Here is a 57,366-nt window from a genome sequence, read left to right on the forward strand (position 1 = left end):
GTCGCAGCATTAAAGTTAGGGCAAACCGCTGTCGCTCCACCCCAGTCCCAAGCCCTACCAGAGCCTTGGTGAGGCTGTGAACGCCCTGCTGAAAGCCTTGGTTGCGGTCGGCCATCGCCGGGAGATCGGCGCTATTGAGGGCGGATCCTAGGCAGGGAAACTCAGCCTGATGGGTCTGGTGTAGCCGCCAGAGCCGCTTGGCCCAATCCCGATCCCCCTGGCCTCGAATGACCACCCGAAACCGCCAGGTAGCTTCTGGGCTGGCATGGGTACGCCACCCCCAAAGACTGCGCTGGCCATCGGTGCTGAGGGCAATAACCAGGGGGTCGGTGGCCGTGGCGGCTAGGGCTGTCCACCGTTGCTCCAGCCCCGCAGAATCCTCGGCGGCACCTCGGTCTAGTCGGTCTGATGCCAGGATGACGGTGGCACTACCGCGCTGGGCTAGGGGTCGGCCCACGGTGCTGCCCGGCGGGGAGGAAGGGATGATGTCCCAGCCTAAACTTCCCACGAAGAGGGCTTCTAGGGCGAGATGATCGAGGCTTTGCTGGAGCGAATCCATCACCTCTACCCATTCCTAGACCGCAGGGGGCTGATGGTGCGTCTGAGCGTAGTCCCGAAACCGATTTAGGTCAGACTGGAGGGTCGCTTCTACTAAACGGCCCAAAAACAGTCCGTCCATCCATTTGATGATGGCTGGAATGGCGTAGGAGACCGTCAGCTTGACGCTAGATTGCCCCTCCTTGCGGTCGTAGAACCGAATGGCACCTTTGTTGGGCAAGCCGTCGATGGCTTCCCACTGAATAATTTGGTATTCCACCAGGTTGGTAATTTTGGAGCGCCAGGTAAACTCTAGCCCCCGCGAAGCCAACTTCCATTCCGACAGGTCTGGGGTTTCGGGCGGAATGCGGACAGAATCGATCCACTTCATCCATTTCGGCATTTGTTCGAGATCGCACCAGAGATTCCAGGAGGTCTCTACTGGAACATTCACATCGACGATTACGCTGTGGTCAAGCCATTCACTCATGGGGGCTACCTGCCATCAATCCGCTATTACCAGAATACAGGGGTTCCCCAAGTTTGCACGGACGGGCTGTTCTGTGGACTACGGGAAATATTGGGGTAATGGGATATACCGCTACTTCAGAATTTCCCGCAGTTGGTATAGTCCTGAAGGATTAGGCATTGGAGAACAAAAAATCCCATGGTACAGCAGCGTAGTGGTGTGTCGAGTCCTCCCATCGTCAGGGGTCGCCCCGTCAGGATCCAAAAACGGTGGGGAATGGCCCTTCCGTGGGCTCTGGGGTTAGGCGTTGGCGGTGCCTTGGCCTTCAGTCCCTCAGTGTTTGCCCAGGCGGAGGCTCCAGGGATGGTCATGGCCCTCAGTCCTGAATCGCTTCAGGTAGCGGTAGATACCCTTTGGGTGCTGGTTGCAGGGTTTCTGGTGTTTTTTATGAATGCCGGATTCTGCATGTTAGAAACCGGATTCTGCCGCAGTAAAAATGCCGTTAACCTGCTAGCCAAAAACCTGATTGTCTTTGGCCTCTCCACCCTGGCCTTTTGGGTGCTCGGTTTTGGGATAATGTTTGGTGACGGCAACGGACTTTTCGGCTATTCCGGCTTCTTCCTCAGCGGAGCCGACAACAGCCCCGCCACCGGAGCGGATTATCAAGGCGTTTACGACTCCCTCAGTTGGGCTGGGGTGCCGCTGAAGGCCAAGTTCTTTTTCCAACTGGCCTTTGCGGGCACTGCGGCCACCATTGTTTCTGGGGCCGTAGCCGAGCGGATTAAGTTCCTCGCCTTCTTTGTCTTTAGCCTGCTGCTAGTGGGCATCTCCTACCCAATCACAGGCCACTGGGTTTGGGGTGATGGCTTCCTATCTGCCTTGGGATTTTACGACTTCGCGGGCTCCACCGTGGTACATTCCGTCGGCGGCTGGGCCGCATTGATTGGGGCCATTCTGCTGGGCCCTCGCCTAGGCCGTTATCAGCAGCGTCCGGTGGCGATGCCGGGGCACAACCTCAGTATTTCTGCCCTGGGCTGTTTGATTTTGTGGCTGGGATGGTTTGGCTTTAACCCCGGTTCCACCATGGCTGCCGACCCCTTTGCCATTAGCCACATCGTTGTCACCACTAACCTGGCCGCTGCCATGGGAGCCCTCGCGGCCACCGTCACCTCCTGGGTCTACCTCACCAAGCCCGACCTGTCGATGATTATCAACGGCGTGCTGGCAGGGCTGGTGGCCATCACCGCCCCCTGTGCCTACGTCAACCTGGGTAGCGCCGCCTTGATTGGTCTGCTAGCCGGGGTACTGGTGGTGTTTTCAGTGACGTTTGTGGATCGCCTCAAAATTGATGACCCCGTCGGAGCCATTTCCGTCCACCTGGTTTGCGGCGTGTGGGGCACTCTCGCCGTAGGGCTATTTAGCGTTGGCCCCGGTATCTATCCCTGGTATGGCCCCGGCGATGGCCCGCTAGCGGGCCTGTTCCTGGGAGGTGGGCTAGTGCAACTTCTCGTTCAACTGCTGGGGATCGTGGCCGTCGCGGCGTTTACGGTACTGTTCAGCTTGACGAGCTGGCTGATTATCAAAGCCTCCATTGGTATCCGGGTTTCTGCCAACGAAGAGCACAACGGCCTAGACCTCGGTGAGCACGCCATGGAAGCCTACCCCGAGTTTGACATCACCCACTAGCAAGCCTAGAACCCCGGTTTCTCGAAGTCGAAGAAGTCGGGGTTCTGTTGGAATTAACCCGCAGATTCAGGAACTTCAGGCTCAGGCAAAGTCACCTCTTCATAGAGATCCGCCATATCGCCCTCCCAATTCACGCTGGTTAGGACAACCCGATCCCCCTCAGCGTAGGGATGCAGCACCCACAGCCCCTCCTCATTGCGGCGAAACACCTCCACCTGCTGGCGAGTTTGGGAAATCAGCGCGTACTCTTCCAGGCTGTCTAAGTGGCGGTAATCGGCAAACTTATTGCCCCGGTCAAAGGCTTCGGTACTTTCAGACAGCACCTTCACAATCAGGCAAGGGTTCTGTTTGTAGGTGCTGAGAGCCGTATCCCGTTCGTCGCACGTCACCATCACATCGGGGTAGTAAAAGCGATTGAGGGCTTCAATCCGAGCTTTCATGTCGAGGGCATAGGCCCGACAGCCTTGATCGCGCAAGTGCCCCCGCAGCAAGGCCCACAGGTTGAGCGCTAGGGTGATATGGGCATCGGTGCCGCCTGCCATGGCGTAGATTTCCCCATCGCGATACTCGTGCTTGATGGGGCTGTCGGCTTCGGCAGCGAGGTAGTGTTCTGGGGAAATGTAGTTAAAGGCGGCAACCATAGCGGCACCGGATTCCTGACGATGGATTTTTGGTTCGTCAACGCCAAACCAAAAATTCTGGTGGATGACCTCTGGTTGGGAAGGGCGAGGAGACCTCGCCCCTACGGTGATCGATCTGTCTAGCGGAACATGCTGCTGACGGAGCTTTCTTCGTGGATGCGCCAGATGGCTTCTCCGAGGAGGTTGGCCATGGAGAGGACGGTGAGTTGCTCAAACTGGCGGGCGGTGGTCATGGGGATGGTGTTGGTGACAATCACTTCCTCAAAAATGCCGCTGGAGAGCCGCTCAATCGCTGGGGGGGAGAAGACCGGGTGGGTCGCACAGGCATAGACCTGGCGGGCTCCCTCTTTCTTTAGCAGTCTAGCCCCCTCGCAGATGGTGCCTGCGGTGTCGATCATGTCATCCACTAAGACCGCCGTTTTGCCGCGCACATCGCCGATGACGTTCATCACCTCAGCGACGTTGTGGGCTTGGCGGCGCTTGTCAATAATGGCCAGGGGCGCATCGTTCAGCTTTTTGGCAAAGGCCCGGGCGCGGGCCACGCCACCTGTGTCGGGGGACACCACCACCAAATCTTCCAGCTTTTTGCTGGCGATGTAGTCGATGAGCACTGGAGTGCCGTAGACATGGTCGCAGGGGATGTCAAAATAGCCCTGAATTTGGGCCGAGTGGAGGTCAATGGCGAGGACACGGCTGGCCCCCGCCTTGGCCATTAAGTTGGCGACTAGTTTGGCGGTGATGGATTCCCGTCCAGCGGTTTTGCGGTCGGCCCTGGCATAGCCGTAGTAGGGCACCACCGCCGTAATTTGCCGCGCCGACGCCCGCCGACAGGCATCGATCATAATGAGCAACTCCATCAGGTGATCGTTCACCGGATGGCAGGTGGGCTGGATGAGGTACACATCACAGCCCCGGATGGACTCTTGAATCTGGATGTACAGTTCACCATCGGCGAACCGTTTGCGAACCATGGGCCCCAGATCGATACCGAGATACCGGGCTACCTCACGGGCGAGTTCAACATTGGCGGAACCGGAAAAGAGCTTTAGACGATTGTTATCGCTAAAGGCGGGAAGCGACGGCATCTGAACCGGCAAGGTGGCAGAACGAATCACAGCAGGCCCTCTGAGCATGTTCACCTAGGAAATCCTAACATTCCTAAATCAAAACCTTCTGAGCATTTCTCCTTATTTGGCAGCAGAAATCTCACCAAGAATTGCCCCCAGGGGCTCGTCCAGCGGGAACTAACCCCCACTGGCATTCCAGAAGTCTTGACGGACGGACAGAAAAATCGCTTGTTAACCCACAGCCATGACCGCTAAACGTGTTATCGTCCGCTGACAGAAACGCCTCACCCCAAATTACTGGGGCCAATACTCCATGAAAAAGCTACAAAAACGGCCTACGCCAGCGCTATAAAAAAGAAGTTCATTAGGGAAATATTAGCCAACATTACCAAGCTTTGTCTGCCCTGTCGCCGAACTAGCCCGGTTTCCCGCCCCGGATTGGCACCTCCGATTGACCGTGGCGAGGTAGGTGGGCTCAGGGCGGCTTAAAACTCGTCAGCTAGCCACTCTAACGCGCGGTCGCCTAGGTCGAGGGGGATGCTCACGGCCTTACCCAAGCGAGGTTTCTCACGGGTTTCGGCGATCCAGGCTTGGATATGGGCGCTTTGCCCCCACTCGTTGAGGTACAAAGCCACCTGGTTGAGGTGGGTTAGGTAGTCAGCCTCGCTGAGGGGAAAGGACGCCTGCTCTAGGTAGCGCCACATCACCTGAAGGAAGATTTTGCCCTGGGTGCGACGCAACTGAAGGTCGTAGGAATAACCCCACTTATCCTGCAACAGGGCTTGTAAGTCTTGGCCTGTCATCCCCCCTCCTTCGGCGGTGCTCCGCCCTGCTTGATACATTTCTTTACGATACGGCCTACCCTTCAGATTCGATCCCAGAGCCTATAAATTGGCCTTAAGCCCTCAAAAAAACATCTTTTGGGGGTTAATACCTGGTTTTGGGCCACCCTATCTCGCCAGAAGCGCGTTTTAAGCCCTGATAAATGGCATAATCCAATTTTCTTCCCCCAAGGCGACAGGCCATCCCCAGCCGTTGAACCGCCATCGTGGACGGCTACGAATCTGAGAACATCATGGTGCAATAATACGATTGGTTAAGTTCTAGGCTTCCGTAGGAGGGGGAAATTCCTCCGTCGGCCCCTTGAGGCGATGCCCTTTAAGGCGATGCCCCGTCAGGCGAAGGTCTGGCCATGGGCGCGGTTGTTGCTGACAGCGGTATGGCCAGGGGAGCGTGGATAGTCGCTGATAATACATTTGAACGGGTACACCAGCTAAATTATGACTCAAGTTTCTGGAACCTCCGATGTCCCCGATTTGGGGCGTCGCCAATTTATGAACCTACTGACCTTCGGAGCAGCTACGGGCACCGTCCTGGGGATGCTCTACCCGGTGGTCAAATATTTTGTGCCGCCCTCCAGCGGTGGCGGTGGCGGTGGCGTAACCGCTAAGAACGAACTGGGCAACGATGTGGTGGTTAGCTCGTTCCTGGCCGCCCACAACTCCGGTGATCGCGTTCTGGTGCAAGGTCTGAAGGGTGATCCCACCTACCTCGTGGTGAAGGACAACGGCACCCTGGAAAGCTACGGCATCAACTCTATCTGCACCCACCTGGGCTGCGTGGTGCCCTGGAACGCCAGCGAAAATAAATTTATGTGCCCCTGCCACGGCTCCCAGTACGATGCTACGGGCAAGGTGGTGCGTGGCCCTGCACCCCTGTCTTTGGCCTTGGCCCACGCCGATGTCACCGAAGACGACAAGGTTTCCCTCAGCCCCTGGACGGAAACCGACTTCCGCACGGGCGAAAGCCCCTGGTGGGCCTAGGGCAACTGCCCTCCCCGGTCTCAATGACACACTCCATCGCTATGACATCTATACCCATGACTGCATTCCTTTCATCGGTGCGTCGTTGGCGGCCAGTTGCCGTTGCCTTTGCCACCGTTCTTCTCGTCCTTGGCGGGGTGCTGGTTCAGCCCCAACCCGCCGCCGCCTATCCCTTCTGGGCCCAGGAAAACTATCCCGTCCCCCGCGAAGCCACGGGCCGGATTGTCTGTGCTAACTGCCACTTGGCCGCTAAGCCCACCAAGGTCGAAGTGCCCCAGGCCGTTTTGCCCGACACGGTTTTTCCCCTGAAAGTCGAAATTCCCTACGACCTAAATACTCAGCAAGTGCTGGGTGACGGTAGCAAGGGCGGCCTCAACGTTGGTGCCGTGGTGGTTCTGCCCGAAGGCTTCAAGCTAGCCCCCGCAGATCGGATCCCTGAAGATCTAGCGGAAGAAGTGGGCGGCACCTACTTCATGCCCTACAGCGACACCCAGGAAAATATCCTCATCGTTGGCCCCCTGCCCGGTGAACAGTATCAGGAGATCGTCTTCCCGATTCTGTCTCCCGATCCTACGACCAACAAAGCCGTTTCCTTTGGTAAGTACTCAATCCACGTCGGCGGCAACCGTGGCCGTGGCCAGGTGTACCCCACCGGGCAAAACAGCAACAACTATGCGGTTAACGCCTCTGTCTCCGGCACCGTGGCCGACATCGAAGCCCAGGCTGGTGGTGGCTACGCCGTATCCATCCTGACTGAGGGTGGCGAAACCGTGGTAGACAGCATCCCCGCTGGCCCTGAGCTGATTGTTTCCGCAGGCGACGCCGTGGAAGCCGGGAAGCCCCTGACCACTAACCCCAACGTGGGCGGTTTTGGCCAGATCGACACCGAAATCGTGCTGCAAAGCCCCAACCGGATTAAGGGTCTGATCGCCTTCGTGGCGGCGGTTATGCTGACCCAAATCATGCTGGTGCTGAAGAAGAAGCAAGTCGAGCGCGTCCAAGCCGCCGAAATGAGCTTCTAAGGCCCAGACCTAACGGTTTACTAACCATGAATCACGGGGGTACTTCGGTACCCCCTTTTTTATTGATCGTTGGCCCACCCTTGCGGCTACCCCCTGAATTCCTCTCTCGACGAAAAAGAGACTTTGAAAAATCGGTGAGATTTTCGATTCCTGTGGGAGCGGGACTGGGGTGAGGGTGCAGGACATTTGGCCATGCATCCAGCCTATTTATCCGCGTTTGTTGATAGAAATCGTGACGGGTCTCTGTGCATTACGCTACAATTGTTAAGACTTTTTGCATATTCGGAACTTATCTTGAGCTTCTGGCTGGCGGGTGCTTGGGCTGAGTTTCGTAGCCCGTTTGTACTGCCGACGCTTTACCCTTTACCTTTCATTTATGACTCTTCCTATCCGCAACGTCGCGATCATTGCCCACGTTGACCACGGTAAAACCACCCTGGTTGATGCGCTGCTCAAGCAATCTGGTATTTTCCGCGAGGGGGAAGAGGTTCCAGACTGCGTCATGGACTCCAACGATCTGGAACGGGAGCGCGGCATCACGATTCTGTCCAAAAACACCGCCGTTCGCTACCAAGACACGCTGATTAACATCGTAGACACCCCTGGCCACGCCGACTTTGGCGGCGAGGTAGAGCGCGTTTTGGGGATGGTAGACGGCTGCATCCTGATTGTGGACGCCAACGAAGGCCCCATGCCCCAAACCCGCTTTGTGCTGAAAAAAGCGCTAGAAAAGGGTCTGCGTCCCATCGTCGTGATCAACAAAATTGACCGGGGTCAGGCTGAGCCCCACGGCGCGGTAGACAAGGTGCTGGATCTGTTCCTCGAGCTAGGGGCCGACGACGACCAGTGCGAGTTTCCCTACCTCTTTGCCTCCGGCATGGCAGGGTTTGCCAAGCTGAAGCTGGAGGACGAAAACGTCGATATGAAGCCCCTGTTCGAGTCCATCCTCGACCATGTGCCGCCCCCGGTGGGCGATGTGAACAAGCCCCTCCAGCTTCAAGTCACCACGCTCGACTACTCCGAATACCTGGGCCGGATTGTGATTGGCAAACTCCACAACGGCACCATCAACGCCGGACAGCAGGCCGCCCTGATGAAGGAAGACGGCTCCATGGTGAAATCCAAAATCACCAAGCTGCTGGGTTTTGAGGGTCTGCGCCGGATTGAAATCGAGCAGGCCACCGCTGGCCAAATCGTGGCCGTGGCGGGCTTTGCCGATGCCAACATTGGCGAAACCATCACCTGCCCCAACAATCCCCAAGCCCTGCCGCTAATCAAGGTAGACGAACCCACCCTGCAAATGACCTTCGTGGTCAATGATTCTCCCTTCGCCGGACAGGAGGGCAGCTTCGTCACCTCTCGGCAACTGCGGGATCGGCTGATGCGGGAACTGGAAACCAACGTGGCCCTGCGGGTGGAACCCACCGATTCCCCAGATCGCTTTGCGGTCTCCGGTCGGGGTGAACTGCACCTGGGCATTTTGATCGAAACCATGCGCCGGGAAGGCTACGAGTTCCAGGTGTCTCAGCCCCAGGTAATCTACCGGGAAGTGAACGGCCAACCCTGCGAACCCTACGAACTGCTGATTCTGGATGTGCCCGAAGACGGTGTCGGCGGCTGTATGGAGCGTCTGGGCCAGCGTCGGGCCGAAATGCAGGACATGCGGGTAATGGGCGATGGCCGCGCCACCCTGGAATTTATCATCCCCGCCCGTGGTCTGATTGGCTTCCGGGGTGAGTTCATGCGCCTCACCCGTGGGGAAGGGATCATGAACCACAGCTTTTTGGACTATCGGCCCCTCTGCGGTGACATTGAGACCCGCCGTAACGGGGTGCTGATCGCCTTTGAGGAAGGGGTGGCCACGTTCTACGCCATGAAGAATGCCGAAGATCGCGGCACGTTCTTCATCACCCCCGGCACCCGCGTCTACAAGGGCATGATCGTGGGCGAACACAACCGCAACCAGGATCTCGACCTGAACGTTTGTAAGACCAAGCAGTTGACCAACCACCGGGCCTCTGGGGGTGACGAACTGGTGCAGCTTCAGACTCCGGTGGATATGAGCCTAGAGCGGGCGCTAGAATACATCGGCCCCGATGAGCTGGTGGAAATCACCCCTGAGTCCATTCGTCTGCGGAAACTGTCGAAGAAGCTGGTGAAGCGTTAAGGAAAGGCGGTTCCTGTTCCTAGAACCGCTCTCCCAACAGCCCTGACCCTGACTCCAGCCTGACCGGGATGCTGCGGCTCCCGCACCTAGGCTGATCCAGGGTTGGGGCTGTTTCTGCATGGGTGGCCCGTGCGACTAGCCGCCCCCCGTTCCGCCACGACTCGTCACACCCAGGATTCCCAATAGCGCCTGAGGCAGAGCCCGCCCCTGCCCTGGCGAGTCTTCGCTTACTTCCCCAGGGGATCAAACCTGCTCTAGCAAGGTCTCCTCGTTATCCGTTGACGAGGCCGCATCCAACAGCGTCAGCAAGGGGCCAACCTGTTCCTGACCGCTGACCGCCAGATCGCTGTGACACAGGAAAACACGCTCGGTTGCACGACCCAGTAGATCGTGGAGGGTGCGCTCTAGACGAGCTTGGTGCAGGGCTTCGAGGTCGTCGCTGCGCCAGGGTCGTCCGGCGTAGGAGGACAGAAAAATCGGAAAGCCAAACAGACTATCGGCGGACAGCCAGCGGGGGGAGCCCACATCCAGCCAAAAGTGCCAGCGGTGGCGCATCCGTTGTAGGCGGTATTGGAACACGGTGGCGAGGACGACCCCCTGCTGAGCCGGGTCGAGGGGCTGGGCTGGATAGGGGTTGGCGGCGACGGTGCCTTGACGCAGCAGGGTGATAAACCGTTCTGTGGCGCTGGTTTCAGGGATTAGGGCAGCGGCAGGATCGGGTAGCAGGGACGAAGACAATCCCGCGTGAAACCCATCGCCGCCGGGGGCTAGATTGAGCCTGTCTACCCGTCTGGAGAACTGGCCACGGGGGGATGAGGGCTGGCGCTGGCGTAGCTGTTCGTCCACCGTCCAGTATTGCTGGGCCGTTTCCACCAGTTCCCGTAGGGCGGTGAGCTGATCGGATGGGAGGTGATGGCCTCCGCCATAGAAGGTTTGAATGGCCCGATCTAAAAAGCCCACCACGCCAGGGATAAACCGCTGCTGGCGCTGTTCCTGCTGCTGGGCAATCCACTGGCGCAGGTGGTTGTAGCACTGGGTGGCCCTATAACCAAGGCGATACCAACGCTCGAAGCGCTCCACGGGCAGCAGTTGGGGGCGATCTAGCTGGGGCGCAAAGCAATGATCCACGAGCAGTTCTGCCCGCACCGGATCAATCTGCACCGTATCAAACCAGGGAGCCACATCGGGGGGCTGGGGACGTTGGCTCAGTACCACCAGCATTTCCGCCACCGAGTCGGCATCGGCTAGGTGGCCCAGGTTGGGATAGACAAAGGTGATCAGCGTGAGTAAAGCCCGCACTAGGGGGGAGTGGATGAGGGGGCGCTGATCATTAAGGGAAGCGGCGGGAATGCCGTGGCTAAGCAGAATTTCCGCTAGGGTATAGCGGGCAATGGCGTCTAGCCCCGGCCCCAGGATGGCAATTTCTCCAGGCGTGACCTGCTTTGCAGCGACGGCTTGGGCAATCACCTCCCCCACCTGCCGCAACAGCGCCCCCCGCGAGACCGTTTGCAGGCTGTGAAAGGGCTCTAGGGGAGTGGGCATAGCTAGGGGATCGGCGACCCAATCCACCATGAGATCGGCCCAGGGGTTAGCTAGGTTGCCCAAGGGCGCAGGCAAGGTTTCTACCACAGCACAAGATTCCCGCAATCCTTCCAGGCGGTCTGGGTCAGCTCGTACCCCCAGGCGCACCTTACCCTGGGGGTTCCAGGTTAGGGCTACGGGGCGGTGGTGGGCCATGAAAATCCGCAGCCATTCGGCAGTCACGGCGGGATATTCGTCTAGATCATCCACCCAAACGCCCCCATAGCGGGCGAGCAGCTTCTCTTGGTAGAGGGGATGGGGCAGCAGGTAGCGCCAGTAGAGTTCTGTCATCACCCCGTAGGTGAGCAGGCTGTGGTTAAGGCACCAATCCCGCCACGCCATGAGGGCTTCTCCCATGGTTCGCCATACGGCCTCTGGGGCAAATCCAGCGGGTATTCCTTCCGGCAGCAGGGTTGGCAGGTCTTCCACTGGGATAGTAGCCGCCGCCGCCATGTTGAAGAAGTCTAGGGCACGGCTCACGGTTTGGGAGACTGACCACCCCTCCACAGCCATCGACCCATCCCGCAGTTGTGCTTGCCAAAAACGGGTGGCAAATTCCTCCTCATTTTCGGGCCGAAGCTGTAGCGGAAACTGCGGCATCGGCCCCAGGTGCGGCACCAGCAGCGGCCAAAACAGCGTTACCTCGTCTTGGATGAAGCCGCTGGGGGTGGTGGTGTCAACTGGAATCTGGCCCTGGATGCGGCTGGCCAGGTAGTCGGCCAAGCTCAGCCGATTGTCGCCAATGGCAGCAAAGACTAGGACTGTTTGCCCTGGTGTGAGGGGGGAGGGCTGATCGGGATTAGCCCATTCCAAAAGCTGATCCACCAGCCAAGCGGTTTTGCCGCTGCCCGTTGGCCCCTCACACCAGCGCGGCCACCCTGCTGGGGAATGGGAAGCATGGGGTTGGGTTGAGGAGGCGATCATGGCCACACCGCAGGACAAGGCTATAGCCCAACATACCCCATTACAAAGCAGGGCAATCCCGTCGAGATTGCCCTGCTGGTGGCCTTGAAGCAGCCTGAATTAACGTCGTCTTGCAGCCTAAGGCTCAAGCAAGGGGGAAACTAGGAAACGGAAATTGCGACCACAAACAGGCCCACCACTAGCGCCGCCGCCAGACCACCCATGATGATGTAGTTACGCTTTTGGTTGGCCGTGGGCGGCTCCGCTTCGTACATCTTGGGTTCGTTGGCAAAGTTATTCAGGCGTCCGCCTTCTTCAGTGGTGTAGGGCATGGTTAAGCATCCTTCCTAAAACTTCACCTAGCTTAGCAAAGGTTGGTCGAGATCGCCCTGGGGGGATCCACCCTTGTCAAATAGGGTTTGATGTTGATGACTACAGCAAAAACTGCTCAATAGCCACCGCCACGCCCTCTTCCTCCACGCCAGGAGCCACCCAGTCTGCCGCCTGCTGCACAGGGAGAGGGGCATCTCCCATGGCCACCCCCACCCCGGCATAGCGCAGCATTTCCAGATCGTTGAAGTTGTCGCCCACGGTCATTACCTGTTCGGGCTTGAGGTCGAGCAGGTCTTCGGCCACAAAGCGCACGGCTTCCCCCTTGTTGGCGAGGGGATGGGTGGCCTCCACAAAGTAATCCACCGAGCGGGTGAGGTAGAGATCGGCGCTGGGATAGCGCTGCTCTAGATCCGCCAAAATCTGACCAATCAACGACGTGTTGCCGCTGAGGGCCAGGAGCTTAGTGGTTTCGAGGTGAGTCTGGTGATGCATCAGTGTGGTTAAATCCCCAACGGCTAACGGCTCAACGCCCGACCGTTCGGCATAGGCTTTGGTGTCATCAATGATGGCCCGCACGTGCAGTTGGTCGTCGATATAGAGATGAATGGACAACTCCTGCTGGGTCTCCAGGGGGGCGAGGTAGGCCAGCAAATCGAGGGCCAGGGCACGGGGTAGGGGAGCATGGCGGTGCAGGGTGTCGGTGCGCGGACATTTGATCAAGGCTCCCTGATAGGCCATCAGTGGCAGGGTAGACCCGACGGCCTGGTGAAACCGCAGGGCCGCCTGATACATCCGCCCGGTGGCAATGGCCACAGCAATGCCCCGCCGCTGGGCTTCGCCAATGGCCGCCAACACCCGAGGCGAAATGTCGTTAGATTCCCCCGCTAGGGTGCCGTCAATGTCTAGTACCAGCAGCCGAATATCTTGGGCCATCGTTCCTCTCCCTGCGCCAACGCTACGATAGAGCCTATTATCCCTGGCTTCCGGAGCGTGTGAAGCCTGGAGGGCCTCCGTCCGTCGGGCAATCACCAAAGATCAGCCCATCGCCCAGTTTCCTCAGTCCTCAGATGCATCCTTGGCGTTGGGGAAGATCGACCTAAAAGACCGTTACCACCTTTGTCCTTAGCCCCTTGTTGCATCGATTTCAGCGCAGCAGTTGGTCAATCATGCGGTTGGCCTGGGCTTCGTAGCCGCCGCCAAACAAATTGAAGTGGTTGAGGATGTGGTAGAGGTTGTACAAGGTTTTGCGCTGGGCATAGCCGCCATCCAGGGGGTAGGCCGCTTGGTAGCCCTCATAGAAAGCATTGGGAAAACGGCCAAACAGTTCGGTCATAGCCAAATCGACTTCGCGATCCCCGTAGTAGGTGGCCGGATCGAGGATGACCGGATCACCCTCTGCCGTCACCGCCGCATTGCCCGACCACAAATCGCCATGCACCAGGGCCGGACTGGGCTGATGGCCCGACAGCAACTCAGGTAGCGCAGCGATCAAGTCCTGCTGCTGAGGAAACCGTCCACCCCGCCGCCGAGCTAGGCGAAACTGGTACTCCAGCCGATGTTCGCGATAGAAAGCGAGCCAGCTTGTCGTCCAGGCATTGACCTGGGGCGTGGCTCCGATGGTGTTGTTCTGGTGCCAGCCAAACCCACGAGCACTGGTCACTCGGTGCATAGCCGCCAGATGTTCTCCCATGCGCCGCCAGGAACGTTCGCCAGAATGACCCAAATCCAGCCATTCCAGCACCAAGTAGGCCGAGGATTCAGCCGTACCCCAGCAGATGGGCCGAGGGACACGTATGGTCTGGCTGTCGTACATGTCCTTCAGGCCCAGGGCCTCCGCTTCAAACATGGCGACTTGGGTGGCGCTATTCAGCTTGAGGAAAAACCGCTGGCGACCATCGGTGATTTGATACGCCTGGTTAATACAGCCTCCGCCCACGGATCGACGGTCGGCCAGGGTGAAGGAGGTTCCCGTTTGAGCGCTGATGTGCTGGGCAATGGCAGTCCACATGGTTGATCGTCCATCCAAGTTGCAAAGTTTGGTTAGGCCAGATGCCAACGCCAAGCCCAGACTACATGAAATTCGCCGCCAGAAAACCCCAGCCATGCCACAGGGATTGCTGGGGCTTTTCCGGAAAACTACGGTTCTTCATCAAAATTTTGTAAAGTTTATGTATACATGATTTTATCGTGAAGTTCACTGACATCCTCCGAAATACTAGGAACTCAAGCTGAGCAGGGCGTCTATGGGTAGTTATGCCGTCATGCATTCGGCCAATTTTTGGAAAAATCAGCCGTTAAAAGACGATTTTAGGAACGTTTTACGTTTTCCAGCGTCCTGGCTTAGTTAACCTGCGATTAGAGAGCAGTCAGGATTCCGTACTATCCGTAGAATGACGGAACTCTGTCCTGAAAGGCGGGTCTAGGGGTGAAAATCTGTCGTTTAGGGTTTTCACGCATGAAGCCAATCCAACATGTGATGACTGGATTAGGTGCCGCTGCTCTGAGTATGGTGATGGCTCCCGCCTTCGCCAACACGGCTGTGGAGCAAGTGGGCACCCAATCTGCCACCATCAACGGAGACAATAACCAGGTTATTCAAACGATTAATCAGGTCAATGTGAACCATCCTGGGCTAGGGCAAGGGCTGACCAATAATGCCCGACGAGTTTCAACCTCGACGAGCACCTCTGCCACTGTTCAAGATACATTTCAAGGCGCAACCATTAACGGTTCTGGCAACGTGGTTTACCAAGAATCTACCCAGATTAATCAAGAACTGCGTAATCCACAGCGCCCTGCCCAGGCTCGTCCTGATCGAGGTAACTCTGATGATGATCGGGGTCGCGGGCGCGGCAATAGTCAAAACCAAGGCGGCAACAATCAAAATCAAGGTCGCCGCAATTCTGGAAGCAACAAGTAGAAGCTGGCTTTTTGTCACTTCTCAACTGGATAGTGGTGTTATCCCTTATCCATCTAAACCTAGGCAACGGCCATCATTCCATGGAAAGATTTATCCATGATGGCTGTTAAAACCAGAGGTTTAGGGCTCACTAAGAGCAACAAATAGGAAGTTAACGACCCACAAACTTTCCTCCAAAAAAGATGGATTGACCTCAAAAAACCTGGAACTTTTCAGTTTTTTAATCCGTCTAAAGATATGAACAAGAGAAAACCAATATCACTGAAAAAGAAGCCAAAAACACCTTGAATTTTGCGATTCAGTTGTTGATGGTCATGACAATTCTTGCTTCTGATATCTGTGGTCATTGGGATGGGTGTCTGTGGCCTTTCAGAACCATTTTTTGCTCTTGTTCAGGTTTTCATGATTTCTCATTTCCGTAAACTTTGTTGAGGATTTTCCCATGTTGAAGAACGTATCTATTTTGGGTCTTCTGAGTGCTGCAACCCTGGGTGTGGTGGCCCTTCCCGCCAGCGCCGATACGGCGGTAATTCAGCAGGGCACCCAAGATGTTTTCATTCAAGGCGATGACAACTCGGCGGTGCAACGCTCTCAGCAAATTAACCGGATTGAAGTGAACCGTGAACGGTCTAGCCGGGGAGCTGGGAACACTGGCATTGTGCAGGATATCTATCAAGGCGGCACCATTGTGGGTGATGACAATGAGGCCTACCAAGAAAGCAACCAAATTAATGTGATCCAAGATCGCAGCCGTCCCAGCCAGAGCCAAGGCCGGGGCCGCAGCGGTCGGGTTGAGGTACGTCAGCGCTAATTTCCGGCCAGACGATCACAGCCAGCGCAGACCAGGAATCTTCACCACCGTCAGGCAGGATGCTTCCTCAAGGCGCTAGGGTGTGATCGTCTGATTGATGGCCTTGCCCTGTGGGGTGGGGCCAGATCCATCACTCAGCCCCACCCTTGGGGCGAAGGAGAACCAATGATAACGGTATGTATGAAAGCCGCGATGGTAACGGTACTGCTTCTGGGGGCAACGGCTCCGGCAGCCTTGGCTAATGGCATTTCTATCCAGACGGATCGGGTTCAGGTGCGGGTGAATGACAACGGCGGGGTGCAGATCCGTACCTCGGCGAGTCCTCCGGTTATCTTTAATGCCGATGCTGATCTGCCCGCTGTGCGATCCAATCTACCCGCCTCCCAGTCTTCGGGGGTGCGGTGTGCTGTGCGGTCGCAGAGCAGCCATAGCCAAGTCCAGAGCGTCACGCCTTCAGGCGACCGCATTTATACCGAAAACTACAGCACCATTCGGGTGTGCCAGTAGTGTCTCTTACTTGCCATAGCGCCATGAATAAACCTCAGGTTATGTTGGGGGGTCTGCTGTCCTTGGGGGCCTCTCTGGTTTTCGTTCCATCGGCTTCAGCCCAGTGCGTGGTGGCCGATGTCTCTATCCAAGCGGCGATCCATGGTGGCCCGCCCGCCGAACAGGTGAATGACGTGGTGATTGATACGCCCGATCAGTGCCGAGGCAACACAAGCGTTAGCACCAGCCGCCAAATCCAGGTGGGAGGTACGGGCGAGGTGCGCCAAGTGCGCCAAAGCCGTCACCAAATTCGCAATGGCTCTGCCGAGTCTAACCGTCCGGCAGGCCCTGCGGTGGTTGTCCCTGTGGGAGTACAGGTGGATGTTCACAACGCCGCCGATACTCTGCGTACCCGTTCGCAGCCCTAGCGGATAGCGTCCAAGTCCCCCTTTTTGTGAGGGGGATACAGGATTGCCAGCGAATCTGGCCAAGGGATGGCACACTGGGCACAGTTCTTCCCAGTTTCCTGCATTTATGCACAGCCTCGAACAACTGCGCCAGGGCCAACTAGCGGGTCTCCAACGCCTCAATCTCTCCGCCCAACTCACCACCTTTCCGGCGGAAATCTTTGATTTGGCCGACTCCCTAGAGGTGCTTGATCTATCGCGAAACCAGCTCAGCACCCTGCCGGAGGATCTGCCCCGGCTGCATCGGCTGAAGGTGATTTTTCTCAGCAACAATCAGTTTGAAACCTGGCCAGAGGTGTTGGCCCACTGCCCCCATCTGAGGATGATTGGGCTCAAGTCGAATCGCCTCACCCATCTGCCAGAGCAAGCCTTGCCGCCCCAAACCCGCTGGCTGATCCTGACCGATAACCAGCTCGAAACCCTGCCCGCCGCCATCGGCACGCTGCCACATCTCCAAAAGCTGATGCTGGCCGGAAACCGCCTCACCACCCTGCCCCCAGAACTGGCCCACTGCCGCAACCTAGAGCTGATTCGCCTTGCGGCTAACCAACTGACGGAGTTGCCCCCCTGGTTGTTGACGCTGCCCCGACTGTCTTGGCTAGCCTATGCGGGTAATCCCTTCTGTGCCCACTGGTCTGCCTCCGTGGCCGATAGCCTGCCCATCGCCAACTGGGCCGATCTGGTCAAGGGCGAGGTGCTGGGGCAAGGGGCGTCAGGGGTGATCACCAAGGGACGCTGGAAAACCGATCCTGGCGATCAGGAGGTCGCCATCAAGTTCTTCAAAGGAGACATCACGAGCGACGGCTACCCTGCCGATGAAATCCGAGCTTGCCTTGCAGCAGGCACCCACGACCACCTGATCAGCCCCATCGGCCAAGTGGCCCACCATCCCAAGGGGCAGCAAGGGCTGGTATTTCCGCTGATTCCCGCCAGCTATCGGGTGTTGGGTGGCCCGCCCAGCCTAGAGAGCTGCACCCGCGACACCTATCCCCCCGACCGCACCTTTTCGTTAGCGGTGGCCCTCCGCATCGCCCACAGCCTTGCTGCCGCTGCCCACCATCTCCACCAGCGCGGCCTGCTCCACGGCGATCTGTACCCCCACAACACCCTCTACAACGACGACGGCATGGCCAAACTGGGCGACTTTGGGGCCGCGTCCTTTTACCCTGTGGATGATGTCGCCCTAGGGCAAGCCCTCGAACGTCTGGAAGTTCGCGCCTTTGGATGTGTGCTAGAAGACCTGCTGGATCGATGCCCCATCGCTGAGGATGACTCAGCGGCCTCAGCTACCTACACCGCCCTGCGTCAGCTTCAGCACCACTGCCAAGGGTCTGACCAGCGGCCTCGTTTCAGCGAGATTCTAGACCGCTTGGCCACCCATCTCGCCGAAACAGCGCCCACCCAGCCGCCTGCCTCGCCCTAGCGCACCTGCATGTGGACGGCTTCGGAAATGGTGGGAATTTCGGCATATTCTCCCCGAAAGGTTTGGATGAGGGAATAGCCTACCGAAGCCAACATCCCCAGGAACAGGACGCTGGCAAAGGTTTGCACGAGCAGTCCACCGCTTCCCAACACGGGCTGCAACAGTTGCAGAATGAGGCCACCCACCGCCAGCATAAAACTCAGCAGAATGGCCTGCATGGTGTTAAAGCGGATGAAGCGGCTGATGTTTTCGTTGCGAACCACCAGCAAAATAAGCGCAAAGAAGACGATTAGCCCAAAGAAAGGAATGGATTGCTGGAGCCCCATGTAGGCGTTTAACAGTGGGGCAATGGGCAGCAGCAGCACCTGAATGGCGGGCACTTCCTGCATCACAAATACCCCGTAGGGCAACCCAGCCGTAATCGCCAGGATGTAGGGTAGGGCAGCAAACACTCGGTCGAGAATAGTGGGGGAACTGTTCCAGTTCATGGGGCTTTTCTCCGCTTTAGGGCAGCAGGGTATAGCTTTACCATACCGCAAAGTTTTAGGCTGTTCGGGCTGTTCGGGCTGTTCGGGCAGGTGCAGCGACTAATCGTCTTCGGCATCCACAAATTCTGGGCGGCGGTTGCGCGGAATTGGCCAATCGGGGTTTTCGCCACCAATGTAGCAAGATTCGATCACCACATACTCGCGGCTAAACTGCTCTAGGGCGTTGATCAACACATCTAGGGCCAGGGCGTCGCTGGTGCCGAGGTCAAACCAGCACCGCGCCCACACGCCCTGATACTCCACTTCGCCCATGTTGTGCATCACCGACAGCAGGCTGTTATCCAGTTGGCTTTCGTCGTAGGGCATATAGCTGATATCTAGCCCAGTGTCTTGCACCTGAAGGTTTTCGGCATTGAAGCCGCCCAGCTTGCCCAGGAAAAACCAGGAGGAAAACACCTCGTCAATATACTGCTGCTCTAGACTAGAGGGCACGGTCTCGAACCGCAGCCAGATCCAGACGTTAAAGAAATCACACTCGCGGAATTCAACTCGCATTGCTATGGGGGGCCTGCACAGAGCTAGGATAGGACAGTTCATTCTGACACACCGCCTCCGCCAAACCGACAGCGCCCCAGTTCCGATTTGGCTCAAATCTGGCAGAATATCCACAGAACCAAGCCTAAACTTGAAGCTTCGGTCAAGACATTGCGGCTCCGTCTAGGGTCGTTTCCCAAAGTCGGTATGCTCTAGCCACCCCCTTGCCGAAAACGGTGGGACAGTCGCCCTTGGCTGGGGTCTGTGTGCTTAGGGATCTGTCTTGTTCGCAGCATCCCAGATACGTATCTGCTCTAATGGGCTCTATTACGAGACTTAAACTTCTATGAAAATCACAATCATCGCCATGGAAATTCCCTTTCCTCCCATCCATGGCGGCAGGGTAGACATCTGGAGACGAGTGGTAGCGTTAAGCGATCTAGGGGCCGAAGTACAGCTCGTATGTTGGTGTCCCGAACCACCTTCTGATCAGGATTTATTGGTCATTAAAAGCCATGTGAAACAGTTCTTTCCCATCACGTACAAACGGGGTCTAAGAAGCAAGATCAAGCGAACTATCAATCTCCTAAAGTATCCCCTTCAAGTGACCTCTCGGTTATTAAATAGCCAAGAATGGGACGATCTGCTTCAACAAACAAGGGGATTTTCTCCCGATGTGATCATGGCCGATCACATTCATAGCGGCTTTCTGGCAGAGCAGATGAGCGATACCTTAGCGGTTCCCTTTGTGGTGCGCTCCCACGATATTGAGCATTTGCACTACGGCTATTGGCTTAAGGCTGCTAAGGGCATAAATAAACTCAAGCTTCAGCTCGCAATACTGCATTTGAAAGACTATGAATGGCAACTCCTCTCTAAGTGTGCAGCCTTTTATGATATTTCCGTAGATGACCTCAAGTTTTGGCAAGAGCAAGGCTTTCAAAATGGTCGCTTTCTCGCACCTATCGCCGATATCACAGCCTCTAGCAAAACCGATGAGTCCATTAATGAACCTCCCGCACCAGAACAGGATGTCGTGTTCCTAGGCAACCTACGCACCGAAAATAATGTGGCTGGAGTCCTTTGGTTTTTGCAGTCGGTTTTGCCCCAGCTCAGACAGCAGCGCCCTGATATTAGTGTGTTGATTTCAGGCTCTAATCCTGTACCCAGTGTGGTAGAAGCTTGCGAAGCTGCTCAGGTGAGTTTGCTGCCCAATCCCCCTTCCGCCAGCCGAATTTATCGTTCTGGCAAGGTATTAATTAACCCCATTTCTACCGGAAGTGGCACCAGCATCAAATCGGTAGATATGTTGTGCTTTGGTAAGCCCATTGTCACCCTAGAGAAGGGGCTCTTTGGCTTGCCCCAAGACGCTAGGAAATACTTCAAAGTGGCGACGGATGCCGACTCCTTCTGCCAGCTTATTCTGGAAGGACTGGAAGCAGGCGGAACGAGCGCTGAAGTGCAAGCCGAAATTGATTCCTACTTCGGCTATCCTGTGATTCAAGCGTTTCTAGACGATCTAGATAGCCTTGTTCGCGCCCAAGCCCAAGTTCAAGCCCAACCCCCAGCCACCCTAGCCCCGCGCTAGATCAGAACGCTGGAGTGTACCGCCCTCAGGCTAAGGCTTCCGTTAGCCAGCGGATGAGGGCGGTGTCGTCCTCGGTTTGGGAACGGCTGAGGGCGGCTTCCACCAGATCTAACCGGAGACCGGGCAACACAGCGGACACCTGGATTTGGCGACTGCCGCCCTCGGCCACGGCAAAGGCGATCACCTGCTGTTCTGCTACATTCACCACCCAATACTCGCCAACTCCCAGCCGTTCATAGAGCAAGCGTTTGGCCCCTAGGTCGTCCTTGAAGGAACTCCCGCCAATTTCAATGGCCAGGGTGGGTGGGCCAAAAACATTGACATCAATGGGGGCATTATCCTGGGGCGGCAACCGAAAATTGGGGCCAATGTAGAAGGCCGCGTCGGGCTGACAGCCTCGCTCTCCAGTCTTGTAAAAGCTGCCGTTAATGAATTTGGCCATCCGCAGCCCGTGCCGCATAGCAAACAGGCTGACAACATCCATGACCACTGAATTCTGCCGTGCATGTCCACCGCCTAGGGGAGCCATTTCAAGCCTCATGTAGTTGTTGTCAAAATAGCCCTGGCCCTCGTTGTAGGGAGGTGTTTCTAGGGCGGCTAGGAAGTCTGCCCAGGTGGCTTTCACCCAGGTGTCGGTGGGCGGGGCGGTCGCTTGGGGTGCGGTGGACGTGGAAGGTGCCATAGGGAAAAGTGCCCTTGAGGGTGAGAGAGGCAGAACAGGGGCCGTTAGGAGGGAGAAGAGACGAGGATGATGCCGCTTTTGTCCGGCTCCTCAAGCTCTTTGGGCCTCCTTAGGTGCCTATAATGGGGGTTTGTGGATTCTGATATTCTACCCATCCTGCCCCTTAAGCACTGCCAACCATGTCCTCCGACGCGACCCGTTCTGGCCAAAGCGCCTCCAGCCTCGAAGAAATCCGTGCCGCCCGTCTGCAAAAGGTGGAAGACCTGAAGCAGGTGGGTCAAAATCCCTTTGCCTACCGTTGGGATGTCACCCATCAGACGGCTCAACTCCAGGAAAAGTATGCTGATTTGGCCGCTGGGGAAGAGGTGGCAGACACCGTATCCATTGCCGGACGGATTTTGGCGCGGCGGGTGTTTGGCAAGTTGGCCTTCTTTGGTGTGCAAGACGAATCGGGCACCATCCAGCTTTATCTGGAAAAAGCCACCATCCAGGAGCAGATGGGAGCCGAGGACGAAAAAGCCTTCGACCACCTGAAACAGCTCACCGATGTGGGCGACATCATCGGCGTCACGGGCACCATTAAGCGCACCGATAAAGGCGAGCTTTCCATCAAAGTGCAGCGCTACGCCATGCTGACCAAGGCGCTGCTGCCCCTGCCGGATAAGTGGCACGGGTTAACCGACGTGGCCAAACGCTATCGCCAGCGCTACGTGGATTTGATCGTGAACCCCACCGTGCGCGATACCTTCCGCAAGCGAGCGCTGATTACCACCGGGATTCGCCGCTATTTAGAAGATCGAGGATTTTTGGAAATTGAAACCCCGGTGCTGCAAAGCGAGGCGGGCGGGGCGGAGGCGCGGCCCTTCATCACCTACCACAACACCCTGGAGATGGAGCTGTACCTGCGGATTGCCACGGAACTGCACCTGAAACGGCTGGTGGTGGGCGGCTTTGAGAAGGTGTTTGAAATTGGCCGCATCTTCCGCAACGAGGGCGTTTCCACCCGCCACAACCCCGAATTTACCAGCGTCGAGTTCTACCAAGCCTACGCCGACTACCACGACTTTATGGATCTCACCGAAGACCTAGTCGCCACTTTGGCTAAGGACATCCTCGGCACCACGCAGATCACCTACCAGGGCGTAGACATTGACCTCACCCCGCCCTGGAAGCGGATTTCCATGCATGATCTGGTGCAAGAACACACGGGGCTGGATTTCCATGATTTCACAACCTTGGAGGAAGCCAAGGCGGCGGTGAAACCCCTCAACCTGCACGGGGTCGAGGATTGCGACTCCATCGGCAAGCTGCTGAACGAGGTGTTTGAGCAGAAAATCGAAGAAACCCTGATTCAGCCGACGTTTTTGATCGATCATCCCGTCGAAATTTCCCCCCTCTCCAAGCCCCACCGCAGCAAACCAGGTGTGGTGGAACGCTTCGAGCTATTTGTGGCCGGACGGGAAACCGCCAACGGCTTCTCGGAGTTGACCGACCCCATCGACCAGCGCCACCGCTTTGAGCTGCAAGCCGCCCGCAAAGCCGCCGGGGATGTAGAGGCCACCGGGGTGGATGAAGACTTCCTCACCGCCCTAGAACACGGGATGCCCCCCACCTGCGGCGAAGGCATCGGCATCGACCGTCTGGTAATGCTGCTCACCGATAGCGCCAGCATCCGCGATGTGATTGCCTTCCCGCTACTGAAACCAGAAAAGGAGGAAGATCGCGGGGAAGCATAACGCGGTACAGGGTAGATGTAGGGTGGGTGCAGGGTAATCGCGGCGACTCTACCTCCCCCTGGGCAGGCTGAACGCGGCCTAGGCACCCTACGCCGCCGTAGTGGTCACTGCTTCTAGGAGTATCGTTATGGGTCAGCGATCCGCCACCGTCGCCACCACCGTCACGACTTGGTACTTTGAAATGCTGAGCCCGGAGGCTCTCCGGCCTAAGCGTTTTGATCCCTATGATTTGTCTATTCAGCGGATGGAGGTGCCTTGCCCGGAGTTTGGGCGGTTTCTCTATACTGCTGTGGGTGGGCCGTGGTACTGGTGTGATCGGCTGTCCTGGAGTTACGCCGACTGGCAGCGCCATTTGGAACGGCCAGAGGTGGAAATCTGGACAGCCTGGAGCGAGGGCACCCCAGCGGGCTATGTGGAACTGGAAGATCAGGCTCAGGGCAATGTTGAAATTGCCTACTTTGGCCTGTTGCCACAATTCATTGGCCAGGGGCTAGGCGGCTATTTGTTGACGGTGGGGGTGAGGGAAGCGTGGGGTATGGGCGCAACGCAGCGGGTGTGGGTGCATACCTGTAGTTTGGATGGCCCTGCGGCCTACCGCAACTACGAAGCCCGTGGGTTTGACCTCTACCGCACCGAAACCACCCTTAAGCTTCTGCCGCCTCTGCCGCCCGGCCCCTGGCCCCACAGTGGTGCTCCAGTGCCAGCAAAGGCTTAGCCTAAACAGGTGCAACTAGGCTGCTGACTCCAGGAAAATTATGCCCTGGGAATAAGCAGCAGTCCCTCACCGTCCTTGATCTCAAACCGCTGGAGGGAATCGGGGGCTAAGCCGGGAGTCGATAGGGCCACCTGCCACTCATTGAGGTCGAGCTGGAGCCAGTCGCCCAGGGTGACGGTGACGGGGTCGCCGCCCATGTGGGTGATCAGCACGACCTCCTGGGGAGCGACCTGACTATTGACCTGATCACGGCTCTGACCATGCGCCGGAATGGCCGTGTGCGTGTCACCGTCTTCTGTGGGCTGGGTGCGATGGCCGTAAAACAGGGTGTGGGTGGGTTCGCTGATGCGGTTGAAGCGGTCGCTGCCGCTGAGGTTGTGGCGCAACCAAGGGCGGGCTTGCCTAAACTGACGCAGGGCCAAGGAAAAGGCCGCATGGTTTGAATCAACCCGGTCGGCGGAATGCGTCACGTTGCAACTGTCGTGGCCATCCTCCATAAAGGCCATGGCAAATTGTTTGAGACGGGGTACATCGAGGTTGGCTAGAAAATCTGGTAATTCCGGCTGATTGATGTTTTTCAGGGCAGGAATAGCGCAGGCTTTACCTTCAGCTTCCTGACCTAAACAACCTTGGCACAGTTGGGCCACAGCCTCTAGGTCATAGTCGGTTTCTACCATAGCAATTTGTAGTGCCTTGGCGAAGGATCTTAGGGTTGTGAGGTTGTCGAACCCTAGGGCTTTGAGCTGTGGAAATGTATCGGGCTGATCGTAAAAGTTGGGCTCAATTTCCCAGTCTAAAAATCCCACTTCTTCGGCTGCCACCTTAACGCCGTAGCGGTCGTCGGTGTTGCGGAAAAAGCCCCAGGGTGTTTCCAAGCAGGCGTTGAGAAAATCCATCGGCAGGCCAGGGCTGAAGCCATAGACCCACAGCAAGGTAGCCGGATTGTTGTAGGCTCGATTCAGGGCATTAGGCAGGGTGTCACCGAGGTTCCAGTTAATATCGGCGTTGGGATCAATTTGGTTGCCGCGCCGCACGGTGTCGTGGTTGCCGCAGCCCGTAATCCAGTGGTCGCCCTGGGTAATGACTTCGCAGACACGCCGCCATTTGTAATCCCAAAAACCCTTTAGGGTGGGGGTATTGTGGGCAAAAATTAGCGGCCCCCACTGGAAAGAACCCGGCTTGGCCTCCATTAGTTCGCGGTAGGTAGATTTTTCCTCCCAGCCCTCCTCTGGCCAGGGCCGACCGTCCTCAAAAATAGTGAACATCAGCCGCTGGTAGCCTTCAATCTCCTGCACCACATCGCTCATGGCGATGAGGTACATATCGTCGTGCTCCACCCGTCCGCTGAGGGGATTGAAAAAGCGAAAATCTTGCCCCCCATCGACGCGAATACCGTCTACCCCGGTGTTAATTTTGCGCCGCTGCATTTCTAGCAAAATAGCCCGCACCTGGGGCAGTTGATGGTTCAAGTCTTGGCCGTACATATTTGGCCCTTTGAAAAACTGCTGGGGCAAGAGTTCCAAAGCTTGGTTGTCGGCGTGGCCATAGACCAAATCGTAAATGACCTGAATTGGCCCCTGGGAAAAGTTGTGCAGAGTGGCGATTAAATCCACCATTTCATCGGGGCGCAAACTGCCCAATACAGCGGGATTAGTGGCGGCAGACCCCAAAATCGGCACATCGTAGCCCCAATTTTGGGTATTGGGCTGGCGCAGGGTAACGGTGAGGGTGATGGGTTCAGCATTTTCGGTAGCGTCTTCCGACGGGGCATCTTCGGCATAGCCCAAGCCCACCACGGCAAAAAATTCGTGGTCGAGGTTGGTGTCCTCCCGCCGATATTCAATGGTCGGTTCCACGGGCAGCAACTGCACCGCCTCGTAGCCCACGTAGGCCATTTCCGCCGGGGTGAGGGCTTCCCCCGCCGCCAGTTTGTCGGACAGGGTGCGGTAAATGCGGGTCAAGCCTTCCACAGAACCCTCTGGGCTGGCGGTTTTAACATGGATTTGCAGAATGTTGGTGGGGGGCGGCAGGCGGGGAATAGCCTCCTCCTCTGCATCCGATGATTGGAGGCTCGTTTGCTGAAGGTAGGCCAAATCGGCCCGTTCCCGCTGGATCCGATCCATGTCGTAGAGCTCTGCTGGGGCAAACACACCGTAGGGCAAGGAATAGGCCAGGGGGTCGCGAATGGGATGCTCTCGCCCTTCGGGATCCACGTAGCGCAGCCAGTAGAAGCATCCAGCCTGGTCACGGGTGCCCGGTGTCAGCCCCGCCACCACGGCCCACACGTATTCTCCCTGCTGCATCACCGGGAGGCGTTCGCGCCGAAAGTCTACCGTTTGTTGATCGGCGCGGAAATCAATCGGCTGGAGCGGGGTCAGGATTTCTAATTCCAACGTGCGCTCGGATTGGATGACCTCAGCGGCCAGTTCCGGTGTCCAAAAGCCAAATTCCGTCAGCCCATCGGCCCGGTAGTGCGCCCCCAGTCGGCGGGCATAGGCTTGGCCCTGGTGAAAAATGGTGTCTTCGCTCTCCGCCACCGCATCGGCCCATTCCATTAGTTTTTGGGTTTCCGTCAGTTCGAGGTACACCCCCTGACCGTCGGTTGTCCACTGGGGTACGGGCAAACCGAGGGTAGGCGCAACAGGATTAGGATTCACGGCGGACTCGATAACGATGACAACAAGGGCGATGACAAACCGTGGCAGCAACCGCCAGGAGGTCTTCCATCACCGCCTAGTCTAACCAGCCCCAATAGCCAAAGACCTTGTCCCCCAAGGATTTATGCCCTGGGATAGAGATGCCCTCGCCCGTTGGGTAGACCCATGCCCTACCCCTGGGCGTGGGAACTGAGGCTACAGGCCAACCCCATCACATCGTGGAGCAGGTCTTGGTGCATCAGGGCGCGGTCTACGCGGGATTGGATTTGATCCGCCGAGAGAGGGTCGCCGTTGGCATAGACATCGAGCCAAGCCTGGGCGAGGGCATCGGCATCGTTGGGCCAGCGGTGGGCGGGGTCGGTGGGAGGCTGTTGGAGGTTGAGATCGACGCCGGGTAGGGCCAAATCGGCCATCAGTTGGCTCACCTTGGGGTCGTAGCTGAGGGCAAAGCACCGACAGCCTTCCGCCGCCGCCATAATCAGCGCATGGAGCCGCATCCCAATCACCATCTCGACGCCGCGAAACAGCCCCTTGAGTTGGTGGGGGTCGGTGAGGGTATAAACCTGGCTTGGCCCCGGTAGGCGTGGCTGGATGTATTCGGCAATGGCCAAGTCTTTGACGGGCTGGAAGGGTACCAGCAATAGGGAAGTTTGCGTTTGGGTCTGAAATGCCGCTAGGGCCTGGGTGATTTGATCCAGGCGGCTTTCCGTTAGCCAAGCATGGGGCCGCAGGGCCACGGCCACCCGTGGGGCGTGGGTCTCCCATAGCCCTGCCACCGGGGAAGATTCCAGCGCCCACACCGGGTCGGGGGCTTGCATTCCCGGCACCTGCCAGCGGGCCAGCCACGCCATGGAACCGTTATCCCGCACGCTGACGGCCTCGCAGCGCCGCAGCACATAGCCCCCCAACCCTCGGCTGAGGGGATGCTGAAGCGGGCCGATGCCCTGGCCCCAGGCAATGGTTTTGAGCCCTAGCCACTGGGCCAAGGCCATCAGCCCCGTGTAGTAGATGGGGTTTTGCAGGCTGGTGGCGTCTTGCAACAAGCTGCCGCCGCCCCAAATGAAAAAGTCTGACCGCCGCAGGGCCTTAATCACCGCCCCCAACTGCTTGCGCGGCACAGCCTCTACCCCATAGCGAGCCGCCGTTTCCGCCGGATTGCCCGATAGCACCACGGGCTCGATCTGGGAGGGCAACATTTGCAGCAGCGTCGCCAACAGCGCCTCATCGCCGCCGTTGCCCATGCCGTAATAGCCACACAAAACCGCTCGCATGTTGACCTCTGGGGCAGTCCAACCGTTCCCGAAAGAACGTCCTCAGGATCATACGATCCTACGCGCCCCTTGGCGGCAGGGCGTGGGTGTATGGCTTTGGGAATATGGGGCTTTGGTGCATTGCTTCGCGGATGCACCCTACAATTGACGCTGTTGTGTTGTGGATGGCTCCATGAACGCCCTGTCTCTGCCCACTTGGATGATTCACATTTCCAGCGTGTTGGAATGGATGGCGGCGATGTGGTTCATTTGGCAGTTCGCGACGGTGACGCAGCGGCCCGTGTGGCGGTGGCTGGCGATTGGGATGTTTCCGGCCCTGGTGAGTGCGATGGCGGCCTGTACCTGGCACTTTTTTGATAACGATCCCGGCTTTGCGTGGCTCGTGACCCTGCAAGCGGCGATGACCGTGGTGGGCAATGTCACCCTCTGCCTCGCGGCCTGGTGGATTTGGCGGCAGTCTCGCACCGCTGCGCCCGATGCCTCGGAATAGGGACGCTTCGGGGAATCGTCTACCGTTGCGGGGGTGCCAACGTTCCCCCCAAAGTCATGACTTCGGGGTTTCCGAGTTCCACCATTACGAGTCATGGGCACTGAGTAGCTGACTCGTCAGCCATTGTTGGAGCGGAGGCACCACGGGGCAGGGGCGGGCGGGTTGTAGGTTGTCGGGTTTACTCCAGGTGAAGGGGGCTTGCTGGGCGGCGGAGAGCCACAGCAGGCGTTTGGCGCGGGTCATGGCGACGTAGAGCAGGCGGTATTCTTCGGCGGTTTTGAGGGCTTTGGCCTGTTCCCAGGCGGTGAGGGTGTCGGGGATGGGGGCGTTGGCGTTTGGAACCTGATCGACGTGGGATTGGTGGGCGTGGGCGCGGATTTGGGCGCGGGCGACTTCAGACAGGGAAAAATCGCCGAGGAACTTGGTTTGGGGCGGCACCCACAGTTCTCCGGGGATGGTTTTCTCATGCAGAAAAGGCAGAAACACCACGTCCCAATCTAGCCCCTTGGCCTTGTGCATGGTGATGATGGTGATCTGGCCAGGGCGGGTGTAGATCGAGTCGGTGTCCTCGGTTTCCACCGCTGTGAAGCGTTCGGAGCCGACGATCTCTTGCAGCACTTCGATGGCGGCGGTGAGGGTGTTGTTTTGGCGAATTTGCTGACTGACACGGGCGGCGAGTTTGTCGGCGGTGGCCAATTCGCTTTGGTTGTAGCCCAGGGTGAGCCCCAAAAAGGGAAACAGGCTGTAGGGCGACAGTTCCAACCGGGCGCGGAGAAGCCCAGTACAGTAGCGGCGGGCGATGCGGGCGGCGTCGGTGTTGGGGGGCGCATCCAGGGGGCCGGGGTAGAGGAACTGTTCCGGCGTTTGGGCCAGTAGGTTGAGATCTTGGGTGGGCACCCGCTGGCGATCCACCAGCACCCGCAGGGCTTCTTTGAGGGCATCGGGGGAATGGGGCCGATCAATAAACCGCATCAGGGCCAGCATGTCCTCCGGCACCTGGGTTTGCCGATCCTGGTCGCCCACGTCGTAAATGGGCAGGCCCAGGGCGGCCAAATCTACCCCCACATCCTCCGCATCCCGCAGCCGTTGGGCGATGTACTGCCCCTGGCGTCCCTCCCGCACCAAAATGGCAAAGCTGAGGTCAGGATTTTCGACAAACGCCGCCTGCACCCGCTGGGCAACCAGCCGCACGGAATCCTGAATGGTCGGCGGAGTGTGCACTTCTAGGCCGATGCCAATGGGATCTGGGTTGGCGTTGGGCTGGGGGTCATCCAGGGGCACGGGGTGAATGGCCTGATTCCGAAAGGGCACAATGTCGCCGACCACCTGGGTACGGTTAGCCCAGTTCAGCAAACGGTTGGCGGCGTCCATAATGATGGCGGTGCTGCGTCCGGCCTGATCCATGGTGACGAGGCGATCCTGGCGGCGGCAGGTTTCGCAAAACTGGTTAAAGAAAACGGGGTCGGCGGGGGTGAAGGTGGAGTTAATCGCCTGGTTGGGGTCGCCCACGCGCACGAGGTTGGGTTCCGCAGTGGGATCGTCGGGATGCCCCGCCAGCAGGGTCAGCAGCCGCGTTTGCAGGGGCGAAGAATCTTGGGCCTCATCCTCAAATACCGCAAACACGCGAGACTGCCAAAAGCGCAGGGTGGCTGGGTCGGACAAGGTACGCAGGGCGGCGAGGATCATGTCGTCATAGTCGATGAAGCTGCGCTCCTGCATCAGGGCTTGGTAGCGCCCATAGAGTCCGGCGGCGATGGCGAGGATGTCGTAATCCACCTGGCCCTCGGCATAGCGATGGTCGAGGGATTGGGCCAACGCCATGACCTGATCGGGCAGCAGGCCGGAACTCTTGGCTTCGCGAATCACCGTATCCGCCAAGCTGGGCAGCACCTCCGTCCGCAAAACGGACTGCCGCCGCAGAAGCTCGGTTTCCTCCCCGTCCACCTGCGCCCCCTCCAGCAGCCGTTGGTACAGGGCCGGATTCGCCCCAATCCACTGCTCCACGGCATTGCGAATCAGCCGATTATTTTGGGCCGGAGACACCAAAGTCAAGCTATCTAAACTGAGGTTCGACAACTCTGGGTTGCGGGTGGCAATGGTGAGGGCCAGCCCGTGCAGGGTAGACACCGTAAAGCTGGTCTGGGGCAGCTTCAGCCGCTTCAAATGGCCGCGCACCTTGGCCTTGAGGTTCGCCGCTGCGGAACGGGTGAACGTTACCAACACCAACTGACGGTTCAAGTGGAGCTGATGCCGCGCAATGGTCAAGGCCGCCGCCGCCGCCATCCCCGTGGATTTACCGGAACCGGGCACTGCCGACACCGCCAAACGGCCTCCGGCCCAATCCGCCAATTCCCGCTGCCCCTGGCGCAGGGTGGCGTAGATGTCCTGGAGGATCGCCTCGCGGTCGGGGGCGTTGGGCCGAGGCTCCATCGGTACCTGCGTCGTCATCGGCTTAGCCCTCGTCGTTAAGCGTCCTTGGCACCATGGGCGCAATCATCGACGCAATTCTCGGCGCAATCCCCGCCCCCAGACGGTTCACAACCGCGTTCTGACCTTAAGATGAGTGGCGAGTCTGAATGGCTAGATCATAGCGGCATTTGACATCGCGGTTTTGGCGTTGCCGGGGGATTACGGTCATGGTGCAAACAACGGTAAAGACCCTAGAAGTGAATCCCCAGACAGGCATTGATCAGCCTTCTGGGCGACCCCACTTGCCCTACAAAACCCTGACGGCGGCGCTGGTGGCGGCCCAGGGCAATGCGGTGATCCGGCTGGCTCCGGGCACCTACAGCACCGAATCAGGGGAGCGTTTCCCGCTGCCGATTGGCGACCGAGTGGTGGTGATGGGCCAGGAAACCACCCAGGGCGACGGCATTGTGATTGCCGGGGGCGGTGCCGTCCCCGGAGATGGAACGATTTCAGCGGCGCTGGTGGTGGAGGATCAGGCCCAGGTGCGTGGGGTGACGATTCAAAATCCCCAGGGGGTGGGGGTGTTGGTGCGAAGCGGTGTGCCCTTGGTGCGGGCCTGTCGGCTGAGCCAGTGTGGCCAGGCCGGGGTGCAGGTGATGGGCATGGCCAGTCCGCTGATTTTGCAGGTGCGCGGCGACCAGATCGCCGGAGTGGGGTTGAGGTGGATGGAGCAGGCCAAGGGAGAAATCCGCGACTGCATTCTGCAACACTGCAATGTGGGCATTCATATTCTGGGAGCTGCTGCGCCCCTGCTGACCGATAACCAATGTGCCAACAACCAGACGGGGATGCGGATAGCGGGCATTGCCAGCCCGGTGTTGCGTCGAAATCGCCTGGTGCAAAACCAGTGGTGGGGGCTGTTGGTGCAAGAACGGAGTCGTCCCGACCTGGGTTTGCCCGCCGATGCCGGAGACAACATCCTGCGCTACAACCGCCAGGGCGATCTGCGGAATGACACCTCCCAACCTTTCATGGCTGTGGGAAATGACCTGGTGCCCCAAGCCCTAGCAGGCCCCATCAGCCTAGCCCCTAGCCAGATGCCCGACGCCACCGCCGTCCCGCCCATGCTGTTAGATCAAGCGGAAACGGATCCCCTGGGGCCTACCCTATCTATCCCTGAGCCCCCTGCGCCGCCTCCGGTGGTCAGTCGGTTTGTGGATCTTCAGGGCCACTGGGCCGCCGCTTACATTGAAGCCCTGGCCGACCGCAACCTGGCCAAGGGCTTTGCCGATGGCACCTATCGCCCCAATGACATCATCACCCGCGCCCAGTTTGCCGCCCTAGTGGCTAGCTGCTACAGCACCCGGCCCCTCGTTCGCAGCGCCGTTTCGTTTACCGATGTGCCCAGCGGGTTTTGGGCCTACCGCGCCATTGACATTGCCCAACGCCAGGGTTTTGTGACGGGCTTCCCCGACGGTACCTATCGCCCTGGCCAGCCGATGACCCGCGTGCAGGCCATGGTGGCGGTGGCCAACGGGTTGGGCCTGCCCGAAGCCCCGGCCAGCACCCTAGGCCGCTACGCCGACCGTGCCCAAATTCCCAGCTATGCCATGACGCCCCTCAGCGCCGCCACCCAGGCTGGACTGATTCTCAACTACCCCGCCGCCGACCACCTGCGCCCCCAGGAACCCATGACCCGCGCCGAAGTTTCGGTGCTGATCTACCAAGGCTTGGTGGCCCTAGGGCAAGCCCCCCGCCTCACCGGGGCCGACCCTGTGCCCTCCACCGAGGAGACCATGGTGCAGGGAGCTTTCGCCGACATCCAGGGCCACTGGGCGCAGGACTTCATCCAGGGCTTGCTGAATCTCGATCTGGTGCGGGGCCAAAGCGATGGTCAGTTTTACCCCGACCAGGCCATGACCCGCGCCCAGTTTGCCGCCCTGGTCTCTGCCGCGTTTCAGCCTGCCCCCCGCCTCACGGCCCCGCCCTTTGTCGATGTCCCCGCCGACCACTGGGCCGCCAGCGCCATTCAAACCGCCTGCCGGGGGGGCTTTTTGGCGGGCTTCCCCGACGGCACCTTTGCCCCCAACCACGCCGTGCTCCGTCTTCAGGTTTGGCTGGCCCTGGTCAACGGCCTCGCCCTGCTCGAACAGCACCCCGTCAAACTCTATGCCCTCAATCGCTACCAGGATCGAGACCTGATTCCGGGCTACGCCCTCGAAGCCGTCGCCATCGCCACCCAACTGGGCCTCGTGGTCAATCGGCCCGACCTCGCCCAACTGAACCCCCACCGCGCCGCCACCCGCGCCGACATCGCCGCCGCCGTTTACCAAACCCTGGCCTATCAGCGCCGCCTTCCCCCGCTCACCAACCCCTACATGGTGCGGATGGATACCTAGCCTTAAATAACGCGATTTTTCCCTCAAAATGAACGATAACAGTCCATTACCTCAGTTTTTTGGGCCTGGACAATGGGCTTCTCAGCAACCTGCTTGATATTGCTGTCCCAGAAAAGCCATGCTAGGATAAGCAACAATTTTAATGGCTCAATCTAGCCCATGGGCTAGAGCGGAGGAACCACTCCTTGGGGCGAATCTTAGGGCAAGTCCATTTGCCAGAGAAGGGGATCTCTCACCCCTAGCCCGTCAGCTAACTCCGTCGGCCCTGAGGGAACATTCTGGAAGCTTTTTTATACGCTATCCGTAGTTCTCTGTCTGTGATGATCCCCTGAGATCTTGCATCTCTCAGAGGATACCTTTGACGACCCTCACACCAGGAGACAATCGATGGAAACCTTGTCTGGAGTCACCGCTTCGGTGATTTTCTTTGGCGTGCTCGCACTGATTGCCACAGAGCGAATGCATCTCACCATTGCAGCCTTTTTAGGAGCAATGCTGTTGGTTTTTCTTCATGTTCTCACCCTAGATGAAGCGATTCACTACATTAGCCGCAGCTATGCCACCCTGGCGCTATTTTTTGGGGTGATGGTGATGGTACGCGCCTTTGAACCCACCAAAATCTTTGACTATCTAGCCACTCAAATTGTGGTTATTTCTAAGGGAGAAGGCAAGCGGTTACTGTTAGGAATTGTGGCTATTACGGCTCCCATTTGTGCGGTTTTGCCCAACGCTACTACCGTGATGCTATTGGCCCCACTGCTGCCTACCATAGCCCAGGAAATCAACGTCAATGTGGTGCCGTTATTAATTCTCATGGTGTTTGTGGCCAACAGTGCCGGGTTGATGACCCTCGTAGGCGATCCAGCCACCTTTATTGTGGGCGATGCCATTAACATGAGCTTTGCCGACTATTTGATGAAGCTGGGCGTAGCCGGGGTGATTGCTGTCGGTGTAATCGTTGCGCTGCTGCCCATCCTGTTTGCGGATATTTGGCACAAGCGCCTAGACAACCTCAGCCAACTGCCTCACCCCGTGGTGAATCACCCCCGGATGTTAGCCCTAGGAAGCCTGATTGTGGCTCTGGTGCTGGTCATGTTCGTGATTGGTGATCAGTTGCCTGTGCCGATTTCACCCCCTGCCATTGCCCTACTGGGAGCGGCGTTATGCCTGCTGCTCACCCACCACAGCGGCATTGATACGGTGCAAAACATTCTGCGCGACATCGACTGGAGCACCCTCGTCTTCTTTATGAGTGTGTTTGTGTTGATTGGGGGTCTTCAGGAGACCGGAATGATCAGCGCCGCCTCCGGGCTCCTGAGTTTTGTGATTGGCAAAAACATTGCCCTCGGTTCTTTGGTGCTGTTGTTTGTCACCGGGATTCTCTCCAGCCTAATTCCCAACATTCCCCTAGTGGTGGCCATGGTGCCCCTGCTGAAGGAATACCTCGTGACCGTAAACCTCGCGGGATCAGACCTTCTCGCGACGGATTTTGCGGGTCAGGTGCCCCCAGAAATTTTGCCGCTGTTTGTGGCGATGATGTTTGGGGCTACCCTCGGCGGCAATGGCACCCTAGTGGGCGCATCCTCCAACATTGTGGCTGCTGGCATTGCCGAGCAGCATGGCAAAACCATTACCTTCCACGGCTTTTTACGCTACGGTCTACCCGTCATGGCGGCCCAGTTGGTGGTGATGAGCCTCTTTGTCACCGTCCGATTTCTATGATGGAGGGGTAAGGCAGAGGATACGGTGCCCAGGGGGACATCCCAGGGGTACATCCCAGGGGTAAACAGCAGGGACAAACACCGGGGATAAACCTCAGGGACAAAATTAAGTTTCTTGCTGGGTCTCTCCGCCCCTGTAGGACTGGGGCATTCTGGAGATAGCCCTTTGTAACAGACCAGCGGCGATGCTTTTATCTACCTCCCATCGGTTATTTATGGTCAGCGGCAAGGGGGGTGTGGGTAAAACCACCCTCTCCTGCGGTTTGGCGCGGCAGATGGGGCAGCAACGCCCCCAGGAGGCCATTTTGCTGCTGTCCACCGACCCGGCTCACTCCCTGGGAGACGTGTTGCAGGTGCCCGTAGACAACACCCCCACCGCCCTCGCTGATGTGCCCAACGTGCGAGTGCGGGCGCTGGATGCAGAATTGTTGCTCTCGGAGTTTCGGGCACAGTACGGCGGCATTTTAGAGCTGCTGGTGGAGCGGGGCAGCTTTGTGGCCGGAGAAGACCTCGGCCCCTTTTGGGAAATGGGCTGGCCCGGACTGGATGAGCTGATGGCGCTGCTGGAGATTCAGCGAATTTTACGCGACCACGAGGCCGACCGGGTGGTGGTAGACATGGCTCCCAGCGGCCACACCCTCACCCTCTTTGCCCTGATGGACTTTTTGGATACGCTGCTGGCGTCCCTGGATCAATTCCAGGAAAAGCATCGCTACCTGACCCAAACCCTCTCCGGCCAATACCAGCCCGACGAGGCCGACGGCTTCATTGAGGACATGCGCCAAGACCTGAAGGCGGGCCGGGAACTGCTTCAAGATCCCGAACGCACCGCCTGCTGGGTGGTGGGCATTCCTGAACCGATGAGCTTTCTGGAAAGCCAGCGGTTTATCGAATCCCTAGGGCAGTTACAGATTCCCCTCGGTGGGCTAGCCATCAATCGGGTCATCCTCCAGAATGGCCAAGTCAACCCAGTACAGGCTCAGGTGTTGGATCAGTTTCGGCCCTTGGCGGCGGGGCATCCGGTGCTGTGGGTGCCGCTGCAAACAGGGGAACCCGTAGGCGGCACGGCCCTAGATGCAATTTTTGCCCATATCAGCGCCATCGACACCCTGCCCACAACCGCCCAGGCTAGCGGCGGCGTTCCTTGGCCATCCCCTATCCCCCCCAGTTTTGAAGACTTTTTGGCGGCGGGGCGACGGCTAATTGTCGTCGGCGGCAAGGGCGGCGTTGGCAAAACCACCGTGGCAGCGGCCATCGGCTGGGCCATGGCAGAGCGCCATCCCGAACACCACCTTCGCCTTATTTCCATCGACCCGGCCCACTCCCTCGGTGATGCCTTTGGCCAACCCCTCGGCCACGACCCCACCGCTCTGGCCCCCAACCTAGAAGGCCAGGAGGTCAGCGCTGCCGTGATGCTGGATCAGTTCCGGGAAGACTACCTGTGGGAACTGGCAGACATCCTCGGCGGCGACGACAGCAATATGGCCGGAATGCAGCTCGTCTATGGCCCAGAGGCTTGGCGGCAAATTGTTTCCCAGGCGCTCCCCGGCATTGACGAAATGCTGTCGCTGATTACGGTGATGGATTTGCTAGAACGCAACGAACAGCAGTTGATTGTGCTCGATACCGCTCCCACCGGGCACCTGCTGCGCTTTTTAGAAATGCCCACCGCCATGGGCGACTGGCTAGGCTGGATCTTCAAGCTGTGGATTAAATACAAAGACGTGGTGGGCCGTGTGGAATTTATGGGCCGTCTGCGGACCCTGCGCCAGCGGGTGGTGGCCGCCCAAGCCAAGCTGAAAGACCCCATCCACACCGAATTTATCGGCGTTGTGCAAAACCAGTCCGCTATCCTCGCCGAAGCCCAGCGCCTGAACCAAACCCTAATCGAAAAAGGGATTGCCCAGCGCTACATTGTCCACAATCGCTACGAAAACGGCCAAGACCTCCCGGCCCATAGCTTTCCCCAACAAACCATCGTGCGTTTGCCCGCCCTGCCGCCGTTGAATCGCCCCTTCGAGCAAGTCAAAGCCGCCGCCCACCTCCTCCTACCAGAGGTCTAGCGAGTTTGCCCACAGCAGTCAGAGTGGGAGTCCACCCACGGGGATTCCCCTGCCTTGAGGCCAGGGCGGGTGCCAAGGCATCCCTATCGACTGCCACGGCCAGGATTGCCGCTGGGGCCACGGCCAGGATTACCGTTGGGGCCACGGCCAGGATGGGCCGAACGCAGTGCCCCTTGCAACGCCTCTTCGCTCACGCCGAGTTGGGCAGCGGCAGCAGCAAGATCAGGGCGATTGGGAACCCCCATAATCTGCCGGAACTCGGCTTCGCTCACGCCATACTGTTGGGCTAGGGCAGTGAAGTCTGGGGGGCCACCATGGGGGCCTTGGCCCTGGCGTGCTTGGCGGTGGGCCTGCATCTGGTTACGAAGGGAGGTGCGTAGCTCGTCTTCGGTGGTGCCCAGTTGGGTGGCGGCGGTGGCGAGGTCGGGGCGCTGGGGGCGTTCAGCCATCCCTAACGCCGAGCGGAGGGCCTCCTCACTCACCCCTAGCTGGGCAGCGGCATTAGTCACGGCAGCACCCTGTCTCCCGCGACCTTGGCAATGGCTCTGGCCCTGGCCGCGACCTTGGCCGCGACCCTGGTTTTGAGCCTGACCTTGCCTTTGGCTCAGCAGACCATCATTAGGACGAACATCCGTGGATTGGCTAGCCATGCTAGTAGCGGGTTGGCTCGCAGCGGCAGGGGCCGATCTAGCCTGAAGGGTGCCCAAGGTGGCCAGACCTACCAAGCTTACAGAGCCTAACCCAAAGGAGATCTTCAAGAAACTATGGCGTAGGGACATAGGAATAATTTTCAACCTCGCATAGGAAGGAATTGACACCAGGTGACGGAGTCCGGTTGGGGCGTTGAGGGCAGACCCATCCTCTGGATGTAGCATAGATCAGTATTTAACTAGGTCTATGCTTTCTATTAAGTCAGAACGATATGACAAAATTGTGACAAAACGATAGCAACGTTGTCTCACCCAGATCAAGACCCCTCGGACCAATGCTTCACCCTTCGACGCTTCTGGGTTTGCTGGAAGAAGTGACGCGCCGTTGCCAGCCGGGGGCATGATTGGGGAAACAACGCTGACAGAGATAGTTCTGACGGAGAAACGTCTGGCCGAAAATCTGTTTAAAACAAAAGAGATGCCGACGACTGGCCGTGTTTCGTCTCGGCATCTCCTCTGGTTCGCTCCTCACACGCTAATCATTATAGTTAACCTTTGGGGGGATGTCATCCCTAGTAAAGCCATTTTTAACCAGAATTTCTTATGGCCTTAGACCAAATTATGAGCCTGAGTTAATGAGTCTGAGCCCATCAGTCCTAAGGCCTATCCTGAGGCCCATCGGGCGGACGATGCTATAGACGGGTCGGGGCTGGAGCCTGGAGCCAGCCCTGGAGCAGGTGGGCCAATCCGTGGGCCACCCCTTGCAGCACCATGGCTGTCGCCGAATCCCGGCATGAGACCTCTGGATCTCGCCACCAGCGATCCACCGCCACGCAGAGCCGATACCCCTTGGCAAAGCCCTGGCTGATGGGTGGGGGCGAAGGGGGGAAAGCCGCCGGGAAGGGGGCAGAGGTTTCAGAATTTTGCGCTTCATTCCCGATGGCTAAATCATCCACCAGGGCGATTAACTCTCGCACAACCTGTTGCCCTACGGGAGTGCGGATAAGCGCCGTCCACCCGTTGCGCTCTAGCCCATGCGCCCCATCGGCATCGGTAGCCTGGAACGATGGGAGGCTGGCGGTTGTACGCTGGGCCAACTGGTGGCAGCGCATGTGGGTATATTGCAGCAGCGCCAGGGGCGAAAGGTGCAGCGCTTCGGCTAGGGGGGCTTGCTTGTGGGGGAAGGGCACTGTCACCGCCATGACCGGATCGGGCGGGGGCGGGCAGGTGTGGGCAAAGACCCAGAGCCATGTACCTAGGGCCGTGGCGGTGGGGCGCAGCAGCAGTTGCCCCTGGGCTAGGGTATGGGCGGTGGTATGAGCGCTGAGATAGGCTCCTAGTCCTGATCGGGTCGATGAAAAGGGCTGATCCGCACCGGATCCATCCGAAACGAAGTTCCCTAGGCGCAGAACCTCGTCAGGGCTGGGGAGATCATTCCATTGGGATGCCAGATCAAGACTGAGGTCAGAACTGAGGTCAGATCGGCTGGGTTGCGCGACAGCCGGATTCGTCAGGCGACCGGGAGAGTAGAGGTAGGCGATATCTGAGGGATCGCGGCTGAGGCGCAGGGCAATGATCGGCGCATCTTCTGGGGATGGCGTCGTTCTTCGGTCTTGTGCTCGGATGGCCACCATCCTCGCCAAGGCTGGGGTGAACAGTCCTCGCAGGGATAGATCGGCTGGAAGGCCGGAGGAAACTGGGGTTAGCGGCGAATTAGAAGCCAAAGCCTTGGTTGAAGTCGTCGCGGGTCATGGGTTGGCTGACCTCCAAACCTTCGCCCCCCAGCAGGGTGAGGGCGTCCCCTTCCACCGAAATCCACACCGGAGCAGCGGGGTCAAAGGCGGTGGCGGTGTAGATCACCTGGCCCAGGCGTCCGGTCATGGAGGCGCTGCCGCCGCCACTGGTGAAGGCCGAGGAGAGATCGACATGGATGCCGTCGGCTTCAACGGTGGCTTCCAGCAGTTGGGTTTGGTCGGGGATGGTGGTAAAGGCGTCTGGGCTAGCGTTGCTGGATTGAGCCAGCAGGGTGTCAAAGGCCGCTTTCACCTGGGCATCGGGGGAGGCATCCCCGGCCACGGTGATGGTTTCGGGCACCAGTTGCAGCCGCCCATCTTGATCCTTCAGCCAGAAAATTTGCCCGGTTTTCTCGGCAGCGGGGGCCGGGTTCACGGGATCCTGTTGCGCCACCTCTGGGGGAGCAGCCTCGATGGGGGCGGTTTGGGGCGGTGCCGCTTGATCGGGCTGACTAGGGGGAACCTCCAGAGACGGAAACTCGGCCACGGGGGGCACGGGGTTGAGGGTACGCCAGGTAAACCAGGCCACCGATCCCCCAGAGGCCAACATCAAGGTGGCCAGACCCGCCGCCAGCCCGAGGGGAATTTGACGCAGCTTATCTTTATAGTCCATGGGGGGCCTCCCAAACGAGATCACACTGTCAGGCTAGATCACTTTTATCGAAATGATGCCGCCAATAGGACAGCTTAGAGAGCTGGCTGAACCTGTCCTTGGCGCGTCATGGCGGGGGTGGGGGGATGGAGCCTTGCAAAAAGGGAGAGTTGGGCTCTAGGCGGGCAAAGATAGCGATATCCAGCTCGTTCTCGCGAACCGTGAGGGCCAACACCCGCGTGGTGAGGCCGAAGGCTTCGAGCCGCCGCAGGGAAAATTCTTGGCTGGCTCCCTCCGCCAAGCTCACCACCAACTCTGAGGGAAATTCGGCCCCCTCAACTTCCAGGCGCGGCTGTACCAGTTGCAGCCGATGGCCATTCACCACCCTCACCCCCGTTTCTAGGACGATGGGAATGGTATCGGCTAAGACTCGATCTTCGAGGTCAACCACCAGCCGAAAGCGGTCGCCATCGAGAAATTCTAGGGTGGGGTTGGCGAGGCCGTAGCGACGCTGCACTCGCTCGGTAGCCCCTGGTAGGTTGAACTGAAGCGTATCCAGCCAGGTCTGCACCTGGGGCGAGGCCAGAAAGGTGTTGATGTCGTCCGCCTGAAGCCTCAGACGCAACCCTGCCTGAGCCGGAGCATTGAGCTTGAGCTGCCCCCGTTGCAGCATCCCCAGATCCACCGCCACCGGGTCGGTTTCGAGGTCAATGGCGGCAATGCGGAGGTCGGGCAACTGGCGGGGATAGACCCCGCGTGCGGCCACCCTCGCCTGATCAATGCGCCCGTTGATAATTTGGTAGTTGGGCACATTGTCAATGCGTACCACGAGGGCATCCGCCGCCACCACCTGCTGCCGTAGAGAACTGGCGGCCACGCTATCCAGCACCACCCCCGCCGGAGCCACCAAGCCCATTAGAGCACTCACGAAAATGGCCACAATATCCATGGACGGTCTCCCTCACCTCACCCAGGTCCCAGTAGACCTAGGCTTCAAGGCCCAGGTGTCCTTAGCTTACCAAAGCCGCTGGCTAGACCGCACAGTCTGGAACCCCTGAGCCACCTTGGCTACCCCCTAGAAAGCCTGGGTAAGGGGATGGGTTAGCATGACAAAGGGCCACCTATGGCTATGTTGTGACCCTAAAATCGTTATTTCTTTCCCTTGGATCTATGTTGACCTCCTCCGAAGCGGCATCCCTGGCCAATCAGTACGGCGATTTGGCCATTGCCCAAACCCGCGAAGCTCCGCTGGAAAAGTGGCCCAGCCCCAGCCAAAACCGCTACACCATCCACCTAGAGCACCCCGAATTTACCGCCCTCTGCCCCCGATCCGGCTACCCCGACTTTGGCACCATTGTGGTGGACTATTGCCCCAGCGAATGGGTGGTGGAACTCAAGGCATTCAAGCTGTTTATCAACGCCTTCCGCAACGAACGTATCAGCCACGAGGCCGTCACCAATGCCATCCTAGATCGCCTCTGGGAGGAACTGGCTCCCCAGGGCATCCGCGTCATTGGCGACTTCACCCGTCGGGGCGGCGTCAAAACCGTAATCACCGTCAAAAAAGGTGACGTTAGCGATTTCGACGCCTATCAGCCCAATCCGCTCTAGGGTGTGTCATCCCCAATCCGAATCAAAGACCCCTGATTTCCCAACGGTCAGAACGTAGGGGGCATAGCGCCAGGGGCGCGGCCAGCCTACGCGGCTAAAAATCGACTCCGTTGCGTCTTAACCATTGGGATAAGCCGCAATGCACCACCAAAGAATCGGGTGTTACCAAGTAGGATATGGCATCATCCATGCATCATAACCCTGTCTATGGATGTGGTGCATGGCTTCGCGCATGGCACCCTACGGGGCTACTCGTCTGAGCTGCCACAGAGGCCAAATTCTTGCAGGGCGGGCAGAAAGTTGTGGTTTTCGTGGCTGGGGCGGCTGAGTTTGATCAGGGCAAACCGTTGCAGCGGCGTGAGGGCTTGCCACTGGTCTGCGGTGAGGGGAGAGCCCAGTTCCTCGGCCCGCTGCTGCACCGCTGGGGGGATCTCGTCGGTCTGCGCCCAAGGGGGCTGGGAATCCACGGCCAAGGTTTTGACCGGGCCGCTCTGGTGCTGATCGATCAGCCCTGCAAGATAATCTCGATAGGTGGCGACGGTGGCTGCATTATCGCAGGGAAGGGCCATGAGTTGCTGCCGTTCGGCCCGGTCAAGCTGATTCCACTGGGCCAGGGAGAGCTTGATGCCACAGGTGTCTAGCTTCAGCCGCACCCCCATCGGTACGCAGTGGAGGGTATCGGCAAAGTCTTGCTCAAACTGAAAGAGGGAGTCGGCCATGGTCGCCCGTGGTTGCGGATTGTCCCATACTATATCGAGCGCACCGTCCTAAAGCTGGCTGGGGTCAATGCCCATTTCCCGCAGCTTGGCAAAGGCGCGATCTCGCTCCTGTTGCAGTTGATCCCGTTCTCCCATCACCTCCTCCGGGTCTTGGAAACGTTCCCCGTCGGGGTAGAACACCTCCAGTCCGGTATCGAACAACTCAAACCGAAGGCCCAGCAGTGGCGACACCCAGGGAGTATTCATAGCTGTCACGGGGGTGAAGTCTTGGTCGGCCCTGGGGCGAACCAACCCCCAAAGGTCGAAGGAGTCGGGGTCGTAGAAATACATTTCTAAAACGCCGTACTGCCCATAAAAGGCTTGTTTATGGAGCATTTCGCGGGCGCTGTTGCTGGGGGAGAGAATCTCAAACACCACCTGGGGCGCGATGTTGTCCTCCTCCCATTGCTTGTAGCTGCCGCGTTCGCCAGCGGGCCGACCCAGCACCACCATGGCATCGGGAGCCTGGGCTGGAGCAGGCGGTGTCTCTACCGGGACGGGATACCACAGCAAATCCCCGGCTACAAGGGCAGTTTGATCCTTCAACAATCGCCGCAAATTGCTGACTAAGCGGACAATCCAGCGATATTGCAGGGTATTCTCGGCCATCGGTTTACCGTCGGAGTCAGGGTAGAGCACCTGGGACAGGCTGGGACTTTGCACCATCGACCAATTCCTCCCAATTTCTTAGCGCGGGGGCGGATCAGACCCTTCCTGGAGTCTGCACGTCTATTGTAGACGGAGACTTTGCTGCAAACAAGCGTACTATAAATTCACGGATCGTCAGCGTTCTGTTGAGCCTTGGGCGCGATGGAGCGTCATCGGGAGGCGGCTATCACGGGCGGCTATCGCAGGTAACGCCGATGTAACGGAGTGTGAACATTAAGCTGCATGAACGACTGGGCCAGAATTGGCTAGGCCATGACCGAATGTGTTACCAGTAGGGATACTGGCGGAATGCCTGTGCTGCTTGGCTGAAGCACTTTTCGGCCAATTGTTAAAACGTGAATTTAAACCGCTTTAAACCCTTTGAGTTCATGCCAGTTGCTTCTTACTGCTTGCCTAGCCGCCAGGATCTCCAAGCCGTCCAGCCCTTTATTAACGAATGTTTAGCGCGGGTGGCCCAAGGACAGGGGCCGCAGGTGGCCAGCCTCAGCTTTGCCATCCCCGCCCTCGACCCGCTGTTGGCCTTGGCTCCGTTGGCCCATCGCCAGGGCTATCACCTGTATCTAGAGCATCCTGCCGCACAGGAGGCGGTGGTGGCCTTTGGCAGTGCGGTGGCGGGCCAGTTTGCCGGACGGGATCGCTTTGCCGCCACCCAGCGGTTCATCGAAACCTGGCAGCAAAACCTCCAGTGCTACCAAGATCCCGCCCTAGACGGGATGGCCCTGGTGCCTCGGTTTTTCTGCAACTTTAGCTTTTTCTCCCAGCCGCCCCAGGGCCAGCTCGATTTTCCGGCGGCGATGGTGGTGCTACCCCAGTGGCAGGTGGTGCGCCGGGGCGGTCTCTATGGGCTGACGGTGAACCTGGTGCTGACCGCCGAAACTACCCTGGCCAGTGTCCTTAAAACCCTAGAAGAACGTCTCGATACCGTCCAAGCCCTGCCCCACAGCTACCCCAACCCCCACGCCTCTCCCCGGTTCCTGGGCCTGGGAGAGCTGACCACCTGGCCCGATGCCCAGGCCAGCCACCATTTTCAGGATTCTGTGGCCCAAGCCCTGCGCCATCTGGATCGCCAGGTGCAAAAAATTGTCCTGGCCCACGCCTTCGATATGGTGCGCGAGACGCCCTTTCAGGTGTTGCCCTCCCTGGCCAAACTGCGCCAGCGCTACCCCGACTGCTATACCTTCGCCGTGGGCAATGGGCGCGGGACGACCTTCATGGGGGCCAGCCCGGAACGGTTGCTGAGCATCACCCAGGGCCAGTTGCTCACCGATGCCCTGGCCGGGTCTGCCCCCCGTGGTCGCCATGCCCAGGAGGATCGCCACCTGGCTCTCCAACTGTTGCACAGCCCCAAGGAGCAGGGCGAACACCAGCTTGTGGTCAAGTTTCTACATCAGCAGTTGCGCGGTCTTGGTCTGCGGCCCCAATCCCCCAGCCGCCCCACGCTATTGAAGTTGTCGAACATTCAGCACCTCCATACCCCCATCCAGGCGCGGGTTTCCAGCCAAATTCACCCCCTGCATTTGGTGGAAGCCCTGCACCCCACCCCCGCCGTGGCCGGAGTGCCCACCGCCGCCGCCTGCGACCACATCCACCGCTACGAACGGTTTGACCGAGGGCTCTATGCCGCGCCCCTGGGCTGGGTGGGGGCCAATGGCGACAGCGAGTTTATCGTCGGCATTCGCTCGGCCCTAATTAACGGCAACTGGGCCAGACTGTACGCCGGGGCTGGTATTGTGGCAGGATCTGACCCGGCGCGGGAATGGGCGGAAATCACCCTCAAATCCCGTGCCCTGGGCGAATCCCTGGTGTAGTGCGCGGCCTCCATGACCTTTGATTTTCGCAATACCAATACCCTCTGGGCCTCGGTGCTGGCGGGCACCCTGGCGCGGTTGGGCCTGACCACGGCGGTGATCTCCCCCGGCTCCCGCTCCACGCCGCTCACCGTCGCCTTGGCCCAGGAGTCCAGCATCGAGGCGATTCCCGTCCTGGATGAACGTTCCGCCGCCTTCTTGGCCCTCGGCATTGCCAAACGCACCGGAACCCCCGTCGCCCTGGTCTGCACCTCTGGCACCGCTGGGGCCAACTACTACCCGGCCCTAATCGAAGCTAGGGAAAGCCAGGTGCCGCTGCTGGTGTTCACCGCCGACCGCCCCCCCGAACTGCGAGACTGCGCCTCTGGCCAAACCATCGACCAACAAAAGCTGTTTGGCGATTTCCCCAACGCCTACACCGAACTGGCCATCCCCGCCGCCGATCTCACCCTCCTACGCTACCTCCGCCAAACCCTGATGCAAGCGTGGCGACAAGCCCTCCATCCCGCCCCCGGCCCCGTTCACCTGAATTGTCCCTTTCGAGATCCCCTCGCGCCGATCAGCGATGGCTCCACCGATCATCTGCGGGAGGTTTTGAATGAGGGCTTTTGGATGGGGTTAGGGTCTAGTGGACTGGATGGCCCTCACCCCCTCAGTCCCCCTCTCCCACGGGGAGAGGGGGAGGCTGGAACGGGAGAGTTCTCACCTACAGGTGAGCCTCCTGCGACGGACTCTACCTCCCCTCTCCCTATGGGAGAGGGGCCGGGGGTGAGGGCCAACCCTTGGCCACCCAGCATTTCCATCACCGCCAGTATCAATGCCGATCTCCTGTCAACGTGGCGCAATAGCGACCGTGGCCTCATCATCGCTGGCCCATCGCAACCTGTGGATGGGGAAACCTATTGTGAATCCGTGGCGGCGATTGCCCAACACCTAGGATGGCCTGTGTTGGCAGAAACCCTTTCCCCCCTGCGCCATGCGGCCAAACAAAATCCTTACCTAGTGACCACCTACGACGCCATTTTGCGCCAGGAAACTTGGGCGGCAGATCTGCGGCCTAGCCAGGTGATTCAGCTTGGCCCGTTGCCCACCAGTAAGGTGCTGCGTCAGTGGTTAGAGCATCATAACCCTCGCCGTTGGGTGATTGACCCAGCCCACCGCAACCTCGACCCCTTGCATGGGGCCACCACTCACCTGCCTCTGACTGTGGTGGATTTGGCGGCGAATTTAGCGGTAAATTTGGCAGGAAATGTATCGGAAAAATTGGCGGAACATGGGGCGAATGTTGACCCCGTCTCCAATACGCCCAGCCCTAATGCAGACTATGGGGATCTATGGCTGTCCCTAGAGCGCAAGGTGCGGCAACATTTGGATCAGTCCCTCGCGGCGATGCCGGACTTGTTTGAAGGCAAAGTCCCTTGGCTGATGGGCCAGCACCTTCCCAGGGGAACGGCGGTGGTGATCGCCAACAGTATGCCGATCCGCGATGCCGAATGGTTTTGGCCCCCCAACCAGCGCCACCTGCGGATCTTCTGCAACCGAGGAGCCAACGGCATTGACGGCACCCTCTCCACCGCCCTGGGGATTGCCCATCGCGGTGTGCCCACGGTTCTGCTGACGGGAGATTTAGCCCTGCTCCACGACACCAACGGTTGGCTGAATCTCCCTCGTCTGCAAGGGCATTTAACCGTAATTCTCATCAACAACCAGGGCGGCGGCATTTTTGAAATGCTGCCCATTTCCCAATGCGAGCCCCCCTTTGAGGACTTTTTTGCCACCCCCCAAACCGTAAACTGGAACCACCTCTGCGCCGCCTATGGGGTCAACTATGAAGCCATCAAAACCTGGAGCCAACTGCAATCCCGTCTTCAATTTTTGCCCAGCCATGGGGTGCGCGTGCTAGAGGTACGTTGCAACCGCAAACAATCGACCCAACTTCGCCAATCTTTGTTTCATCGAGAAATAAATCTAACTTGACGCTCTGAGGCAGCTAGCTTCTCCCATGGCAGGAGAACATTCCAGGGTAAATGGATTATCTTCGCGTGGTCAGGCATAGGCTGATAAAGCTTTCTACTGCACAGCCGTCTTGGTTCAAAGTAGAAAGCATCTCTCCTATCTATGAACCAAGACAGCCAAAATTCACACTAGTCTTTGGTCTCGGAGGCAGCTTCCATCTTGGTGGAGATTTTTTCCTTAATTTCTTCCAGACTGGGCATAAATTCCTTTTTCTTTTCTAGGCCCAGCTTGATTTTCTCGCCAATTTCTTCTGCCGTAGGAGCCATCTCTGACCCAGGGGCATCAGGGGCAAACTTTTCCTTGGCCTTCATCCCAGCTTCAATTTTCTCCACAATTTCATCGGGAGTGGGCATGAAGAGTTCTTTTTTCTTCATGAAAACTTCTTTCTTTTGTTCTGGTGTGAGGGCCGCGAATAGTTCCTGAGTGGGTACTGCTTTCATGGTTGCCGACAGCTCAGACTTTTGTTCCTTGGTCAGAGCCATGGATTTAAAGGCTTTACGCAGGCTGTAGCCGTCCTCAATAGCCTGTTCAAACTTTGCCCGTTGATCAGGGAAGAGTACTGCCTCAATCTTAGGCACATATTCTGACTCTAACTGCTCCATGAGTTCCTGCTGATCGGTAGTTAGATCGAGTCCTTGTAGCCAGGGAAGCCCCATTGTTTTGGCCTGAACTGGTTGGCCAGCGACCACCATAGTCAAGAGGGCTGAAATCAAAACCGCTAGTAATGTCCGCAACATATCGACTTTTCTCCATCTCAAAAATACTGCTTTACACGTTGAGAGGTCAGCCCTCTGAAGTGTCTTCCTTGGGCACCCTAGCATGTTCAGCAAAGGCAACCACTGCCATAAAGGATATAACAATTGTAGGTAAAACCAAGCTCCACCAGGTTTCCGAAATTAAAACGAAATATGTAGCAGCCAGTCCCCCCAGAGCAAAGCCAATCATGATTGGGACAATTCGCCCCATGCGTTCCATAGCTTCCTCGGCGGCTTGAGCAGCTTTTTTATCATCTTTGGAAGCCATTTTAGAAAGAGCGATTTGCACTAAATCAATCGTCAGCTGGGTTGTATTTCCAGTCATTACCGTGGTAGGAATATAGCTTTTGAAAACTCCCTTTGCTTCTTTCATTAGGGCATTTTGAATGGCCATAGCGACCACTCCAGCCATGCCAATAGGTAAGATGTATTCTTCTTGAACATTGAAAATCAGGTAGGGTGACAGCGTTACCCCTACCCATAGGAAAATGATGAGTGCAAGGGCCTCAGCCGTGAGCAGAATTGCGAAGACAGGCCACTTTTTATGGCGGGCATAACGAGCCAGTAGAGAGGTAGCCGCCACCGCAATCATAAAGACGGGGAACATGAGCAAATGGGTGATGGTAGACTCCTCATCAGCTTGGACGAATTCATAGCCTGCAAGGGCAATGTTGCCTGTGACATGGGCCGTAAAGATGCCAAATAAAATGATGAAGGCTGACGTATCGACAAATCCAGCCACCCAGCTCAGCATGAAGCCCGCAGGGCCATCGCTAAGAAGATATTGACCGAAGTGAAAATCCGACTTTGGGGGAGAGGTAGCAACCATAGCTTTGACGTAGAACGAAGGCGAAATCGGGCAGAGCAAAAGGAGTTAGGAATCTTGAGAATCCCCCCTGTCTTGATAGATATTGTTCTTGGATATAGGGTTGTTAGATATCAAGATTCACTAGCCTCGGTAAATCACAAATGTGCTCTTTTGCCACAATCCAGCCCCTAACCTAACTCTCTTTCCCCCAGGGAGAGGGCCTTTAAAGACCATTTCCGGCTCTCCTCTCCTCGTGGGAGCGTTGGGGGTGTAGCTTGCTTCCCGTGGGTGGACGGCGGGGGCTTTGCAATCTACTGAGCCTGGCTGGGGGGATACCATAATCATCCGAGGTCGCCTAGGACAACGTGGTAGCGCAGATGACGAATGGCGTTGAAATGCTGACCCTATGGGCTGACCTCCTATGGATTACTCGTATTTGTTGACTTTGGGTGAAACTACCTTAACGAGTTGATAGAACTGGTTATCTTGTTCGATCTGGGTGCTAGCAGTTGTTGTAGGGCCAACATCCCCAAGGCTAGCGCCATCGGGTGGAATAGGGGCTGGTTCGGGGCTGATCTGGAGGCCCTGGGATGCAGGCCAATCGCCGCCGATTGGGGCCGACCCAGGTGTGGGGAGAGCCATGGAGATCGCTGGAATTTGGCTGACATCTCCAAACTCCTCTGCGTAGCCCCAGTTGGCGAACAAAACAAGGCAGGGCACTTCAAGCCCCTGGAACACCAAAGCGCTCCGGGGAGCTGGGTAGCGGTTGGGCAGGGTGGCAAGGGTGTCTTGGGCTAGGGTGGCCAGGAGCGGCTGTTGGTCGGTGCTGCTGGCATCAACGTGGATGAGCTGCACCAGGGCATTTTCCCCCAGGATGATTGGCCTCAGGCTGGGGGGAGCCAGGGTTTGGCCCAGGGCTAATGTTGCCGTGAACAAGGGATCGGGGGGGTCTAGTAGACTGGCTCCACCTCCTGGCCGTTCCTTGACAAATTTTTCGTAGTACTTGGTATAGTCCTCGGCCTCGGCAGCCACTAGGGAAGCTTGAAAAGCCTCGTAGCTGGCCATATCTTGCCACAGCGTGAGAGTAGCCATGCGAGTGCCGTTGGTGCTTTGGAACAACGCGAACCGCTCAAATCCGGCGACAGGTTTGTAGAAAGCACGGCTGGTTTTGAGGAGCGCTTTGGCCGTGTCGGCCTGGTTGTCGGGGGTCGTTTCGTAAATCGACAGTACTGCCGATAGGGCCGGATCCTCAAACCGCAGTGAGGGCGATACTTTATCTGCCCAACTGGGTGAGCCCCACCCCACCAAGATCGTCACGGCAAGCAGTAAACCAAATACCAGGCGAACCATGGGGCGAACACCAAAACGACAAGAGGACGCAGGAAAGTCGCTCATCCTCAGCCCTCTCTCCCCAGGAAAAACGCCCTGGGCCAACGCTTTTCAAGCCAATAGTCCCTGGACAGCCTGGGGCGATGGCCGACCTGGACTCGGACTAGCGCTTGGCTCACTATCCTAAACCCCAGGGATAGAAGACATTTGTTCATTTCTATACCGTTTCTGGATACATCATCTTGGAAAGCCAAGCTTGAGAGGCCTCTGGGGGAATACCGCCGTGCTTGTACTGGCAGCTACAGAACCGAGAAGAAGATGGAGCTATAAGCTTGTATACAGTACACCAAGTTGGGCGCTGGACGTGAAGGTTGGTGTATTTCTCCAGTTAGAGCCTACGGGGGAGGCCATAAATCTCTTCCCTAGGGTAGGTGCATAGGGCAAAAAACTTTTCTGAAAGGAGGAGAAATGGAGCAATTTTGTATTGCTCAGCACAAAAAAAAGCTGGCTCCATTGTCATTCTTTTGGCAATTTATCAGCCAAAGGTTTTCCCACAGTTCTCAGTAAGTACCTTTAACAAGCATCCATGCGAGGGGATACATGACACAGGCAGATTATGAGGGTTCTGTTGCCGCAGAACCAGGTGATGACGTTGTTGAGTACAACACAGGTATTCTGTATGGCCTGATGGACAAGCCACCCGTTGGGGAAGCGGCCTTTGTTGCCATGCAGCACGTTTTGGCCTCCTTTGTGGGCATCATTACACCACCGCTGCTGATTTGTTCAGCCCTCGGTGTTGATTCAGTCAATACCAGTTTCGTGATCAGCATGTCGCTGTTTGCCAGTGGTCTCTGCACCTTCATTCAGTGCAAGCGGATTGGCCCCGTGGGCTCTGGTTTGTTGAGTTTGCAGGGTACTAGCTTTGCTTTTTTGGGGCCGATTATTGGCATCGGTACCGCCGCCGTCAACGGCGGTGCTACCCCAGAACAGGCTCTAGCGCTGATCTTTGGGGTTTGCTTTTTCGGCTCGTCAGTGGAAATCATCCTCAGCCGTTTCCTGCATCTCGCGCAGGAAATCATCACGCCGCTGGTGGCCGGAACAGTGGTGATGATCATCGGCCTCAGCCTGATTAAAACCGGGATTTTTAGCCTTGCTGGGGGCGCAGGAGCCAAGCGGGTGAGCGCCATTTTTGCCCAGGAGGGCAATGTCGGCTTGAGCGAGGTCACGGTGGATGGTGTCTTGTTTAAGGCTAGTAATGCCTTTGGCAGTACCCAAAATCTGGCCCTAGGTTTTTTGGTGTTGGCCATCGTTACCGCCCTCACCCTCTCCAGTAATCGGATTCTGCGGATGGGAGCCATTGCCATCGGCCTGATCGTTGGATACGTCATCGCCTTTTTCCTGGGCCTGGTCAACTTCAGCAACCTCAGCCAGTTGCCCCTATTTCGGGTTCCCATTCCGTTGCGGTTTGGCTTTGATTTCAACTTCGCAGCCTTTGCCCCGTTCATTATCCTTTACCTGATTACCGCCGTAGAAACCATCGGTGACTTAACCGCCACCTCCGCTGTGTCTGGGGAGCCTGTGAAAGGCCCGGTCTACTTTCGGCGCATTAAGGGCGGGGTGCTAGGGGATGGGGTGAATTCTGCCCTAGCCGCTCTGCTGAACACCTTCCCCAACACCACCTTCAGCCAAAACAACGGTGTCATTCAAATGACTGGGGTCGCCAGCCGCTACGTGGGTTTCTTCGTTGCTGGGATCTTCGCCATTCTCGGCCTAGTTCCCATTGTGGGCGGTGTCTTCCAGGCTATTCCCCAGCCTGTTCTGGGCGGGGCTACGCTGATCATGTTTGGCTCCATTGCTGTGGCAGGGCTAAACATTGTGGCCTCCACCGGGTTAGATCGCCGATCCATTATTCTGGTGGCCATTTCCTTGGCTCTTGGTCTAGGGGTGGTCTATCACCCCGAAATTTTTGACGGCAAACCCGCCCTCATCCGGAATGTTTTCTCGTCTGGGATTTCCACCGGAGGGCTAGCCGCCATTGTGCTGAATATTATTCTGCCCGGTCGGCCCAAGGTGCCTTCCTACCGCGAGGCCATCGCAGAGACAGAGGCTGAGGGTCAAGTTTAGGTTCTTTAAAGGCTTGAAATTCAGGGGTTTTGGAGAGAGTTGAGTCTGGGCCTGTCGGCCTATCTACGCCTAAAACGCCTGATTTCTTGTTTGTTTGGCGCAGTCCATCGGTTTTTAGTAGGCAGCCTGGTGTTCTCGGTCAGCCTTGATTGGGAGCTAGGAGACATCTAGCCGCCACATAAGACGAGGTCATCGCCAGCAATAGGCAAGCGTTGAGTGCGCTTTGCCTTTCATAGGGATAACCATCTATTGGTGTGAGGAGTCACGATGTTGAACGTCAAAACCTTGAGTTTTTCCGCCCGCTGGCTGGCTTGGGCTAGCCGTCAGTCTAGCTGGCTGACCACAGCCCTTCTGGTGACAGCGGCTTTGCCCGTTGCCGCAGCGGAGGGTTGGGTCGAGGCCGCCCCCCCGCTGCCCCTGGCCCTGGCGAGCGAAGTCACCAGGGGAGAGGAATTGGTGGAGCCCGGTCTTCAAGCTGAGGCCGCTACCGCAGTGGTGAGGGAAACCCCGCTGCTGGCGGAGGCGGGCGGTGTTTCCGCTGAGGTGGCTCAAGATCCTACCGCCTTAGACGCAGCCGCGATGCCGATGTTCCTGGTCACGGATCTGGAAACGGCCCTCGGCACCGATGGTCGGGTGGATGCTAGGGCCGCAGATTTGGCCCAGGGTATCCGGGTGACAGACTTTTCGGATGTTGCCCCCAGCGATTGGGCCTTCCAAGCCCTGAGCAACCTGGTAGATAACTACGGCTGTCTCGTGGGCTACCCAGACCGCACCTTCCAAGGACAGCGCAGCCTCACCCGCTTCGAGTTTGCGGCGGGGCTCAATGCCTGTTTAGACGTCATTGTAGGCACCCTAGGCAGCGTCTCCGATGACGACTTGGTGGCCATTCGCCGCTTGCAGGAGGAATTTGCCGCCGAAATGACTACCCTGCGTAGCCGGGTAGATACCCTAGAAGCCGAAACGGCCACCCTTCGCGCCCAACAGTTTTCTACCCAAACCAAACTGCGGGGATCGGCCTTTATGAACGCTGGGGTCGGGTTCTCCAGCGGCAACATTTTGGCCGAGCGCAACAGTACAGCGACGTTCCCCGGCAGCGTGCAATTTGTCCCCCCGCGCCGGGTGGGCGGCGTGCCGGATGTGGTCACGGTGACTGATGATGCCCAAATCACCACGGGCGCACTGACCTGGATCAACATGGATACCTCCTTCACCGGGTCAGATCGGCTGAAGCTTCAGTTGGCGGCGGGGGCAGGAACAGCCCCAGGCAACTTCTACGGCTCGGCGGGCCTGTTCAATACCTTTGGTACACCGTTCACCTTTCAGTTCCCATCCGCTAACTTTGACGTAGTTGTCCGAGAACTGAGCTATATGTTTCCGGTGGGCGATAGTCTCACCCTAGAGGTAGGCCCCCGGATTAACTGGTACAGCTACTTCGACAACAACCGCTATACCTTCTTCCTCACCGGGGCCAATAGCTTTAACTCTAGCGGCGGCACCCAGGTCAACACCATTGACCGGGGGGCTGGGGCTATTGCGGTGTGGGATGTGGCCGACTGGCTGGATGTGCGCGTGGGCTATTTGGCGGAAAGCAACGAATTTTTGCCCGGTCTACGGCCTGCGGGTGATCCCTCCGTGGGCCTGTTTGGCGGCACCAGTACCCTGACGGGGCAGATCGGCCTGCGGCCCTTGAACAACCTCAACCTGCGGTTCTTGTACACCCGATCCAACCTCATGCCCAACGGCCTGGGCCAAATTGGCGGCACCGCTGGCGAACCCATCTACGGCTTTGCCGATGACGGTGCCGGAGGGCGGCTCACCAATGCTCCCGCCGACACCTTCCTAGTCAACTTTGACTGGACACCGCTGCAATGGCTGGGCCTCTTTGGTCGCTACAGCTACGGTAGCGTTGCGCTCACCAGTGAAGCTACCGGGACTCGCATTGGCGATGTCAACGGCCAGTCCTTCCAGCTTGGGGTAGCCTTCCCCGACCTCTTCAAGCAGGGAGCGTTGGGAACGGTCTCCTACCTGATTCCCTACGATGTGACGGGAGGCCGAGAGTTCTTGGTCTCCGGTGGCGGCAATGGCGGCACCCAGCAGGAGGTGGAGGTCTCCTACCGCTACCCAATCAACCGCAACCTGGCCGTCATGCCCTCCTTCTATTGGATCATGAACGCCAACAACTTCAGCACCAACCCCGACATTTTCCTGTTTAACCTCCAAGGCCAAATCTCCTTCTAGGAGTTCCTGGCCGAGTTCTCTATCGTTGCTGAGTCTCCCGTGGCTACCTGCTGAAACAGGTAGCCTTTTTTATAGTGTTTTCACCCTTGGGGGCAGGGAGTGGCCCAAGGCGTTGGCTACGGCTGATCCATAGCGTTCAGTTCACCGTCTTCGACCAAGCCTCAGCGGATGTCGTAGCCAAACAGATTGGGGTCAACATCGCCCAAGTTGAGATCCCCTAACCCATATTCAGCCCAGCGGCGATCCACCAGGGCAGCGGTGTCGGGGTCGGGGACGAGTTCTTCGCTCCAGGGGCGGTCGGTTTCGGGGTAGACCTTGGTGGTGGCGTCGATGCCCATGCGGCTCCCCAAACCGGGCCGTTCCGTGGCAAAGTCCAGCTTGTCGAAGGGGTTGTTGGGCAAAATGAACACATCCCGCACCGGGTCTACCTTGGAGGTGACGGCCCACATCACCTGGCGCGGATCGCGAATGTTGATGGATTCATCCACCACAATCACAAACTTGGTGTAGTTGAACTGGGGCAGGGCCGACCAAAAGGCCAACGCAGCCCGTTTCGCCTGTCCGGGGTAGGTTTTCTCGATGGAAAGGACGGCGGCTTTGTAGCTCAGCCCTTCCATGGGCAAGAAGAAGTCCTTAATTTCTGGGACTTGCTGGCGCAGGATGGGGGTGTAGATGCGGTTGAGGGCGATGGCCATCATGGCATCTTCCTTGGGGGGCCGACCGCTGAAGGTGGTCATATAAATCGGATTTTTGCGGTGGGTAACGCAGTGGAAGCGCAGCAGCGGGGCCGCTTCATTGACGCCGCCGTAGTAGCCGATGTGGTCGCCAGCGGGGCCATCCACCGCCGTTTCCCCAGGGGTGATGGTGCCTTCCAGCACGATTTCCGAGTCAGCGGGGACTTCTAAATCCACGGTTTTGCATTTGGCTAGGTGGACGCCTTTTCCAGCGTAGAGTCCGGCAAACAGCCACTCCGACAGGTCAATGGGTAGGGGAGTTGCCGCCGCGAGAATCACCAACGGATCGACCCCGATGGCGATGGCCACCTCTAGCTTTTTGCCCATTTCCGCCGCCTTCCGCAGGTGCCGACTACAGCCCCGCACCGACAGCCACTGCACCGTCATGGTGTTTTTCGATTGCAGTTGCAGGCGATACACCCCCACGTTGGGAATGCCGCTTTCCGGGTCTTTGGTGATCATCAGGCCCAGGGTCAGCACCTTGCCCGCATCGCCGGGGTAGACGTGCAGCATCGGAATTTGGGTCAGATCCACCGCCTCATCCTTCAGCACCACCTGATGGCAGGGGGGCAGCAAATCCCGCATGGGCTTGGCCTTCACCACATCAAACAGCGCCTTGCCCATTTCCACCGCCTGGGAGAGTTTCTTGGGCGGGCGGGGCTGATACAGCAGGGCCAGCTTGTCCCCCAGCGCTTCCAGTTCTTGGGGATGATCCATATTCATGGCCCAGCACACCCGCTCCACGGTGCCCATGACGTTGATGGCCAGGGGCATCGAGGCTCCCTTCACGTTCTCAAACAGCAGGGCAGGCCCGCCGCCCAACAGCAGCCGATTGGCAATTTCTGACACCTCCAGGTACGAATCCACCGGGGTCGTGATGCGTCGCAACTGCCCCCGATCTTCTAGTAGGGTTAAAAACTGCCGCAGGTCTCTAGCCATTGTGAACAAGTGTAAAGAGCTGTGTTCCATTATGGCGGACAGGGTGGGCCAACGGCCATGCCCCCGCTATGTATGCTGCATCACGGGCCTAGAAGCAGCCCAGGTGATACAACTGAAGCAGCCTGTCCAGAGTGTCCCATGTCGCGCCTGTTTCTTCGATTTACTGTGATCGCCGTCCTGCTAGCCCCCCTGACCGCCTGCGGCAACCGCCTAAATGTGGCCCAGATTGAAGCTGACATCCAGGCCGATATCGAACGTCAAGGCCGCCGTTTGGCCCTGCGGGAGGTGCGCTGTCCTAGGGATGTCCGGCGGCAGGCCGGAGCTTTTTTTCGCTGCGTGGGGGAGCTAGACCCAGAGGGCACCTTTACCATCAACGTCACCCAGCAGGATGATCGGGGCGGCGTAGCGTGGGATGTGCCCAATTCCAAGGTGATTCTCAACCTGGTCAAGGTGGAGGAAGGGATCCAACGGGGACTTTCTCAGGCGCTCGGGCAGCAAGCCCCTGTGGACTGTGGCGAGGCCATGTATCGGGCCAACCAACCGGGGGATCGGTTTGAGTGTCGCGTGGTGGGTGGCCTCACCGATGGGGCTGATACGATCCAAACAGTGCTGGTCAGGATTAATGCGGCAGGCAATCTAGACTGGCAAGAGCAGCGAGGGGGGCACTCGACTACGGTGGCCAATCCAGCCCCGACGGCCAATCCAGCCACGGCAATGACTACCCCAAACGCAGCTACTCCCGCTGCCCCCGCCAGCGCCTCGGCCCCGTCGCCCCCCGTCGCCCCCGCCGTATCCACCACTGGCCCCACCGGACGCCCCATCAATCGCCCCTACATTCGAGGCGACAACGATTAGGTTGATGCCGCCACCCTGGATGGGTTAATCCCTTGTTAAGGCTCCTATGGCCCTGCCTTAACGTCTCTGTCTCCAGCATCCGATAGGCTAGATGAGGGTTAATCCGTCTTTCATGCTGTGTTCTTCCTTGGGAAAATCCCGCCCTGAACCCTATGACAACCGTTCTTGATTTCTTGGCCAAAGGTGGCCCCGTGATGGTGCCGATTGTGGGGTGCTCTGTGCTCACCATCGCTACCGCCCTAGAGCGCACCCTGTTTTGGATGCGGCTCCTGAAGCGCGAAGATCAAGTGGTTCATGCCGTGCTGGATGCCGCCCGCCGCGATCTCAGCGAAGCCGCTGCCCTCGCGGCCCAAGCCCAGGACTTGCCCATCGGACGGTTTTTGTTGGCCCCCCTGCGGCTGAATCGGCCCTCCCCAGAAACCTTTCGGCTGGCCATGGAAACGGCAGGAGACCGGGAGTTTGTCCACATGCGAAAGGGCGACAAACTGCTGGAAACCGTGGTGGCCGTTGCGCCTTTGCTGGGGCTACTGGGCACCGTCACCGGGTTGATTGCCACCTTCGGCAACCTCACCATTGGCGGCGGTGGCTCCGGCGAACA

At 58.2% G+C, this 57,366-nt stretch carries 48 protein-coding genes and 1 riboswitch (2 of these 49 cut by a window edge); of the genes, 23 read left to right on the forward strand and 25 right to left on the reverse strand.

Annotated features, from left to right (window positions below; translation table 11 throughout):
* A protein-coding gene (locus GFS31_RS00490) for a hypothetical protein (protein ID WP_198806377.1) crosses the window boundary here: on the reverse strand, positions 1-559 show its start. 1,970 nt of this gene lie to the left of the window's left edge; the window shows 559 of its 2,529 coding nt (coding positions 1-559); its start codon is at positions 557-559; the stop codon falls past the left edge of the window.
* 15 nt (positions 560-574) lie between these two features.
* On the reverse strand, positions 575-1,027 hold the full coding sequence (locus tag GFS31_RS00495) for an SRPBCC family protein (protein ID WP_198806378.1): 453 nt from the start codon (positions 1,025-1,027) through the stop codon (positions 575-577).
* A 255-nt stretch (positions 1,028-1,282) separates the two neighbouring features.
* Between GFS31_RS00495 and GFS31_RS00500 the strand changes: the two genes are divergently transcribed.
* Entirely contained in the window at positions 1,283-2,692 is a 1,410-nt protein-coding gene (locus GFS31_RS00500; RefSeq protein WP_198806379.1) for an ammonium transporter, read from the forward strand.
* Between the two features lie 53 nt (positions 2,693-2,745).
* Here GFS31_RS00500 and GFS31_RS00505 read toward each other — a convergent pair whose 3' ends face one another.
* The 3 genes from GFS31_RS00505 to GFS31_RS00515 all read right to left on the reverse strand — a co-directional run bounded on the left by GFS31_RS00505 (position 2,746) and on the right by GFS31_RS00515 (position 5,203).
* Complete coding sequence (locus tag GFS31_RS00505; protein ID WP_198806380.1) at positions 2,746-3,333, reverse strand: Uma2 family endonuclease; 588 nt, start codon at positions 3,331-3,333, stop codon at positions 2,746-2,748.
* 119 nt (positions 3,334-3,452) lie between these two features.
* On the reverse strand, positions 3,453-4,418 hold the full coding sequence (locus GFS31_RS00510; protein WP_198806381.1) for a ribose-phosphate pyrophosphokinase: 966 nt from the start codon (positions 4,416-4,418) through the stop codon (positions 3,453-3,455).
* A 467-nt stretch (positions 4,419-4,885) separates the two neighbouring features.
* Complete coding sequence (locus GFS31_RS00515) at positions 4,886-5,203, reverse strand: DUF3067 family protein (RefSeq protein ID WP_198806382.1); 318 nt, start codon at positions 5,201-5,203, stop codon at positions 4,886-4,888.
* 477 nt (positions 5,204-5,680) lie between these two features.
* Here GFS31_RS00515 and petC point away from each other — a divergent pair, with 477 nt between their 5' ends.
* The 3 genes from petC to typA all read left to right on the forward strand — a co-directional run bounded on the left by petC (position 5,681) and on the right by typA (position 9,412).
* Positions 5,681-6,223: a cytochrome b6-f complex iron-sulfur subunit gene (gene petC / locus GFS31_RS00520; protein WP_198806383.1), complete on the forward strand. Its 543-nt coding sequence runs from the start codon at positions 5,681-5,683 to the stop codon at positions 6,221-6,223.
* Between the two features lie 56 nt (positions 6,224-6,279).
* On the forward strand, positions 6,280-7,245 hold the full coding sequence (petA, locus tag GFS31_RS00525; RefSeq protein WP_198806384.1) for a cytochrome f: 966 nt from the start codon (positions 6,280-6,282) through the stop codon (positions 7,243-7,245).
* Between the two features lie 376 nt (positions 7,246-7,621).
* A complete protein-coding gene (typA, locus tag GFS31_RS00530; protein WP_198806385.1) occupies positions 7,622-9,412 on the forward strand; it encodes a translational GTPase TypA in 1,791 nt (596 codons plus the stop codon).
* A 243-nt stretch (positions 9,413-9,655) separates the two neighbouring features.
* Here typA and GFS31_RS00535 read toward each other — a convergent pair whose 3' ends face one another.
* From GFS31_RS00535 to GFS31_RS00550, 4 genes are all read right to left on the reverse strand, one after another.
* On the reverse strand, positions 9,656-11,917 hold the full coding sequence (locus GFS31_RS00535; RefSeq protein ID WP_198806386.1) for a hypothetical protein: 2,262 nt from the start codon (positions 11,915-11,917) through the stop codon (positions 9,656-9,658).
* 140 nt (positions 11,918-12,057) lie between these two features.
* Positions 12,058-12,228 carry a photosystem II assembly protein Psb34 gene (gene psb34, locus GFS31_RS00540; RefSeq protein ID WP_198806387.1) on the reverse strand — a complete coding sequence of 57 codons (171 nt, stop codon included), beginning with the start codon at positions 12,226-12,228 and terminating at the stop codon, positions 12,058-12,060.
* A gap of 100 nt (positions 12,229-12,328) precedes the next feature.
* Positions 12,329-13,162, reverse strand: coding sequence for a Cof-type HAD-IIB family hydrolase (locus tag GFS31_RS00545; RefSeq protein ID WP_198806388.1), 834 nt, complete (start codon positions 13,160-13,162; stop codon positions 12,329-12,331).
* A 211-nt stretch (positions 13,163-13,373) separates the two neighbouring features.
* Positions 13,374-14,237 (reverse strand): fructosamine kinase family protein, encoded by an 864-nt coding sequence (locus tag GFS31_RS00550; RefSeq protein WP_198806389.1) that lies wholly within the window; start codon positions 14,235-14,237, stop codon positions 13,374-13,376.
* A gap of 447 nt (positions 14,238-14,684) precedes the next feature.
* Here GFS31_RS00550 and GFS31_RS00555 point away from each other — a divergent pair, with 447 nt between their 5' ends.
* The 5 genes from GFS31_RS00555 to GFS31_RS00575 all read left to right on the forward strand — a co-directional run bounded on the left by GFS31_RS00555 (position 14,685) and on the right by GFS31_RS00575 (position 18,336).
* A complete protein-coding gene (locus GFS31_RS00555) occupies positions 14,685-15,149 on the forward strand; it encodes a hypothetical protein (RefSeq protein ID WP_198806390.1) in 465 nt (154 codons plus the stop codon).
* Positions 15,150-15,591: 442 nt separating this feature from the next.
* The gene (locus tag GFS31_RS00560; protein WP_198806391.1) at positions 15,592-15,960 is read left to right on the forward strand and encodes a hypothetical protein; all 369 of its coding nucleotides are present in this window, start codon (positions 15,592-15,594) and stop codon (positions 15,958-15,960) included.
* Positions 15,961-16,140: 180 nt separating this feature from the next.
* Complete coding sequence (locus GFS31_RS00565) at positions 16,141-16,467, forward strand: hypothetical protein (protein ID WP_198806392.1); 327 nt, start codon at positions 16,141-16,143, stop codon at positions 16,465-16,467.
* Between the two features lie 23 nt (positions 16,468-16,490).
* Positions 16,491-16,874, forward strand: a complete 384-nt coding sequence (locus GFS31_RS00570; RefSeq protein WP_198806393.1) for a hypothetical protein — start codon at positions 16,491-16,493, stop codon at positions 16,872-16,874.
* Positions 16,875-16,980: 106 nt separating this feature from the next.
* Positions 16,981-18,336: a leucine-rich repeat-containing protein kinase family protein gene (locus GFS31_RS00575; protein ID WP_198806394.1), complete on the forward strand. Its 1,356-nt coding sequence runs from the start codon at positions 16,981-16,983 to the stop codon at positions 18,334-18,336.
* Here GFS31_RS00575 and GFS31_RS00580 read toward each other — a convergent pair.
* Positions 18,333-18,824 carry a Tic20 family protein gene (locus GFS31_RS00580; RefSeq protein WP_198806395.1) on the reverse strand — a complete coding sequence of 164 codons (492 nt, stop codon included), beginning with the start codon at positions 18,822-18,824 and terminating at the stop codon, positions 18,333-18,335. The genes GFS31_RS00575 and GFS31_RS00580 overlap by 4 nt on opposite strands.
* A gap of 99 nt (positions 18,825-18,923) precedes the next feature.
* Positions 18,924-19,379 carry a DUF3531 family protein gene (locus GFS31_RS00585; protein ID WP_198806396.1) on the reverse strand — a complete coding sequence of 152 codons (456 nt, stop codon included), beginning with the start codon at positions 19,377-19,379 and terminating at the stop codon, positions 18,924-18,926.
* A 661-nt stretch (positions 19,380-20,040) separates the two neighbouring features.
* Here GFS31_RS00585 and GFS31_RS00590 point away from each other — a divergent pair.
* Entirely contained in the window at positions 20,041-20,946 is a 906-nt protein-coding gene (locus tag GFS31_RS00590) for a glycosyltransferase family 4 protein (protein ID WP_198806397.1), read from the forward strand.
* A 25-nt stretch (positions 20,947-20,971) separates the two neighbouring features.
* Here GFS31_RS00590 and GFS31_RS00595 read toward each other — a convergent pair whose 3' ends face one another.
* A complete protein-coding gene (locus tag GFS31_RS00595; RefSeq protein WP_198806398.1) occupies positions 20,972-21,628 on the reverse strand; it encodes a Uma2 family endonuclease in 657 nt (218 codons plus the stop codon).
* 179 nt (positions 21,629-21,807) lie between these two features.
* On the opposite strand from GFS31_RS00595, the gene lysS reads away from it, so the two are divergent.
* Together lysS and GFS31_RS00605 are read left to right on the forward strand one after the other, a co-directional pair.
* Positions 21,808-23,364 (forward strand): lysine--tRNA ligase, encoded by a 1,557-nt coding sequence (gene lysS / locus GFS31_RS00600; protein ID WP_198806399.1) that lies wholly within the window; start codon positions 21,808-21,810, stop codon positions 23,362-23,364.
* A 127-nt stretch (positions 23,365-23,491) separates the two neighbouring features.
* On the forward strand, positions 23,492-24,079 hold the full coding sequence (locus GFS31_RS00605) for a GNAT family N-acetyltransferase (RefSeq protein WP_198806400.1): 588 nt from the start codon (positions 23,492-23,494) through the stop codon (positions 24,077-24,079).
* A gap of 38 nt (positions 24,080-24,117) precedes the next feature.
* Here GFS31_RS00605 and gghA read toward each other — a convergent pair whose 3' ends face one another.
* Together gghA and csaB are read right to left on the reverse strand one after the other, a co-directional pair.
* Entirely contained in the window at positions 24,118-26,736 is a 2,619-nt protein-coding gene (gghA, locus tag GFS31_RS00610) for a glucosylglycerol hydrolase (protein WP_317135053.1), read from the reverse strand.
* Between the two features lie 170 nt (positions 26,737-26,906).
* Entirely contained in the window at positions 26,907-28,007 is a 1,101-nt protein-coding gene (gene csaB, locus GFS31_RS00615; protein ID WP_198806401.1) for a polysaccharide pyruvyl transferase CsaB, read from the reverse strand.
* Positions 28,008-28,179: 172 nt separating this feature from the next.
* Between csaB and GFS31_RS00620 the strand changes: the two genes are divergently transcribed.
* Positions 28,180-28,497, forward strand: a complete 318-nt coding sequence (locus GFS31_RS00620) for a DUF2499 domain-containing protein (protein WP_198806402.1) — start codon at positions 28,180-28,182, stop codon at positions 28,495-28,497.
* Between the two features lie 84 nt (positions 28,498-28,581).
* Here the strand turns inward: GFS31_RS00620 and GFS31_RS00625 are convergent, their stop codons facing one another.
* Entirely contained in the window at positions 28,582-30,945 is a 2,364-nt protein-coding gene (locus tag GFS31_RS00625; protein WP_263974873.1) for an ATP-dependent helicase, read from the reverse strand.
* 188 nt (positions 30,946-31,133) lie between these two features.
* Between GFS31_RS00625 and GFS31_RS00630 the strand changes: the two genes are divergently transcribed.
* The 3 genes from GFS31_RS00630 (at position 31,134) to GFS31_RS00640 (ending at position 37,089) form a co-directional block, all read left to right on the forward strand.
* Positions 31,134-33,305, forward strand: coding sequence for an S-layer homology domain-containing protein (locus tag GFS31_RS00630; protein WP_198806403.1), 2,172 nt, complete (start codon positions 31,134-31,136; stop codon positions 33,303-33,305).
* A 134-nt stretch (positions 33,306-33,439) separates the two neighbouring features.
* Positions 33,440-33,584: riboswitch (cyclic di-AMP (ydaO/yuaA leader) on the forward strand.
* A gap of 108 nt (positions 33,585-33,692) precedes the next feature.
* On the forward strand, positions 33,693-35,027 hold the full coding sequence (locus tag GFS31_RS00635; RefSeq protein WP_198806404.1) for an SLC13 family permease: 1,335 nt from the start codon (positions 33,693-33,695) through the stop codon (positions 35,025-35,027).
* Between the two features lie 184 nt (positions 35,028-35,211).
* Positions 35,212-37,089: an ArsA family ATPase gene (locus GFS31_RS00640; protein ID WP_225907518.1), complete on the forward strand. Its 1,878-nt coding sequence runs from the start codon at positions 35,212-35,214 to the stop codon at positions 37,087-37,089.
* Positions 37,090-37,172: 83 nt separating this feature from the next.
* Here the strand turns inward: GFS31_RS00640 and GFS31_RS00645 are convergent, their stop codons facing one another.
* From GFS31_RS00645 to GFS31_RS00660, 4 genes are all read right to left on the reverse strand, one after another.
* Positions 37,173-37,598 (reverse strand): hypothetical protein, encoded by a 426-nt coding sequence (locus GFS31_RS00645; protein WP_198806405.1) that lies wholly within the window; start codon positions 37,596-37,598, stop codon positions 37,173-37,175.
* A gap of 833 nt (positions 37,599-38,431) precedes the next feature.
* Positions 38,432-39,373 (reverse strand): hypothetical protein, encoded by a 942-nt coding sequence (locus GFS31_RS00650; RefSeq protein WP_198806406.1) that lies wholly within the window; start codon positions 39,371-39,373, stop codon positions 38,432-38,434.
* Between the two features lie 79 nt (positions 39,374-39,452).
* Positions 39,453-40,145 (reverse strand): GerMN domain-containing protein, encoded by a 693-nt coding sequence (locus GFS31_RS00655; protein WP_198806407.1) that lies wholly within the window; start codon positions 40,143-40,145, stop codon positions 39,453-39,455.
* A 106-nt stretch (positions 40,146-40,251) separates the two neighbouring features.
* On the reverse strand, positions 40,252-41,073 hold the full coding sequence (locus GFS31_RS00660; RefSeq protein WP_198806408.1) for a DUF2993 domain-containing protein: 822 nt from the start codon (positions 41,071-41,073) through the stop codon (positions 40,252-40,254).
* Between the two features lie 221 nt (positions 41,074-41,294).
* Between GFS31_RS00660 and queF the strand changes: the two genes are divergently transcribed.
* Positions 41,295-41,735 carry a preQ(1) synthase gene (queF, locus tag GFS31_RS00665; RefSeq protein ID WP_198806409.1) on the forward strand — a complete coding sequence of 147 codons (441 nt, stop codon included), beginning with the start codon at positions 41,295-41,297 and terminating at the stop codon, positions 41,733-41,735.
* A 248-nt stretch (positions 41,736-41,983) separates the two neighbouring features.
* On the opposite strand, the gene GFS31_RS00670 is transcribed toward queF, so the two are convergent.
* Both GFS31_RS00670 and GFS31_RS00675 read right to left on the reverse strand, forming a co-directional pair.
* A complete protein-coding gene (locus GFS31_RS00670) occupies positions 41,984-42,454 on the reverse strand; it encodes a nitrate reductase associated protein (protein ID WP_198806410.1) in 471 nt (156 codons plus the stop codon).
* A 48-nt stretch (positions 42,455-42,502) separates the two neighbouring features.
* On the reverse strand, positions 42,503-43,159 hold the full coding sequence (locus tag GFS31_RS00675) for a Uma2 family endonuclease (protein WP_198806411.1): 657 nt from the start codon (positions 43,157-43,159) through the stop codon (positions 42,503-42,505).
* A 371-nt stretch (positions 43,160-43,530) separates the two neighbouring features.
* Here GFS31_RS00675 and GFS31_RS00680 point away from each other — a divergent pair, with 371 nt between their 5' ends.
* Entirely contained in the window at positions 43,531-44,970 is a 1,440-nt protein-coding gene (locus tag GFS31_RS00680; RefSeq protein WP_198806412.1) for an isochorismate synthase MenF, read from the forward strand.
* Positions 44,971-44,982: 12 nt separating this feature from the next.
* On the forward strand, positions 44,983-46,947 hold the full coding sequence (gene menD, locus GFS31_RS00685; protein ID WP_198806413.1) for a 2-succinyl-5-enolpyruvyl-6-hydroxy-3-cyclohexene-1-carboxylic-acid synthase: 1,965 nt from the start codon (positions 44,983-44,985) through the stop codon (positions 46,945-46,947).
* 167 nt (positions 46,948-47,114) lie between these two features.
* Here menD and GFS31_RS00690 read toward each other — a convergent pair whose 3' ends face one another.
* The 3 genes from GFS31_RS00690 to GFS31_RS00700 form a co-directional block, all read right to left on the reverse strand.
* On the reverse strand, positions 47,115-47,678 hold the full coding sequence (locus GFS31_RS00690; protein ID WP_198806414.1) for a hypothetical protein: 564 nt from the start codon (positions 47,676-47,678) through the stop codon (positions 47,115-47,117).
* 91 nt (positions 47,679-47,769) lie between these two features.
* Positions 47,770-48,570, reverse strand: coding sequence for a YoaK family protein (locus tag GFS31_RS00695; RefSeq protein ID WP_198806415.1), 801 nt, complete (start codon positions 48,568-48,570; stop codon positions 47,770-47,772).
* Between the two features lie 405 nt (positions 48,571-48,975).
* Complete coding sequence (locus tag GFS31_RS00700) at positions 48,976-49,899, reverse strand: antibiotic biosynthesis monooxygenase (RefSeq protein WP_198806416.1); 924 nt, start codon at positions 49,897-49,899, stop codon at positions 48,976-48,978.
* Between the two features lie 579 nt (positions 49,900-50,478).
* Here GFS31_RS00700 and GFS31_RS00705 point away from each other — a divergent pair.
* Positions 50,479-52,002 carry a uracil-xanthine permease family protein gene (locus GFS31_RS00705; RefSeq protein WP_198806417.1) on the forward strand — a complete coding sequence of 508 codons (1,524 nt, stop codon included), beginning with the start codon at positions 50,479-50,481 and terminating at the stop codon, positions 52,000-52,002.
* A 267-nt stretch (positions 52,003-52,269) separates the two neighbouring features.
* Positions 52,270-54,240: an iron uptake porin gene (locus GFS31_RS00710; RefSeq protein ID WP_198806418.1), complete on the forward strand. Its 1,971-nt coding sequence runs from the start codon at positions 52,270-52,272 to the stop codon at positions 54,238-54,240.
* Between the two features lie 161 nt (positions 54,241-54,401).
* Here the strand turns inward: GFS31_RS00710 and GFS31_RS00715 are convergent, their stop codons facing one another.
* Positions 54,402-55,913 carry a UbiD family decarboxylase gene (locus tag GFS31_RS00715; protein ID WP_198806419.1) on the reverse strand — a complete coding sequence of 504 codons (1,512 nt, stop codon included), beginning with the start codon at positions 55,911-55,913 and terminating at the stop codon, positions 54,402-54,404.
* 138 nt (positions 55,914-56,051) lie between these two features.
* Here GFS31_RS00715 and GFS31_RS00720 point away from each other — a divergent pair, with 138 nt between their 5' ends.
* Together GFS31_RS00720 and GFS31_RS00725 are read left to right on the forward strand one after the other, a co-directional pair.
* Positions 56,052-56,768 (forward strand): DUF4333 domain-containing protein, encoded by a 717-nt coding sequence (locus GFS31_RS00720; RefSeq protein ID WP_198806420.1) that lies wholly within the window; start codon positions 56,052-56,054, stop codon positions 56,766-56,768.
* 152 nt (positions 56,769-56,920) lie between these two features.
* Positions 56,921-57,366, forward strand: the 5' portion of a protein-coding gene (locus GFS31_RS00725) for a MotA/TolQ/ExbB proton channel family protein (protein ID WP_198806421.1). It continues 244 nt past the right edge of the window; only the first 446 of its 690 coding nucleotides appear in the window; it begins with the start codon at positions 56,921-56,923; its stop codon lies off the right edge, out of view.

Source organism: Leptolyngbya sp. BL0902, from assembly GCF_016403105.1.
Taxonomy (GTDB): Bacteria; Cyanobacteriota; Cyanobacteriia; order Phormidesmidales; family Phormidesmidaceae; genus Nodosilinea.

Bases quoted from the DNA above. Each gene is read 5' to 3' on its own strand.
- GFS31_RS00500 (WP_198806379.1), top strand. From the start codon at position 1,283: ATGGCCCTTCCGTGGGCTCTGGGGTTAGGCGTTGGCGGTGCCTTGGCC.
- GFS31_RS00620 (WP_198806402.1), top strand. From the start codon at position 28,180: ATGAACGCCCTGTCTCTGCCCACTTGGATGATTCACATTTCCAGCGTG.
- GFS31_RS00590 (WP_198806397.1), top strand. From the start codon at position 20,041: ATGGCCGATCACATTCATAGCGGCTTTCTGGCAGAGCAGATGAGCGAT.
- csaB (WP_198806401.1), bottom strand. From the start codon at position 28,007: ATGCGAGCGGTTTTGTGTGGCTATTACGGCATGGGCAACGGCGGCGAT.
- GFS31_RS00650 (WP_198806406.1), bottom strand. From the start codon at position 39,373: ATGGTGGCCATCCGAGCACAAGACCGAAGAACGACGCCATCCCCAGAA.
- GFS31_RS00635 (WP_198806404.1), top strand. From the start codon at position 33,693: ATGGAAACCTTGTCTGGAGTCACCGCTTCGGTGATTTTCTTTGGCGTG.
- GFS31_RS00710 (WP_198806418.1), top strand. From the start codon at position 52,270: ATGTTGAACGTCAAAACCTTGAGTTTTTCCGCCCGCTGGCTGGCTTGG.
- GFS31_RS00570 (WP_198806393.1), top strand. From the start codon at position 16,491: ATGAATAAACCTCAGGTTATGTTGGGGGGTCTGCTGTCCTTGGGGGCC.
- lysS (WP_198806399.1), top strand. From the start codon at position 21,808: ATGTCCTCCGACGCGACCCGTTCTGGCCAAAGCGCCTCCAGCCTCGAA.
- GFS31_RS00575 (WP_198806394.1), top strand. From the start codon at position 16,981: ATGCACAGCCTCGAACAACTGCGCCAGGGCCAACTAGCGGGTCTCCAA.
- GFS31_RS00660 (WP_198806408.1), bottom strand. From the start codon at position 41,073: ATGGATATTGTGGCCATTTTCGTGAGTGCTCTAATGGGCTTGGTGGCT.
- menD (WP_198806413.1), top strand. From the start codon at position 44,983: ATGACCTTTGATTTTCGCAATACCAATACCCTCTGGGCCTCGGTGCTG.
- GFS31_RS00675 (WP_198806411.1), bottom strand. From the start codon at position 43,159: ATGGTGCAAAGTCCCAGCCTGTCCCAGGTGCTCTACCCTGACTCCGAC.
- GFS31_RS00555 (WP_198806390.1), top strand. From the start codon at position 14,685: ATGAAGCCAATCCAACATGTGATGACTGGATTAGGTGCCGCTGCTCTG.
- GFS31_RS00565 (WP_198806392.1), top strand. From the start codon at position 16,141: ATGAAAGCCGCGATGGTAACGGTACTGCTTCTGGGGGCAACGGCTCCG.
- petC (WP_198806383.1), top strand. From the start codon at position 5,681: ATGACTCAAGTTTCTGGAACCTCCGATGTCCCCGATTTGGGGCGTCGC.
- GFS31_RS00695 (WP_198806415.1), bottom strand. From the start codon at position 48,570: ATGGTTGCTACCTCTCCCCCAAAGTCGGATTTTCACTTCGGTCAATAT.
- GFS31_RS00720 (WP_198806420.1), top strand. From the start codon at position 56,052: ATGTCGCGCCTGTTTCTTCGATTTACTGTGATCGCCGTCCTGCTAGCC.
- queF (WP_198806409.1), top strand. From the start codon at position 41,295: ATGTTGACCTCCTCCGAAGCGGCATCCCTGGCCAATCAGTACGGCGAT.
- GFS31_RS00550 (WP_198806389.1), bottom strand. From the start codon at position 14,237: ATGTGGACTGCCATTGCCCAGCACATCAGCGCTCAAACGGGAACCTCC.
- GFS31_RS00545 (WP_198806388.1), bottom strand. From the start codon at position 13,162: ATGGCCCAAGATATTCGGCTGCTGGTACTAGACATTGACGGCACCCTA.
- GFS31_RS00595 (WP_198806398.1), bottom strand. From the start codon at position 21,628: ATGGCACCTTCCACGTCCACCGCACCCCAAGCGACCGCCCCGCCCACC.
- GFS31_RS00605 (WP_198806400.1), top strand. From the start codon at position 23,492: ATGGGTCAGCGATCCGCCACCGTCGCCACCACCGTCACGACTTGGTAC.
- GFS31_RS00625 (WP_263974873.1), bottom strand. From the start codon at position 30,945: ATGACGACGCAGGTACCGATGGAGCCTCGGCCCAACGCCCCCGACCGC.
- GFS31_RS00640 (WP_225907518.1), top strand. From the start codon at position 35,212: ATGCTTTTATCTACCTCCCATCGGTTATTTATGGTCAGCGGCAAGGGG.
- typA (WP_198806385.1), top strand. From the start codon at position 7,622: ATGACTCTTCCTATCCGCAACGTCGCGATCATTGCCCACGTTGACCAC.
- GFS31_RS00700 (WP_198806416.1), bottom strand. From the start codon at position 49,899: ATGGTTCGCCTGGTATTTGGTTTACTGCTTGCCGTGACGATCTTGGTG.
- GFS31_RS00680 (WP_198806412.1), top strand. From the start codon at position 43,531: ATGCCAGTTGCTTCTTACTGCTTGCCTAGCCGCCAGGATCTCCAAGCC.
- GFS31_RS00560 (WP_198806391.1), top strand. From the start codon at position 15,592: ATGTTGAAGAACGTATCTATTTTGGGTCTTCTGAGTGCTGCAACCCTG.
- petA (WP_198806384.1), top strand. From the start codon at position 6,280: ATGACTGCATTCCTTTCATCGGTGCGTCGTTGGCGGCCAGTTGCCGTT.
- GFS31_RS00495 (WP_198806378.1), bottom strand. From the start codon at position 1,027: ATGAGTGAATGGCTTGACCACAGCGTAATCGTCGATGTGAATGTTCCA.
- psb34 (WP_198806387.1), bottom strand. From the start codon at position 12,228: ATGCCCTACACCACTGAAGAAGGCGGACGCCTGAATAACTTTGCCAAC.
- GFS31_RS00655 (WP_198806407.1), bottom strand. From the start codon at position 40,145: ATGGACTATAAAGATAAGCTGCGTCAAATTCCCCTCGGGCTGGCGGCG.
- GFS31_RS00515 (WP_198806382.1), bottom strand. From the start codon at position 5,203: ATGACAGGCCAAGACTTACAAGCCCTGTTGCAGGATAAGTGGGGTTAT.
- GFS31_RS00505 (WP_198806380.1), bottom strand. From the start codon at position 3,333: ATGGTTGCCGCCTTTAACTACATTTCCCCAGAACACTACCTCGCTGCC.
- GFS31_RS00670 (WP_198806410.1), bottom strand. From the start codon at position 42,454: ATGGCCGACTCCCTCTTTCAGTTTGAGCAAGACTTTGCCGATACCCTC.
- GFS31_RS00630 (WP_198806403.1), top strand. From the start codon at position 31,134: ATGGTGCAAACAACGGTAAAGACCCTAGAAGTGAATCCCCAGACAGGC.
- GFS31_RS00510 (WP_198806381.1), bottom strand. From the start codon at position 4,418: ATGCCGTCGCTTCCCGCCTTTAGCGATAACAATCGTCTAAAGCTCTTT.
- GFS31_RS00535 (WP_198806386.1), bottom strand. From the start codon at position 11,917: ATGATCGCCTCCTCAACCCAACCCCATGCTTCCCATTCCCCAGCAGGG.
- GFS31_RS00705 (WP_198806417.1), top strand. From the start codon at position 50,479: ATGACACAGGCAGATTATGAGGGTTCTGTTGCCGCAGAACCAGGTGAT.
- GFS31_RS00690 (WP_198806414.1), bottom strand. From the start codon at position 47,678: ATGGTGGTCGCTGGCCAACCAGTTCAGGCCAAAACAATGGGGCTTCCC.
- GFS31_RS00580 (WP_198806395.1), bottom strand. From the start codon at position 18,824: ATGAACTGGAACAGTTCCCCCACTATTCTCGACCGAGTGTTTGCTGCC.
- GFS31_RS00585 (WP_198806396.1), bottom strand. From the start codon at position 19,379: ATGCGAGTTGAATTCCGCGAGTGTGATTTCTTTAACGTCTGGATCTGG.
- GFS31_RS00715 (WP_198806419.1), bottom strand. From the start codon at position 55,913: ATGGCTAGAGACCTGCGGCAGTTTTTAACCCTACTAGAAGATCGGGGG.